At 71.4% G+C, this 53,884-nt stretch carries 55 protein-coding genes; 33 read left to right on the top strand and 22 right to left on the bottom strand.

Features of this window, described 5'->3' with window-relative positions; genetic code table 11:
* Positions 1-182: 182 nt before the first annotated feature.
* Complete coding sequence (locus Q1K57_RS00805) at positions 183-2,168, top strand: AarF/UbiB family protein (RefSeq protein ID WP_300077787.1); 1,986 nt, start codon at positions 183-185, stop codon at positions 2,166-2,168.
* A gap of 5 nt (positions 2,169-2,173) precedes the next feature.
* On the opposite strand, the gene Q1K57_RS00800 is transcribed toward Q1K57_RS00805, so the two are convergent.
* Positions 2,174-2,749: a TetR/AcrR family transcriptional regulator gene (locus Q1K57_RS00800; protein WP_300077784.1), complete on the bottom strand. Its 576-nt coding sequence runs from the start codon at positions 2,747-2,749 to the stop codon at positions 2,174-2,176.
* Positions 2,750-2,842: 93 nt separating this feature from the next.
* On the opposite strand from Q1K57_RS00800, the gene Q1K57_RS00795 reads away from it, so the two are divergent.
* On the top strand, positions 2,843-4,435 hold the full coding sequence (locus Q1K57_RS00795; RefSeq protein ID WP_300077781.1) for an MFS transporter: 1,593 nt from the start codon (positions 2,843-2,845) through the stop codon (positions 4,433-4,435).
* Between the two features lie 11 nt (positions 4,436-4,446).
* Here the strand turns inward: Q1K57_RS00795 and Q1K57_RS00790 are convergent, their stop codons facing one another.
* The gene (locus tag Q1K57_RS00790) at positions 4,447-5,376 is read right to left on the bottom strand and encodes a phosphotransferase (protein WP_300077778.1); all 930 of its coding nucleotides are present in this window, start codon (positions 5,374-5,376) and stop codon (positions 4,447-4,449) included.
* 207 nt (positions 5,377-5,583) lie between these two features.
* Here Q1K57_RS00790 and Q1K57_RS00785 point away from each other — a divergent pair, with 207 nt between their 5' ends.
* Positions 5,584-6,198: a TetR/AcrR family transcriptional regulator gene (locus Q1K57_RS00785; RefSeq protein ID WP_300077775.1), complete on the top strand. Its 615-nt coding sequence runs from the start codon at positions 5,584-5,586 to the stop codon at positions 6,196-6,198.
* On the opposite strand, the gene Q1K57_RS00780 is transcribed toward Q1K57_RS00785, so the two are convergent.
* Positions 6,199-6,849, bottom strand: a complete 651-nt coding sequence (locus Q1K57_RS00780; RefSeq protein ID WP_300077772.1) for a response regulator transcription factor — start codon at positions 6,847-6,849, stop codon at positions 6,199-6,201.
* On the bottom strand, positions 6,846-8,051 hold the full coding sequence (locus Q1K57_RS00775; protein WP_300077769.1) for a histidine kinase: 1,206 nt from the start codon (positions 8,049-8,051) through the stop codon (positions 6,846-6,848). Before Q1K57_RS00775 ends, Q1K57_RS00780 begins: the two co-directional genes overlap by 4 nt.
* A 154-nt stretch (positions 8,052-8,205) precedes the next feature.
* Between Q1K57_RS00775 and Q1K57_RS00770 the strand changes: the two genes are divergently transcribed.
* The 5 genes from Q1K57_RS00770 (at position 8,206) to Q1K57_RS00750 (ending at position 15,407) form a co-directional block, all read left to right on the top strand.
* Positions 8,206-8,913, top strand: a complete 708-nt coding sequence (locus Q1K57_RS00770) for an ATP-binding cassette domain-containing protein (RefSeq protein ID WP_300077766.1) — start codon at positions 8,206-8,208, stop codon at positions 8,911-8,913.
* A 26-nt stretch (positions 8,914-8,939) separates the two neighbouring features.
* A complete protein-coding gene (locus tag Q1K57_RS00765) occupies positions 8,940-9,704 on the top strand; it encodes a hypothetical protein (RefSeq protein WP_300077763.1) in 765 nt (254 codons plus the stop codon).
* 136 nt (positions 9,705-9,840) lie between these two features.
* A complete protein-coding gene (locus Q1K57_RS00760) occupies positions 9,841-11,091 on the top strand; it encodes an erythromycin esterase family protein (RefSeq protein ID WP_300077760.1) in 1,251 nt (416 codons plus the stop codon).
* A gap of 103 nt (positions 11,092-11,194) precedes the next feature.
* On the top strand, positions 11,195-14,353 hold the full coding sequence (locus Q1K57_RS00755; protein ID WP_300077757.1) for a DEAD/DEAH box helicase: 3,159 nt from the start codon (positions 11,195-11,197) through the stop codon (positions 14,351-14,353).
* A gap of 73 nt (positions 14,354-14,426) precedes the next feature.
* Entirely contained in the window at positions 14,427-15,407 is a 981-nt protein-coding gene (locus tag Q1K57_RS00750) for a glycerophosphodiester phosphodiesterase family protein (RefSeq protein ID WP_300077754.1), read from the top strand.
* Between the two features lie 51 nt (positions 15,408-15,458).
* Here the strand turns inward: Q1K57_RS00750 and Q1K57_RS00745 are convergent, their stop codons facing one another.
* Positions 15,459-16,040 (bottom strand): protein-L-isoaspartate carboxylmethyltransferase, encoded by a 582-nt coding sequence (locus tag Q1K57_RS00745; RefSeq protein ID WP_300077751.1) that lies wholly within the window; start codon positions 16,038-16,040, stop codon positions 15,459-15,461.
* A 171-nt stretch (positions 16,041-16,211) separates the two neighbouring features.
* Here Q1K57_RS00745 and Q1K57_RS00740 point away from each other — a divergent pair, with 171 nt between their 5' ends.
* From Q1K57_RS00740 to Q1K57_RS00730, 3 genes are read left to right on the top strand one after another with little or no spacing between them, the layout of a single operon-like run.
* A complete protein-coding gene (locus Q1K57_RS00740; RefSeq protein WP_300077748.1) occupies positions 16,212-17,402 on the top strand; it encodes a cytochrome P450 in 1,191 nt (396 codons plus the stop codon).
* Positions 17,403-17,454: 52 nt separating this feature from the next.
* A complete protein-coding gene (locus Q1K57_RS00735; RefSeq protein ID WP_300077745.1) occupies positions 17,455-18,027 on the top strand; it encodes an RNA polymerase sigma factor in 573 nt (190 codons plus the stop codon).
* Between the two features lies 1 nt (position 18,028).
* The gene (locus tag Q1K57_RS00730; RefSeq protein WP_300077742.1) at positions 18,029-19,111 is read left to right on the top strand and encodes a hypothetical protein; all 1,083 of its coding nucleotides are present in this window, start codon (positions 18,029-18,031) and stop codon (positions 19,109-19,111) included.
* A gap of 335 nt (positions 19,112-19,446) precedes the next feature.
* Here the strand turns inward: Q1K57_RS00730 and Q1K57_RS00725 are convergent, their stop codons facing one another.
* The gene (locus Q1K57_RS00725) at positions 19,447-20,097 is read right to left on the bottom strand and encodes an NUDIX domain-containing protein (protein WP_300077740.1); all 651 of its coding nucleotides are present in this window, start codon (positions 20,095-20,097) and stop codon (positions 19,447-19,449) included.
* Positions 20,098-20,299: 202 nt separating this feature from the next.
* On the opposite strand from Q1K57_RS00725, the gene Q1K57_RS00720 reads away from it, so the two are divergent.
* From Q1K57_RS00720 to Q1K57_RS00680, 9 genes are read left to right on the top strand one after another with little or no spacing between them, the layout of a single operon-like run.
* Positions 20,300-20,935 (top strand): SAF domain-containing protein, encoded by a 636-nt coding sequence (locus Q1K57_RS00720; protein ID WP_300077737.1) that lies wholly within the window; start codon positions 20,300-20,302, stop codon positions 20,933-20,935.
* Positions 20,932-21,717 (top strand): hypothetical protein, encoded by a 786-nt coding sequence (locus Q1K57_RS00715; protein WP_300077734.1) that lies wholly within the window; start codon positions 20,932-20,934, stop codon positions 21,715-21,717. The genes Q1K57_RS00720 and Q1K57_RS00715 overlap by 4 nt, the downstream gene beginning before the upstream one ends.
* Positions 21,714-23,132: a CpaF/VirB11 family protein gene (locus Q1K57_RS00710; RefSeq protein WP_300077731.1), complete on the top strand. Its 1,419-nt coding sequence runs from the start codon at positions 21,714-21,716 to the stop codon at positions 23,130-23,132. Before Q1K57_RS00715 ends, Q1K57_RS00710 begins: the two co-directional genes overlap by 4 nt.
* Positions 23,129-23,992: a type II secretion system F family protein gene (locus Q1K57_RS00705; RefSeq protein WP_300077728.1), complete on the top strand. Its 864-nt coding sequence runs from the start codon at positions 23,129-23,131 to the stop codon at positions 23,990-23,992. The genes Q1K57_RS00710 and Q1K57_RS00705 overlap by 4 nt, the downstream gene beginning before the upstream one ends.
* Complete coding sequence (locus tag Q1K57_RS00700) at positions 23,989-24,870, top strand: hypothetical protein (RefSeq protein WP_300077725.1); 882 nt, start codon at positions 23,989-23,991, stop codon at positions 24,868-24,870. The genes Q1K57_RS00705 and Q1K57_RS00700 overlap by 4 nt, the downstream gene beginning before the upstream one ends.
* 28 nt (positions 24,871-24,898) lie before the next feature.
* Positions 24,899-25,093 (top strand): hypothetical protein, encoded by a 195-nt coding sequence (locus Q1K57_RS00695; RefSeq protein WP_300077722.1) that lies wholly within the window; start codon positions 24,899-24,901, stop codon positions 25,091-25,093.
* Positions 25,094-25,096: 3 nt separating this feature from the next.
* Entirely contained in the window at positions 25,097-25,468 is a 372-nt protein-coding gene (locus tag Q1K57_RS00690; RefSeq protein ID WP_300077719.1) for a TadE/TadG family type IV pilus assembly protein, read from the top strand.
* Positions 25,465-25,899 carry a TadE/TadG family type IV pilus assembly protein gene (locus Q1K57_RS00685; RefSeq protein WP_300077717.1) on the top strand — a complete coding sequence of 145 codons (435 nt, stop codon included), beginning with the start codon at positions 25,465-25,467 and terminating at the stop codon, positions 25,897-25,899. Before Q1K57_RS00690 ends, Q1K57_RS00685 begins: the two co-directional genes overlap by 4 nt.
* Positions 25,896-28,673 carry a LysM peptidoglycan-binding domain-containing protein gene (locus tag Q1K57_RS00680; protein ID WP_300077714.1) on the top strand — a complete coding sequence of 926 codons (2,778 nt, stop codon included), beginning with the start codon at positions 25,896-25,898 and terminating at the stop codon, positions 28,671-28,673. Before Q1K57_RS00685 ends, Q1K57_RS00680 begins: the two co-directional genes overlap by 4 nt.
* Before the next feature lie 191 nt (positions 28,674-28,864).
* Here the strand turns inward: Q1K57_RS00680 and Q1K57_RS00675 are convergent, their stop codons facing one another.
* A complete protein-coding gene (locus tag Q1K57_RS00675; RefSeq protein ID WP_300077711.1) occupies positions 28,865-29,539 on the bottom strand; it encodes an A24 family peptidase in 675 nt (224 codons plus the stop codon).
* 213 nt (positions 29,540-29,752) lie between these two features.
* Between Q1K57_RS00675 and Q1K57_RS00670 the strand changes: the two genes are divergently transcribed.
* The 4 genes from Q1K57_RS00670 to Q1K57_RS00655 are packed head-to-tail and all read left to right on the top strand — an operon-like array spanning position 29,753 to position 32,341.
* Positions 29,753-30,184 (top strand): hypothetical protein, encoded by a 432-nt coding sequence (locus Q1K57_RS00670; protein WP_300077708.1) that lies wholly within the window; start codon positions 29,753-29,755, stop codon positions 30,182-30,184.
* 40 nt (positions 30,185-30,224) lie between these two features.
* Positions 30,225-31,007 carry an SAF domain-containing protein gene (locus tag Q1K57_RS00665; RefSeq protein ID WP_300077705.1) on the top strand — a complete coding sequence of 261 codons (783 nt, stop codon included), beginning with the start codon at positions 30,225-30,227 and terminating at the stop codon, positions 31,005-31,007.
* A complete protein-coding gene (locus tag Q1K57_RS00660; protein WP_300077702.1) occupies positions 30,994-31,773 on the top strand; it encodes a hypothetical protein in 780 nt (259 codons plus the stop codon). The genes Q1K57_RS00665 and Q1K57_RS00660 overlap by 14 nt, the downstream gene beginning before the upstream one ends.
* Positions 31,774-31,828: 55 nt before the next feature.
* The gene (locus tag Q1K57_RS00655) at positions 31,829-32,341 is read left to right on the top strand and encodes a DinB family protein (protein ID WP_300077699.1); all 513 of its coding nucleotides are present in this window, start codon (positions 31,829-31,831) and stop codon (positions 32,339-32,341) included.
* Positions 32,342-32,356: 15 nt separating this feature from the next.
* On the opposite strand, the gene Q1K57_RS00650 is transcribed toward Q1K57_RS00655, so the two are convergent.
* Entirely contained in the window at positions 32,357-32,881 is a 525-nt protein-coding gene (locus tag Q1K57_RS00650; RefSeq protein WP_300077696.1) for a CPBP family intramembrane glutamic endopeptidase, read from the bottom strand.
* Positions 32,882-32,977: 96 nt separating this feature from the next.
* The gene (locus Q1K57_RS00645; protein WP_300077693.1) at positions 32,978-33,565 is read right to left on the bottom strand and encodes a TIGR03086 family metal-binding protein; all 588 of its coding nucleotides are present in this window, start codon (positions 33,563-33,565) and stop codon (positions 32,978-32,980) included.
* 84 nt (positions 33,566-33,649) lie between these two features.
* On the opposite strand from Q1K57_RS00645, the gene Q1K57_RS00640 reads away from it, so the two are divergent.
* Positions 33,650-34,510: a helix-turn-helix domain-containing protein gene (locus Q1K57_RS00640; RefSeq protein ID WP_300077690.1), complete on the top strand. Its 861-nt coding sequence runs from the start codon at positions 33,650-33,652 to the stop codon at positions 34,508-34,510.
* An 85-nt stretch (positions 34,511-34,595) separates the two neighbouring features.
* Here Q1K57_RS00640 and Q1K57_RS00635 read toward each other — a convergent pair whose 3' ends face one another.
* The 4 genes from Q1K57_RS00635 to Q1K57_RS00620 all read right to left on the bottom strand — a co-directional run bounded on the left by Q1K57_RS00635 (position 34,596) and on the right by Q1K57_RS00620 (position 37,514).
* Positions 34,596-35,015 (bottom strand): PIN domain-containing protein, encoded by a 420-nt coding sequence (locus Q1K57_RS00635; RefSeq protein WP_300077688.1) that lies wholly within the window; start codon positions 35,013-35,015, stop codon positions 34,596-34,598.
* Positions 35,008-35,241 (bottom strand): hypothetical protein, encoded by a 234-nt coding sequence (locus tag Q1K57_RS00630; protein WP_300077685.1) that lies wholly within the window; start codon positions 35,239-35,241, stop codon positions 35,008-35,010. The genes Q1K57_RS00635 and Q1K57_RS00630 overlap by 8 nt, the downstream gene beginning before the upstream one ends.
* Before the next feature lie 160 nt (positions 35,242-35,401).
* A complete protein-coding gene (locus Q1K57_RS00625; protein WP_300077682.1) occupies positions 35,402-36,739 on the bottom strand; it encodes a cyclic 2,3-diphosphoglycerate synthase in 1,338 nt (445 codons plus the stop codon).
* Positions 36,740-36,932: 193 nt separating this feature from the next.
* Positions 36,933-37,514: a TIGR03086 family metal-binding protein gene (locus Q1K57_RS00620; RefSeq protein ID WP_300077679.1), complete on the bottom strand. Its 582-nt coding sequence runs from the start codon at positions 37,512-37,514 to the stop codon at positions 36,933-36,935.
* A gap of 100 nt (positions 37,515-37,614) precedes the next feature.
* On the opposite strand from Q1K57_RS00620, the gene Q1K57_RS00615 reads away from it, so the two are divergent.
* The gene (locus tag Q1K57_RS00615; protein WP_300077676.1) at positions 37,615-38,574 is read left to right on the top strand and encodes a YafY family protein; all 960 of its coding nucleotides are present in this window, start codon (positions 37,615-37,617) and stop codon (positions 38,572-38,574) included.
* Positions 38,575-38,656: 82 nt separating this feature from the next.
* On the opposite strand, the gene Q1K57_RS00610 is transcribed toward Q1K57_RS00615, so the two are convergent.
* The 5 genes from Q1K57_RS00610 to Q1K57_RS00590 form a co-directional block, all read right to left on the bottom strand.
* Positions 38,657-39,886, bottom strand: a complete 1,230-nt coding sequence (locus tag Q1K57_RS00610) for a Fic family protein (protein WP_300077673.1) — start codon at positions 39,884-39,886, stop codon at positions 38,657-38,659.
* A 119-nt stretch (positions 39,887-40,005) separates the two neighbouring features.
* A complete protein-coding gene (locus tag Q1K57_RS00605) occupies positions 40,006-42,528 on the bottom strand; it encodes an FtsX-like permease family protein (protein WP_300077670.1) in 2,523 nt (840 codons plus the stop codon).
* The gene (locus Q1K57_RS00600) at positions 42,525-43,265 is read right to left on the bottom strand and encodes an ABC transporter ATP-binding protein (RefSeq protein ID WP_300077667.1); all 741 of its coding nucleotides are present in this window, start codon (positions 43,263-43,265) and stop codon (positions 42,525-42,527) included. The genes Q1K57_RS00605 and Q1K57_RS00600 overlap by 4 nt, the downstream gene beginning before the upstream one ends.
* Positions 43,255-44,292, bottom strand: a complete 1,038-nt coding sequence (locus Q1K57_RS00595) for an efflux RND transporter periplasmic adaptor subunit (RefSeq protein WP_300077665.1) — start codon at positions 44,290-44,292, stop codon at positions 43,255-43,257. The genes Q1K57_RS00600 and Q1K57_RS00595 overlap by 11 nt, the downstream gene beginning before the upstream one ends.
* 27 nt (positions 44,293-44,319) lie before the next feature.
* Complete coding sequence (locus tag Q1K57_RS00590; RefSeq protein WP_300077663.1) at positions 44,320-45,033, bottom strand: TetR/AcrR family transcriptional regulator; 714 nt, start codon at positions 45,031-45,033, stop codon at positions 44,320-44,322.
* Positions 45,034-45,296: 263 nt separating this feature from the next.
* Here Q1K57_RS00590 and Q1K57_RS00585 point away from each other — a divergent pair, with 263 nt between their 5' ends.
* Both Q1K57_RS00585 and Q1K57_RS00580 read left to right on the top strand, forming a co-directional pair.
* Complete coding sequence (locus Q1K57_RS00585; RefSeq protein WP_300077660.1) at positions 45,297-45,464, top strand: hypothetical protein; 168 nt, start codon at positions 45,297-45,299, stop codon at positions 45,462-45,464.
* 182 nt (positions 45,465-45,646) lie between these two features.
* Positions 45,647-45,895, top strand: coding sequence for a CopG family transcriptional regulator (locus tag Q1K57_RS00580; RefSeq protein WP_300077657.1), 249 nt, complete (start codon positions 45,647-45,649; stop codon positions 45,893-45,895).
* Between the two features lie 235 nt (positions 45,896-46,130).
* On the opposite strand, the gene Q1K57_RS00575 is transcribed toward Q1K57_RS00580, so the two are convergent.
* The gene (locus Q1K57_RS00575; RefSeq protein ID WP_300077654.1) at positions 46,131-46,292 is read right to left on the bottom strand and encodes a hypothetical protein; all 162 of its coding nucleotides are present in this window, start codon (positions 46,290-46,292) and stop codon (positions 46,131-46,133) included.
* Positions 46,293-46,781: 489 nt separating this feature from the next.
* On the opposite strand from Q1K57_RS00575, the gene Q1K57_RS00570 reads away from it, so the two are divergent.
* From Q1K57_RS00570 to Q1K57_RS00560, 3 genes are all read left to right on the top strand, one after another.
* Positions 46,782-47,114 (top strand): TfoX/Sxy family protein, encoded by a 333-nt coding sequence (locus tag Q1K57_RS00570; protein WP_300077651.1) that lies wholly within the window; start codon positions 46,782-46,784, stop codon positions 47,112-47,114.
* Between the two features lie 105 nt (positions 47,115-47,219).
* Complete coding sequence (locus tag Q1K57_RS00565; RefSeq protein WP_300077648.1) at positions 47,220-47,546, top strand: PadR family transcriptional regulator; 327 nt, start codon at positions 47,220-47,222, stop codon at positions 47,544-47,546.
* A 2-nt stretch (positions 47,547-47,548) separates the two neighbouring features.
* On the top strand, positions 47,549-47,908 hold the full coding sequence (locus Q1K57_RS00560) for a DUF1048 domain-containing protein (protein WP_300077645.1): 360 nt from the start codon (positions 47,549-47,551) through the stop codon (positions 47,906-47,908).
* On the opposite strand, the gene Q1K57_RS00555 is transcribed toward Q1K57_RS00560, so the two are convergent.
* The 3 genes from Q1K57_RS00555 to Q1K57_RS00545 form a co-directional block, all read right to left on the bottom strand.
* Positions 47,888-48,961 (bottom strand): FAD-dependent monooxygenase, encoded by a 1,074-nt coding sequence (locus Q1K57_RS00555; RefSeq protein ID WP_300077790.1) that lies wholly within the window; start codon positions 48,959-48,961, stop codon positions 47,888-47,890. The two genes, Q1K57_RS00560 and Q1K57_RS00555, sit on opposite strands and share 21 nt — an antisense overlap.
* Positions 48,916-49,362, bottom strand: coding sequence for an FAD-dependent monooxygenase (locus tag Q1K57_RS00550; RefSeq protein WP_300077642.1), 447 nt, complete (start codon positions 49,360-49,362; stop codon positions 48,916-48,918). The genes Q1K57_RS00555 and Q1K57_RS00550 overlap by 46 nt, the downstream gene beginning before the upstream one ends.
* 78 nt (positions 49,363-49,440) lie before the next feature.
* Positions 49,441-49,608 (bottom strand): hypothetical protein, encoded by a 168-nt coding sequence (locus Q1K57_RS00545; RefSeq protein WP_300077640.1) that lies wholly within the window; start codon positions 49,606-49,608, stop codon positions 49,441-49,443.
* 146 nt (positions 49,609-49,754) lie between these two features.
* Between Q1K57_RS00545 and Q1K57_RS00540 the strand changes: the two genes are divergently transcribed.
* Positions 49,755-50,651 carry an IS5 family transposase gene (locus Q1K57_RS00540; RefSeq protein ID WP_300077637.1) on the top strand — a complete coding sequence of 299 codons (897 nt, stop codon included), beginning with the start codon at positions 49,755-49,757 and terminating at the stop codon, positions 50,649-50,651.
* Positions 50,652-52,350: 1,699 nt separating this feature from the next.
* Positions 52,351-53,730, top strand: a complete 1,380-nt coding sequence (locus Q1K57_RS00535) for an IS1380 family transposase (protein ID WP_300077635.1) — start codon at positions 52,351-52,353, stop codon at positions 53,728-53,730.
* The last annotated feature ends 154 nt before the right edge of the window (positions 53,731-53,884 follow it).

The raw sequence follows: 53,884 nt of genomic DNA, 5'->3' as shown, positions 1-53,884 counted from the left end.
GGCGTCCGGCTCGCCGGTGGCCGTCGCGTCCTACCTCGTGGGGCGCGGGTTCTTCCAGCGAAGGCTCGAGGCGTCGGGGGGAGACGTGGTGGCCCAGCCGCTGGGAGCGCACCCACGCCTGGTCGACGTGGTCGTCGAGCGGTACCGCACCGCAGCCGAGGGGTGCCGGTAGCCTCGCGGTCATGGACTGGCTGAGGTTCCTCGCGAGCCTGGTGGACATTGCGATCTGGACCGGCCTCTTCGCCGTTGTCACCTGGCTCGTCGCCCAGACGGCGCGGCGGGTGCTCGGCGTCCGGATCGGCTGGCCGCGGACCGTCCTGGTCTGCGGGCTGAGCATCCTCGTGCTCATCGGCGTGGCAGGCGCGGTGATCGACTCTCTCCCCGCCGACAACGGGGTGAGCGCCAATCTCGGCGCGATGGCGCTGCTCGGGGTGATGACGCTGTGGGCGTTCGCCCTGTCGGCGACCCTCTTGCTGGTGCTCGAGATCGTCGTGCCCACTGGAGCGTTGCCGTCGCTGCGGGGCCTCGTGCTCGGCCGATCGCGCCGCCGGGCCCGAGCGCGGCGCTACCGCGAGATCGTCGCCGTCGCCGCCCGGCACGGACTGAGCGCGCCGCTGCGCGGTCTACGACAGCCGCGGCTCGACCTCGACGAGCTGGCCATCGCACTGCGCAAAGCGTTGCAGGAAGCGGGAGTCACCGCCATCAAGCTCGGCCAGATGCTCTCGACCCGGGCCGACCTGCTGCCCGAACCGTTCGTGCGGGAGCTGTCGCACCTCACCAACCGGGCGGAACCGGAGGCATGGGAGGGCGTCCGCCAGGTCCTCGAGGAGGATCTGGGGCGCCCGGCCGGGGACGTGTTCGCCAGTGTGGAGGTGGAACCGCTGGCCTCGGCGTCCGTTGCGCAGGTGCACGCGGCGACGTTGATCGACGGGCGTCAGGTGGTGGTCAAGGTGCAGCGTCCGGGGGCGCTGGCGCAGGTGGCGCAGGATCTCGGCATCCTCGAACAGGTCGCCCGCACGCTCGCCCACAACACCTCGTGGGCGCGAACGATCGGGCTTCGCGCCCTCGTGCGCGGCTTCGCCCAGTCGCTCGACGAAGAGCTCGACTACCGCGTCGAGATCGACAACATGGCGGCGGTGCGGGCGGCGCTGGCCGGTCGCGAGGTCCGCGTGCCCTGGACCGCCGACGAGCTGTGCAGCAAGCGTGTCATCGTCATGGAGCGGTTCACGGGAACCCCGGTCGCGCAGGCGTCCGGGCTGATCGCCGGCCTCGACCCGGCCGTACGCACCGCCTCGGCGCAGCGGTTGCTCCATGCCGTGCTCACCCAGATCATCAGCGACGGGGTGTTCCACGCCGACCTGCACGCCGGCAACGTGGTCATCTGGCCCGACGGGTCGGTCGGGCTGCTCGACTTCGGCTCCGTCGGACGGCTGGACGCCGTGTCGCGGCGCACCCTCGGTGTGCTCCTGTGGGCCGTCGACGCCGACGATCCCGTCGCCGCGACCGACGCCGTCCTCGACCTCCTCGACCGCCCCGAGGGGCTCCACGAGCGCGAACTGCAACGGTCCATCGGCATCCTGATCACGCGCTTTCGCGGGGGGTTGGGCACCGGGGGATCGCTCAAGGTGTTCTCGGAACTGCTCACGCTCGTGATCCGGCACGGGTTCAACGTGCCCCCCTCGATCGCGACGGCCCTGCGTTCCCTCGGAGCCCTCGAGGGGACGTTGCACCTCATCGACCCCGGCCTCGACCTCATGGACGCCGCCCGGAACGCCGGCCGGGAGGTGATCGGGGACATCACGCCCGACCGGGTCAAGGCCGAACTCACCCAGCGCGCGATGCACCTGCTGCCCCTGCTGGAGCAGCTTCCGCGCCGCATCAACAAGATCAGCGACGATCTGGAGAGTGGCCGCCTCACCGCCCATGTGCGGATGATCAGCCACCCCGAAGACCGCTCCTTCGTGCGCGGACTCGTGCAACAACTCGTGATTGCCCTGCTCGCGGCGGCGGGCATCCTCGGCGGCACGGTGCTCGCCGTCGCCCAGGGCAGCCCGCAGGTGCTTCCGGGGATCGGGGTGAGCCAGCTCATCGGGTCGTTGCTCGCGTTCGCCGGGTTCGTCCTCGCGCTCCGCGCTGTGGCGCTGGTGTTCGGGCGCGATCTTCGCTGAGGCGATCAGGGGCGCACGGCCCGGGCGATGAAGGTGCAGGTGACGTCGGCCACCTCGCTCAGATCGGCACCGTGCTCCACGAGTTGGGACGCCGCCTGCAGGCTCCCTGCGGCGAGGGCGGCGGTCGTGCCCACTTCGGATGCGCCGAGGGCGTCGACGATGGCAGCCAAGGGGGCCATGAGGCGCTGGTGGCACTCGCGCACCGCGGCACGGCACTCGGCCGGCGCGCCGGCGAGGGCCGCGGGCCGGGCCGGAGCGTGGCCGTCGCGGGCGAGCTGGAGGGTCGTGGTGACGTAGGCCCGCAGGCGTTCCTCAGGATCGTCCCCGGCGGCAGACAGGGCGGCGTCCATCTCGGCCTCGGCGCGTCGGAACAGCTCCATGACGGCCGCCGCGATGAGTTCGGCCGTGGAGCCGTGGTACTGGTACACGCTCGTGCGCGCGATGCCGGAGCGCTTGGCGACGGCGGCGGGCGTGACGGCGTCGTCGCCCTCGTTCACGAGCAGGTCGACCGTGGCCGAGAGTATCGCGCGCTCCTTGCGCGCCCGGTGTTCGGCGACGGTGGGGGCATCGATCCTGGGCATCTGCGACCTCCTTCGGTTGCCACCCTATCACTTGCCGACACGGTGTCGACATGTTACCGTCACTGTGTCAGAAACATCGGAGACAGGATTCCTATGAACCTCCACGCCCACCCCAACCGGTGGCTCGCCCTCGCCGCCGTCGCCCTGGGCACCTCGCTCGTCATCATGGACGCCACCATCGCCAACGTCGCCCTCCCCGTCGTGATCGGTGACCTCGGCCTCACCGCCACGGACGCCGAGTGGATGAACGCCGTCTACTCGCTCGTCTTCGCATCGCTCATGCTGACCTCCGGACGCCTCGGCGACCTCTACGGCCGCAAGACCATGTTCCTCGGCGGCGTCGCGCTGTTCGGCCTGTCGTCCCTTGTGGTGGGCTCGGCACCCGCCGCGGCCGTGCTCATCGGGGCGCGGCTGGTGCAGGGCATCGGCGCCGCGATGGTCCTCCCGGCCACCCTGTCGTCCATCAACGCGCTCTTCACCGGCCGCGAGCGCGCCATCTCCTTCGCCGTCTACGGGTCCACGATCGGCGGCATGGCCGCCGTCGGCCCCCTGCTCGGCGGCTGGCTCGCCACCGACGTCTCCTGGCGGTGGGCCTTCTGGCTCAACATCCCCTTCGGCCTGATCGCGCTCGTCCTCGCCTGGCGCTTCCTCCCAGAGACCCGAGACCCGCACCTGCGCCGGGGCATCGACATCCCCGGCACCCTGCTCGCCACCCTCGGCCTCGGCGCCCTCGTGTTTGGCCTCATCGAGGCCACCTCCTACGGCTGGTGGACCCAGGCCGACGGCTCGGCGTCCCCCGTGCCCTTCGCCCTCGCCGGTGGGCTCGTGCTGCTGGCGGTCTTCACGGGGGTCGAGCGGCGCCGGGAGGCCGCGGACAAGGTGGTGCTCGCGCACCTGGGCCTGTTCGCGATCCCGACCTTCCGCTACGGCTCGATCGCCGCGCTCGTCGTGGCGCTGGGCGAGTTCGGGCTGCTGTTCACCCTCCCGCTCGTGTTGCAGGGCGCGATGGGCTACGACGCGCTCGGCACCGGATGGCTCATCCTGTCGCTGGCGGTGGGGACGTTCCTGGCCTCGGGCGTGGTGCCGCAGGTGACAAGGCGTCTCGGGCAGCGAGCGGTCGTGCGGACCGGCCTCGGCATGGAGGCGGTCGCCGTCGGCGCCCTCGCCTGGCTGCTGCCCGCGCCGGCCTGGCAGCTGGCGGCCTGCCTGTTCCTCTACGGCGCCGGCGTCGGCTTCGCCACCGCCCAACTGACGAGCGTGATCCTCGTCGACGTGCCGCGCAAACTGTCGGGCGAGGCGTCCGGCCTGCAGACGACCGTCCGGCAGATCGGGTCGGCCCTCGGCGTCGCGCTGCTCGGCGGGCTGCTCATCTCGACGCTCACCACGGGCACCGACCAGCGCCTGGCCGACGCCGGTGTCCCCGACGTGGCTCGGACGCGCATCGTCGACGCCGTCCACTCCTCGGTCGGCGCTGCCATCCCCGGTCTGGCGGAGGCCGGGCCGCAGTTCGCCCAGGCCGCGACGCTGGCGTCCGACGCCATGATCGAAGCCGCCCGGATCACGACCGGCGTCGCCGCGATCGTGCTCGTCGTGGGGCTGCTGGCGACGCTCGCGCTGCCGCGCATCCGGCACCACGACGAGCCGGAGCCGCACGCCGAAGTCGCCCTTGAGCGCGCGGACCTGTGAGCTGGACGCCGCTACGCCAGCTCCGTGCCGCGCAGCCAGGCGGTGAGCCCGTCGGCCCACCGCCGTTGGAAGGCGCGCAGGGTGGGCAGGCCGGGCGGTGCGGGGGTCCGGGACCGATGGGTGAGGAACCCGGCCACCCAGGCGAGTGCGCCGACGAAGGCGGCGGGGTCGGCGTCCGTGTGGCCGGCGATGAGCCGGAGGTAGGCGTCCGTCTCGGCGGGGGTGCCGCCCTCGACGGCGAACTCACTGGTGAGGAGGACTGCGTCCAGCCAGCGGGCGCCGCGCAGCGCCCACGGCCAGTCGATGAAGACGACCTCGCCGTCGTCGCGCAGGAGGATGTTGTCGGCGCGGAGGTCCCAGTGGCAGAGGGTGTCGCCGTCGAGGGCGGCCAACGAACGCTCGACGCGTGCGGCGAGCTCATCGAGGCGGGCGGCGATCCAGGGATCGAGGTCGGCGGGCGGGGCGCCGGCGAGGCTGGCCCAGCCGTTGCCCATCCGGCGAGCCTGCTCGGACGCCGTGCGGAGGTCGGGCAGCGGGGCGGGGGTGAGGCGGTCGGCGAGGGCGAGCGTTGCGTCGAGGACGGGGGCGAATGTGGCCGCCGTCCAGGGGAGCACCGGATGGCGCGCTGGGACGTACTCCTCGACGAGGACGACCCAGCCGTCGAGCTCGAAGCCGTCGATCCAGCGGGGGACGGGGATGGTGTCGGGGAGCGCGGCCATCACCCGTGCCTCCGCGCGGTGGATGCCGGGGGAGTCGGGGTTCAGATCGGCATGGACGGCCTTCACGAACGCCACGGTGCCGTCGGCGGAGGTGACCTTGTCGGCCGTCCCGGGGGAGAACCCGCCGGGATGGCTGACGTGCTCGACGACGGGCGCGCCGAGCACCTCGTCGAGGCGCGCACGGACGGCGTCCGGGAGGTCGTCGACGGTGATCCTGGGCACGGGGTGAGTCAATCACACCGGGCCGTCAATCACACCGGGCCGACGGGGCGGCGTCCGGCCCGTGCACGAATCTGACAGAGGAAATCTGACATAGAGATTCGTGGCACGTGCCACGAATCCCTCTGTCAAAAACGTGCCAGCACCCGCGCGCAGGAACGTGACCTCTCCGCTCAGAAATGAGCCGACTCAGTCGCTATGCTCCCCGCCATGGCGGAACTGCCCACCCGGCTCGGTCGCCGGGAACGGAACAAGGCCGAGAAGCGCGACCGCATCGTCGGTGCCGCGACGACGCTCTTCACGGAACGCGGCTACGACAACACCACCACCCAGCAGGTCTCCGAGAAGGCCGATGTCGCGGAGGGCACGCTCTTCCGGTTTGCGGCCACCAAGTCGGAGCTCTTGTTGATGGTGGTGAACGCGAAGCTCCGGCCGGTCGTCGAGGAGGCCCCCGACACCGATCCCACCCTGCCCGTGGACGAGGCGGTCCTGCGGGCGTTCGACCCGCTCGTGCAGATCCTCGACCTGCAGCCGAACAATGCTGCACCCTTCCTGCGCGAGATCTACTTCGGTGCCGACGGCGACCACCGCCGCGAGACGATCGACCTCGTCCAGGAGCTGGAGCACAAGGTGGCAGCCATCATCGCCCCGCACCACGAGGCCTTCCCCGACGGCCTCACCCTGCAGGAGGCGTCCGAATGGGTGTTCTTCGCCCTCATCAGCGCCGTGCTCGACCAAGTCATCGACAACCCCACCACGACCGATCGCAACGACGCGCTTCGCAAGCGGGTCCGCGTGCTGCTGCGCGGGCTCAACGTCCTCTGACTAGGGCTGGGAGCCCGCGTCCCGCACGACCATGGCCGCCGACACCCGGTTGTCGACGCCGAGCTTGGTGAAGATCGTGCTCAGGTGGGCCTTGACGCTCGCCATGCTCACGCCGAGGCGGCTGCCGATCTGCGCGTTCGTCAGCCCGTCCGCCATGAGGGCCGCCACCTGCTTCTCGCGCTCGGTCAGCGCCGCGAACGCCCTGGCGGCCACCGGATCGGCCGCGCCGGCGGCGTCCGTGGCGACCGAGATGAGGGTGTGCGTGACCTCTGGCGAGAGGGCCGGCTCGCCGGCGTGCACCCGCCGGATCGCCTCCACCAGCCGCGCGGGTGCCGCGTCCTTGAGGAGGAACCCCTCGGCGCCCCGTTGAAGGGCGCGTACCACATAGTCGTCGGTGTTGAACGTGGTGAGCACGATGACCTTCGGACGCCGCCCGCGCGCGTTGAGCGCCTCGAGGGTCGCGAGGCCGTCCATGCCGGTCATGCGGATGTCGAGGAGGAGGACGTCGGCGTCCATCTCGTCGAGCCGCGCCAGCGCCTCGGCGCCGTCGGCGGCCTGCCAGGCGACGGTGATGTCGGCGTCCTCGGCCAGGATGAACCGCAGCCCGGTGCGGACCATCGCATCGTCGTCGACGATCCCAACCGAAATCATGCGGGCAGCTCCTGGGGGACGGTGCGGGTGATGGGCAGCGTGGCCTCGAGGACGAACCGCCCGCCCCGGACGCCGTGGCTCACGCTACCGCCCAGCAGCGCCACCCGCTCGGCCACGCCCACGAGGCCGAGGCGCGAGCCGGAGGTGTCGGCCGGGGCGAGATCGGCCAGCGGGTTGGTGACGCGCAGGTTCAGGACGCCGCCGGCGTGGGTCAAGCGCACGGTGACGGGGGAGCCGGGCGCGTGCTTGCGGGCGTTCGTGAGGGCCTCCTGGACGACGCGGAAAGCGTGCCGCGACACGCGGGCGGGCACGAGGGAGAGGTCGCCGTCGACGTCGAGCGTGACGCGCTGATCGGCGTCGGCCGCGTCGGCGACGAGCACGGCCACCTGGTCGAGGGTGGGTTGGGGGGCGGCGGGGGCGGCGTCCGGGCTGCGGAGGGTGGTGAGCATGGCGCGCAGTTCGTCGAGGGACGCCTGCGCGTTGGTCTGGATGAGGCGTGCCGCTTCGCGGGCCTGCTCGGGGTCGAGGGTGGTGCGGTAGGCGAGCGCGCCCGCATGGAGGGCTACGAGCGACAGGCGGTGGGCGATCGCGTCGTGCATCTCGCGGGCGATGAGCTCACGCTCGGCCAGGCGCGCCTCGGCGAGCCGGGCCTGTTCGGCCTCGTGGCGGGCCTGGGCGGCGTGGGCCCGCTGCTCACTGGCCTGCGCACGGGAACGCCGCAGCAGCCCGATCAGGGTCGCCACGACGACGCCCGCGGCGGTCACGCCGAACTCGACCTGCAGGGCGCTCACGGGGCCGTCGAGGCCCATGATGACGAAGGTGACGACCTTCGCGATCAGCGCCCCGACCGCGAACGCGGCCACGGAGAGGCGTCCGCCCACGCGACGGGCGTAGTGCTCCTGGGCCACGAAGACCGCCCCGACCGCGGCGGGGGAGAGCAACAGCAGGGTGATGCAGGCCCCCGCGATCCCACCGGGCTTCCGCTCGCGAAAGGCCAGCAGCACGATGGCGAGCAGGCCCCAGAGGGGCACGTGGAGGAGGAAGGGGGTGGCCGGGCGGTCCGGCAGAAGCAGGAACTGCACGAACGGGGTCATGTAGTAGAGCCAGAACAGCGCCGCGACGACCCAGGGCCACGGGCCGTCCCCCGTCCGGGCGGTGGTGTCCCGCTCGAGGGGGTCGATCGACGCGGCGTCCTGAGTCATGAGGCCCAGCCTAGGGAAGGTGGGCCCCGGCGGCGTCGGCCGGACGGAGGGTGCCGGGGGGTCCGATCGGCCGGGGTGGTGGCGTCCGATCGGATGCCTGGGCGCTGACCATCGCCCGATGTGCGAACCCGGGTGGCGGGCGTTGGCTGGAGCCATGATCGAGTTCACGAACGTCACGAAGCGCTTCGGGGCCACCGTCGCCCTTGACGACGTCAGCTTCCGCGTCGCGCCCGGCACCATTGTCGGGTTCCTCGGCCCGAACGGGGCGGGCAAGTCGACGGCCCTCCGTTTGCTGGTCGGGCTGGTACGGCCGGACGCCGGCGCCGCGACCCTCGCGGGGGTCCGGTACGGCGAACTACCCAACCCGGGGACGACCGTCGGCGTGCTGCTCGGCGCGGAGGGCTTCCACCCCGGCCGCACCGGCCGCGAGACCCTGCGCCTCGCGTGCCTCACGCTGGGCCTGCCCGGCGATCGCGTGGACGAAGTGCTCGGCGAGGTGGGGCTGAGCGCGGCGGAGGGGCGGCGCCGCGTCGGCGCCTACTCGCTCGGCATGCGGCAGCGGCTCGGGCTGGCGCACGCGTTGCTCGGCGACCCCGCGGCCCTCGTGCTCGACGAGCCCGCCAACGGCCTCGACCCGCAGGGGCAGCGCTGGCTCGCCGGCCTGCTGCGGGGGCGGGCCGAGCGCGGTTGCGCTGTGCTGCTCTCGAGCCACGCCCTCGCGGAGGTCGCCCGCCTGGCCGACCGGGCCGTCATGGTCGGTGCCGGCCGGGTGCTGGCCGATCGCCCTCTCGCCGGGGCGTCCACCGACGAGCTCGAGGACGAGTACTTCACCCTCACTGCCGGCGCCGACCGCGCCGCCTGAGCCTCACGATCGCGAAGGAGACTGCCATGACCACCACCCAGCTTCGTCCTACTGCTCGCTCGACCCGGCCGCTAGCGTTCGGTCGGACGTTCCTCACCGAACTGCGCAAGCTCGTCGACACGCGCGCCAGCTTGGCCGTCGTCATCGGTGCCGCCGCTGGTGTCGGCGTGTTCGCCGGCGGCCGCGCGTTCTTCCCCACCGCAGGCACCGACCTCGGTCACCTGGCCACCATGGCGCTGTGGCCGGGCGGCCTCGGCGTCATGGTCCTGGCCGTGCTCCTTGTCGCCGGTGAGTTCTCGACGGGGAGCGCTGCAGTGACGTTCACCCTCGAGCCGCGGCGCGGCCGTGTGCTGGCGGCGAAGGCTGCTGTGGTCGGAGTTCTGGTGGCAGCGGTCGGAGTGCTGGCCGTGCTGGCGGGGTCGCTCATGGTGGTCATCGCCCCGGCGCTGACCGGCCAGCACCTCGGGTGGGGTTTCGAGGCGACCCGCTTCGCGGCCGCGGTGGGCTCCACCCTCGTGCTCGGGCTGGCCGCCCTCGCGTGGGCCCTGCTCACCCGCAGCATCCCTGCACCGATCGTGTTGCTGCTCGTGTGGCCCACCTTGGCGATGCTGGTGGGCTCGGTCTCACCGGTGGCGGCGACGGTACTGGGCTATCTGAGCCTGGAGCCGATGTACGCGCTCGTCGAGGGCGACCCGGCGGGGCTCGTGAAGCTCGCCACCTCCGTGCTGGCCTGGATCGTCGCGCCGGGCGTGCTCGGTGTCCGGCGCCTGCTGCGCGCCGACCTCAGCTGACTCCTCCTGATCCCAGCACGCGACGAGCACTGAAGCGTCACGGGCGCCCTGCCGGCGCGGTCGCCTGCTGGATTCCGGTGTTCCTTCTGTTGCCTCTCCGTTTCCCGACTTGCACCTCGACCCAAGGAGTTCCGTCATGTCCCTGCCCCGACCTGCCCGCCGCCGGTGGCCGCGCGTCCTCGCCGCGATCGCCCTCGCGTTGGCCCTCGTCATCGCTGGGTTCGCCGTCTGGAGTGCCGTCGCCTCCGCACCGGCCGGCGAACCCCAGGCGGTCGAGTTCGCCGACGCCACGATCTCGGACGATCTCGCCTCGGCCACCGTCCTCGCCCTGGGCGAGGCGACCCACGGCACCGCCGAGTTCCAGCACGCGCGGCTCACGCTCCTGCAGAAGCTCGTCGACCGCGGCTTCACGACGATCGCCCTCGAGGATCCGGCCGGGACGTCGTCCGAGGTGGACGCCTGGCTCCAGGGCGGCAGCGGCACCGTCACCGACGCCGTAAGCGCGTTCGGCTATCGCCTTTATCGCACCCAGGAGACCGCGGACCTCTTGAGCTGGATTCGGGCGCACAACGAGGGTCGCCCCGAGGCCGAGCGCATCCGCCTCTACGGCATCGACATCCAGCGGCCGGACGCCGACAAGCGCATCGTCCTCGGCTGGCTCGCGACCCTCGACCCCGACGCCGCCGCTGGATTCACCAGCCAACTCGCCGGACTCACCGACGACTCGCGCCGTGACCGGGGGGTCGTCGACACCGCCCTGCCGCCCGCTCGGGCGCTGGCCGAGGCGGTCGAGGCCGCCGCCGAGGGCCGCGCCGACGACGCCAGCCTGCGCGCCCGGCTCTCGGCCCGTGCGCTCGTCGCCGGCCTGGAGGGGGCGTTGCCCGGCTCCGTGCCGAGCGATCGGGATGTGCGCATGGCCGATCTGCTCGCGCTCCTCGTGGCTGAGCGCTCGGCCGCGGGAGGTGCCCACACGCTTCTCTTCGGCCACAACGGTCACCTCGACAAGGCCGGACAGGCGACCGGTGTGCCGGGACCAAGCCTCGGCAGCCTCTCCGCCGAGCGTTGGGGCGGGGCCTACCGGGCGATCGGCACCGACGGCCACCACGTGGCGTTCGCCGACCAGGGCGAGACGTTCTCGGTGCGGGTCGACTCGCCGATCCGCGGGCTGTTCGCGGGCACCACGCAGGGTTACCTGGAATGGAGTGCCGCGTCGGAGCGCAACCGCGCCGTGCTCGACCGCGCCCTACCGATGGTGAGCACCGGAACCCCCTTCGCGCCGTGGCAGGCATGGGTGCCGTTCTTCCACTCCGTGACGGTGACCCCGGCACAGGCCTGGGACGCGACGATCTACGTCGAGGACGCCCACCCCAGCACGACGCTGCGGTGACCCAACAGGCGTGCTCGGCCGCGGCCGTCCACGGTGGGTTGTCCACAGGCGCCGGATCCCGCCACGCGTTTCGTCGGACGCGGGGGCTAGGCTCGCCGGTGCGATGAACACCTACCCCGACTGGGTCCTCGGACTCACCGATCTCGAGCTCGAACGGCGGTTCGGGCTCGACACGCTGCACCGCGGCCAGGTCTATGCGACGCAGGGGCGGGTGGGCAGCATCCGGCGTGCCGACCAGCTCGTGATGGCTCAGGTGCGCGGCAGCGGCTACCTCTCCTACCAGACGTCGGTTGTCTGTCAGGCCGGGCCGGCGTCGCTGGTGGCGACCTGCACGTGCCCCATCCGGCGCGACTGCAAGCACGCCGTGGCGCTCATCCTGCACATGCGGGCCGTCCAGCAGCGACGGGTGACGCCGGCGTGGCAGCAGGCTCTGGCGCCGCTCGTCGCGCAGGCGTCCGGGGGTCGCGGCGGCGTGCCGCTCGCGCTCCAGGTGAACGACAGCGGCTATGGCATCTCCCTGCGGCCGCTCCGGCAGGGCGCTCGCGGTGGGTGGGTCAAGACCGGCGCGACGTGGGACGATCTGCGCTACTTCGCAGCGCGCGATGTCGATCAGAGCCAGCGGGATCTCCTCCTCGAGCTCGTCGAGTCCCGCCGCCGCAACGACTTCGCCTACGGCCACCGCGCCGACGCCCTGCCCCTCGACGAGCTGCGGCCCGACAGTTGGGGCATCCTCGCGCGGTTGGACGCCGCTGGCATCCCGCTCGTCGCCGGTGACGGACGCCGAGGGTCCGGTCGCGATCCGCTGCTGGCGCTCGAACCGTTCGAGCCCGTTCTCGGGGTGGCCCGCGACGGCGACGCCGTCGCCGTCACCGCGATGGTGCAGGGCAACGCAGCCCTCGGCCCCCTGTCGGACGCCGCGTTCGTCGGGCGCCCCCCACACGGCATGGTCTGCCGGGCAGGCGATGGACGCCTCGTGCTCGGCCCCCTGAGCCGCCCGTTGACCCCGTCCGAGCATCAGCTGTTCCTGAACGGGGTGCTGCGCGTCCCCGGCGCCGATCTGCCCTTGTTCGCCACGGGTTTCCTGCCCCGGCTCCGGCGTCGGTTGACGGTCCAGGTGGATCCGGACCTCGACCTGCCCGAGGTGCTGCCACCGCTGCTCGTCTGCCGTGTCCGGTTCGGTGATCGGCGGGCGGCCGTCTCCTGGGCCTTCCGCTACACGGTGGGCGACCAGGCGCACGAGCTGCCGGCGACGGCGGCGTCCGACAACCCGATCCGGGACGCCGCGGCCGAGGCGGCCCTGGCGGCCTCCGTGCCGGAGGGTCCCTGGCGCACGGGGACCGGCCTGTACGAGGCGAGCCTCATCGGGCGCGGGCTGATCACGTTCACGAACGACGTGCTTCCGGGTTTGCGGGTGCGCGACGACGTGGTGGTCGAGACCGAGGGTGACGAGCCGACGTTCACCGAAGCCGAGGACGCTCCGCGGGTCGAGCTGCGCGTCACGGAGTCGGAGGTGGGGGACTGGTTCGACCTGGGCGTTCAGGTGTGGGTCGGCGACGAACTGGTGCCGTTCGTGGAGCTGTTCCGTGCTCTGGCCCGCGGCGAGGATCATCTGATCCTCGACACGGGCACGTGGTTCGACCTCGACCGGCCCGAGCTCGACCAGCTGCGGGAGATCATCGACGAGGCACGGGCGCTGGTCGATCACGACGAGGACGACGGCACGTTCCAGCTGCGTCCCGAGCATGCGGGCCTGTGGGGCGAGCTGGTCGAGCTGGGCGTGGTGGCCGAGCAGTCGGAGGCATGGCGGGCGGCGTCCGAGGCGCTGCTCGACATCGAGTCGCTGCCCGAGGCCGAGGTGCCTGCCGGGCTGCGTGCCGAGCTGCGCCCCTACCAGCTCACCGGTTTCCGCTGGCTGAGCCTGCTGTGGCGCACGCGGCTGGGCGGCATCCTGGCCGACGAGATGGGCCTCGGCAAGACGCTCCAGGCGCTGGCCCTGGCCCAGTCGGTGCACGAGGCCGGCGAACTGACGGCACCCCTGCTGGTGCTGGCGCCCACCTCGGTGATCGGCACGTGGGCGTCCGAGGCGGCGAAGTTCACGCCCGACCTTTCGGTGGTCGCGGTCACCGAGACCCGCAAACGGCGCGGCACCGAGTTGGCGGACGCCGTCGCCGGCGCCCACGTGGTGGTCACCTCGTACACGCTGTTGCGGCTGGAGGCGGACGCGTACGCCGGGCTGGGCTGGTCGGTGGTGTTGCTCGACGAGGCGCAGTTCGTGAAGAACCACGCGTCGCAGGCGTACAAGGCGGTCCGGCGGCTGCGGTCACGCGTCAAGGTGGCGCTCACCGGCACGCCGCTGGAGAACAACCTGATGGATCTGTGGTCGCTGCTGTCGATCACGGCGCCGGGGCTGTTCGTCGACCCGGGCGTGTTCGCGCTCGACTACCGCAAGCCCATCGAGGGCGGCGACTCCGACCGTTTGGCGCGACTGCACCGGCGCATCCGGCCGCTCATCCTGCGGCGCACGAAGGCGGCGGTGGCGGCCGAGTTGCCCGACAAGCAGGAACAGGTGGTGCCGATAGAACTGTCGGCACCCCACCGCAAGCTCTACGACCGGCACCTGGCGCGCGAGCGGCAGAAGGTGTTGGGGCTGGTCCACGAACTGTCGCGCAACCGGATCACCATCCTGCGCTCGCTCACCCTGCTGCGCCAGTTGGCGCTGGCGCCGTCGCTGGTCGACGGCGCGTATCCGGCGGGGTCGGCGAAGATCGACGCGCTCGTCGAGCGGCTCGGCGAGGTGATGTCGGAGGGGCACCGGGCGTTGGTGTTCAGCCAGTTCACCGGGTTCCTCGCCCTGGTGCGGCAGCGGCTGGACGCCGAGGGCATCGCCTATGAGTACCTCGACGGGCGGACGCGCGATCGCGCGGCGCGCATCGACGCGTTCCGGACGGGGAAAGCCCCGGTGTTCCTCATCTCGCTGAAGGCGGGTGGGTTCGGGCTCACGCTCACCGAGGCCGACTACGTGTTCATCCTCGACCCGTGGTGGAATCCGGCCGCCGAGGCGCAGGCGGTCGATCGCACGCACCGCATCGGTCAGGACAAGCCGGTGAACGTGTACCGGCTGGTGGCCTCCGACACGATCGAGGAGAAGGTCGTCGCGCTGCAGGACACCAAGCGGCACCTGTTCGACAGCGTCGTGGGGCGGGCGTCCGACATCGCCGCGCCCCTCAGTGCCGACGACATCCGGGGTTTGCTCGGCGACTGAGGATGACCCGCCTGGGGTCTTCGGCCGGCTTCGGACGAGAGGAGCGGATCAGTCCTCGGCTAGAGTCGCTCGGGTGCCCCGTCGTCGCCGCATCACCCTCGTCCTGATCGCCGCAGTGGCCGTCGTGGCGGGTGGGCTGTGGGCGAACAACACGTCGGCGTTCGACCGCGCAGTGCGGCCGCTCAAGGTGCTGGCCCATCGCGGCGTCACGCAGACCACGTCGGTCGACCTCGGCAACGACCGCTGCTTCGCCCGGAACATCGCCCCGCCCCGCCACGCGTTCGTGGAGAACACCCTCGCCTCGATGCGGGAGGCGGTGCGGCTCGGCGCGGACGGCATCGAGATCGACGTCCAGCCCACCACCGACGGTGAGTTCGTCGTCTTCCACGACTGGACCCTCGACTGCGCGACCGACGGCCACGGCGTCACGCGTGAGAACGACAGCGCCACCATCCGGGGCCTCGACCCCGCCTACTACTACACCGCCGACGGCGGTCAGACGTATCCCTTCCAGGGCCGCTGGGCCGGTCAGATCCCGCTGCTCAGCGAGGTGCTCGACGCCTTCGGCGACCAGCTCATCCTCATCAACGTCAAGAGCAACGATCCGGTGGAGGGCGAACGGCTCGCGGACTACCTCAGCGCGCGCGGCCAGGCCACGAGCCGCATCGCCGTCTACGGCGGCCCGGCGCCGGTCGAGCGCCTGCGTGCGCTCGTGCCGGCGGTCCGCTCGACGGGCAACAAGCACGCCAAGGACGACCTCATCTCCTACGAGCTCACCGGCTGGACCGGCGTCGTTCCGGACGCCCTGCGGGGCGGGCTCGTCGGCGTGCCGTTGGACCGGGCTCGCTGGGTGTGGGGCTGGCCCGGACGCTTCACCCAGCGCATGGCGGACGCCGACACCCTCGTCCTGCTCGTCGCGTCGGCCGATCGCACCCATCAGGGCTTCGACGATCCGGCCCTGCTCGCCGAGATCCCTGACGCCGCCAGCGGCTACGTCGTCACGAACGAGGTCGGTGCGGTCGTCGCAGAGATGGAACGGCTGGGGCGGCGATGAGGGCGAGCCCGGCCACGCCGTCGGGACACCGACGAGCAGCCCGAAGGGCCGCTAGCGCAGCGGGACGAAGCTGAACAGGTCCCCCGTCGGGGCGCGGCGCACGTGCCCGGACGCCGCCCGCTCCACCACGACCATCTGCTGGCGGACCGGCAGCACCATCCGGCCGCCGGGCGCGAGTTGGTCCTCGAGTTCGGCCGGCACAAGGCCCCCGTCGGCGCTGACCAGGATGCGGTCGTACGGTGCGGCGTCCGGCCAGCCGAGCACTCCGGGCGCCGCCTGCTCGATCCGCGCCCAGCCGAACCGGGCCCCGAGGTGCACCCGCCCCATGGCGACCAGTTCGGGGACGAGTTCGACGCCGACGACCGTGCCGGCTGTGCCGACGAGCCACGCGAGCAGTCCGGTCGTCCACCCCGACCCGGACCCGACGTCGAGCACGCGCTGACCAGGGCCGACGTCGAGCAGGCGCAGCATGTAGGCGACCGTCCACGGCTGTGAGTTGGTGGCGCCGTGCCCGATCGGCAGCGGCCGGTCGGCGGCGGCCCACGGGCGGACGTCGGGCGGCAGGAAGTCGACCCGCGGCACGGCGACGAACGCCTCCGCCACCTTGTCGCGCGGCTGGGACGGTCCGACCATGCCCCGATCGTAGGCCGCGCGGGCCGGTCAGCAGCGGCGGCTCCTGCCGATGCGCTCCTGCCAGTGCACGCTCGGCACTGTCACGGGAAGTCGACCCGTTCCAGCGTGACTGTGCAGACCGCAGTGTCCGGACCCGCAGACACGGCCGGCCCGACAGGGTTGAATGGAGCCATGACAAGCGCGTCAGACCGCATTTCCACGCGCCCCCACGAACAGCGCACGCCCCGCGTCGAGGAACGCGACGGTGTGTGGCTCATCCGGTCGGCGGAGGTGGCCCGGCAGGTCCTCCGCGCACGGGACGCCACGACCCAGGCCGGCTTCACTGCCGAATCGCTCACCGGCCGCATGAAGGACACGCCCATCCTCTTCATGGATGGCGAACCCCATCGCCAGCAGCGCGCGAAGGTGGCCCGCTACTTCGCTCCCAAGACCGTCGCCACGCGCTACCACGCCTTCATGGAGGCCCGGGCCGACGCGCTCATCGCCTCCATGGCGGACCAACCGACCAGCCGCCTCGACCGCGTGACCCTCCGCTACTCCGTCGAAGTCGCCTCGCAAGTCATCGGCCTCACCAACTCCGACATGGACAAGATGGCCGGCCGGCTGGAGAAGTTCTTCGACCAGCCGCCGTTCGACCTCACCCGGCCCGGCGTCGGCCGCTCCCGCTTCCAGGCCATCAGGGCGGCCATCGCCGGCAACCTCCCCATGCTCGCCTTCTACCTCGCCGACGTTCGCCCCGCCATCGTGGCCCGCCGCAAGGACCCCCAAGAAGACGTCATCACCCACCTCCTCGGCGAGGGGTACGCCGATTCCGGCATCCTCATCGAGTGCGTCACCTACGGCGCCGCCGGCATGGTCACCACGCGCGAGTTCATCTCCATGGCCACCCTCCACTTCCTCCGGACGCCGCCGCTGCGCGACCGCTACCTCACAGCCGGCGAGCCTGAACGCCTCGCCATCCTCGGCGAGATCCTCCGCCTCGAACCCGTGGTCGGCCACCTGTTCCGCCGAGCCCAAGCCGACCTCACCGTCACCGACGGCGACCAGACCCACACCATCCCCCAAGGCGCCCTCATCGATCTCGGCACCCGTCAGACCAACGCCGACGAGCGCATCGTGGGTGCCGAGCCCGAACGCATCTGCCCCGGCCGGGATCTGCCGAAGGGCTGGTCGGAGGAGGTCATGAGCTTCGGCGACGGACCCCACAAGTGCCCCGGCAACGCGCTCGCCCTGCGCGAGTCCGACGTGTTCCTCACCCGGCTGCTCGGCCACGACCTCGAACTGGTCACCGAACCCCACCTCGAATGGGACGAACTCATCGCCGGCTACGCTTTGCGCGGCTTCGAGATCGCCGTCCGCTGACCCGGCAGGGCAGGGTAGTGTAACGGCGGCGTCCCAACGGCGAAGAACAGGCATGAAGCAGTCACCCGCCCCCACCGCCTTCGGACGGGACCCGGATGCCTTCGAGGTGTTCTACCGGGCGCACGTCCGGGCCGTGGAGACGTTCATCGCCCGCCGCGTCGACGACCCCCACGTCGCCGCCGACCTGACCGCCGACGTGTTCGTCGCCGTCATCGAACGTAGCCACACCTACGATCCTCGCCTCGGCAACGAGGTGGCCTGGCTCTTCGGGATCGCCCGCAACGTCGTCGCCGACCGGCTCCGCAACCGGGCCCGCGAGTTGCGCGCCGTCAGTCGCATCCGCGGGCGGGCTCTCCTCGACGAAGACTCCCTCGCCCACATCGAGGCCCGCCTCGACGCCGAACGCGACGCCCGCCGCACCCTCACCGCGATGGCCTGTCTCGCCGAGACCGACCGCGCCATCCTCGAACTCGTCTCCGTCGACGGCCTTCCGCTCGCCGACGTCGCCGCCCTGCTCGGGGTGGAGCCTGGCACCGCGCGGGTCCGGCTCCACCGGGCCCGGCAGCGGCTGGCGTCCGTGCTGGCCGACGAAGACACCCTCACCCTCACCACCCAGGAGGCCTGACATGCCCACCGAACTCGATTCCTTCGAAACCAAGCTCCTCGCCGAACTGCGCTCCGAGATCGCGACTCGCGCCCCCCAACGCAGGTCCGGACGCCGCTGGCTCGCGGTCGCCGCCGCTGCCGCCGCCGTGGGGCTGACCAGCGCCGGCGTCCTGCTCACCACCAACGCGACTCCCGCGTACGCCCTCACGCCCCACGCGGACGGGTCGGTGACCGTCACCGTCAACCGGCTCGAGGGGGCCGACGCGCTCGAGGCCGCCCTCGCCCGCGAGGGAATCACCGCTGACGTCACCTACACCGAGCCGGGCACGATGTGCGCCCCCGGCCGGTACACCGAGGCGACGCCACCGGACAGCTGGATGCAGGTGGTCAGTGACCTGAACGGAAGCCAATCGATCACCGTGCCCGCGTCGGTCGCCGGGTCTGGCTTGACGCTCGTCCTCGAGTCGTCGTGGCAGGGCAGCGGTCAGCAGGAAACCTGGGTGCTGGGCGTGGGGTATGCCTCCGGTGCGGTCGGCACATGCGAGCAGCTGCCTGCCGAGCAGGTCATCGCCCAGCTGCCCAGGGAGGCGCCCGAGCCCACGATCACCCGCGACGACACCCCCACCTTCACCGGGCCGTGGGCCGACGAGTTCACGCGCACGTGGCAGGAGACCACCACCGAGAGGCAGCGCGCCATCCTCGCCGACGAGGCCGTCACCGACGCCGAGTACGCCGAACTCACCGACGCCTTCAGCGCCTGCATGGCCGGCAAGGGATACGACGTCGCCTGGAACGGCGCCACCGGCGGCTTCACCGCCACGTCGACCGACGGCACCGAGCCCGACAACCTCGGCGCGGTCGTGAACGCCTGCGAGCGCGAGACGAGCGGCATGGTCCCCGCTCTCGCGGACCAGATCAAGCGCAACCCGGACCATCTCGATGAATTCACCATCATGGCCGCGTGCCTGGTGCGTCTGGGGGCTGTCGACGCCGGTTACACCGCCGACGACTACGCCCACGACATGGCCTCCCCCGGCCGCACCGTGCTCTCCTCGGACGAGTTCGTCACCTGCAACGCCGACCCGCTGCACGCTCAGCCCTGATCCATCCGGGCCCTCCGGACCCGGACGCTGCCGGGACCAGGAGCGGGGTCGGATGCCTCGTTTCGCACTGTCACGCTTGAGCCGTCGGTTCAAGCGTGACAGTGCTGAGCGCGAGGCTAAGGAGCGCGAGGCTAAGGAGCGCGAGGCGAAGGACCGGGGATCGTCGGGGCCGGCCGAGAACAGTTCCCCGACATCTCCGTTTCAATCTGTCACGCTGGAACGGGTCGCTTCACCGTGACAGCGCGGAGCGCATGCTCTCGGGGTGGCACGGGCGCGGTGGCACGGGCGCGGCGGCCCGGGCGCGGTGGCACGGGCGCGGTGGCCCGGGCGCGGCGTCAGGCGACGGGCTCCTGCGCGACGGCGTCCTCGGCCCAGACCCAGAGCGCGCCGGGCCGGCCGCGTCCCAGCACGACCCGCTTGTGACCGACGTTCAGCCCGGGCACCGACTGGAGCCGCCGGTTGAGGTTGCCCCGATCGGGGTCGGAGCCCGACAGCGACCGCGTCATGGCCACCGCCGCCGAGACCGGGAACTCCGGGCCGGTCAGCGCCCGCGTGAACGCCAGATCGCGCCACAGCTTGTCGGTGAGCATCTGCCGCGTCGAGGTGACCATCTGGTTGTGGTCGAACGCCAGGGCGGGCACGTCGTCGAGTGGGTACCACGAGACGTCGGCGTGCGGCTCTGCGCCGTCGGCGACGGCCCACATCGCGACGCTCAGCGTGAAGCCGCGCGGGTCTCGCGACGGCTCGTCGAAGACGGTGAGCGGACCGAGGCCCCGGACGCCGACGCCCAGCTTCTCGTGGACGGCGCGCTGGGCGGCGTCGGCCAACCGTTCGCCCTCGAGGAGCGTGATGCCCGGCAGGGCCAGCTGGCCGATGTAGGGCTCGGTGGCGCGCGGGTACACCGCAAGCTCGACCTCGCGGTCGGTCGCGTTGTAGCGCAGCGTCAACACGTCGACGGAGACGTTCGAACTGGGTCGCCGTTCCACGTCAGTACATCCTTGAACTCGAGTCAGAAGGGTGCGGCCATCCTATAGCCGCTATTGGTTGATCCAACCAGAAGGGTTGCCCTGTGGATAGCGCACCTGGCCGAGACGCAGTTATCCACACCACATCGTGGACCGCTGGCGCATCGTCCGCGCTCGCGCCTACGGTGGGGTCTGTCCTACCCCAAGGATCCCCCGGAGAAGCATGACACCCCCCACTCCGGACGTTCGTCGTCCGCGCCTTCGTCTTCGCCGCAACCCGACGTGGTTGCTCGCCGGCGTCCTCGCCGTGTGCCTCGGCGGCCTCGCGTCCGCCTATCTCTTCATGAGCGCCGCCGCCTCCGAGCAGGTACTGCGCACCAACCGCACCATCTACCGCGGCGAGGTCGTCGCGGCCGCCGACCTGTCGGTCGTGTCGGTCGGCGGCGGCGCAGGACTCCGCACGATCCCCGCCGGCGACCTCGACTCGCTCATTGGCCAGGTGGCCCTCGTTGACCTGCCCGGCGGCTCGCTCGTCGTGTCGGACGCCGTGGGCGACGGCGGGCTTGCCGCAGGTGAGTCGCGGGTCGGCGTCCGGTTGGAGGCCGGTCGCTACCCGACCGGGCTCCTGCCCGGCACCGCGGTCCTCGTCGTGGCGCTACCCGCCGACGGGCTCGCCACCGATGCGGCAGCCCTCCTTCCCGCCAGCGTGCCGGCGACGCTCGTCGCTGCCCCGGCGGCGCAACCCGACGGCTCGGTGGTCGTCGATCTCACCCTCGCCGCCGACCAGGCCGAAGCCGTCAGCCGGCTCGCGGCCGCGGGCCGGGTGACCCTCGTCGAGCAGCAGGAGGCGGGCCGATGAGCGTCCTCGTCCTGACCGGGGCCTCGGGTGCCCCTGGCGTCACCGCGACAGCCCTGGGGTTGGCGCTCGCGTGGCCGCGTGATGTCGTCCTCGTGGACGCCGACCGCGCCGCCCCGCACACGGTTCTGGCCGGCTACCTGAGCGGCGTGGCCCCGCAGGGCCTCGGCGTGCAGGGGTTGCTGCAGGCCCACCGCGAGCGGCGGCCGCTCGATGCCGCCCTGGCCGCGAACACCGTGGACCTGCCCGGCGCTCCCCACCCCAAGGGCGAGCCGGACGCCGCCGGTCGCCGCTTCGTGCCCGGCTTCTCACACCTCGGCTCGGTGCCCTTGTTCGACGGGGTCTGGACGCCGCTGCTCGACTCGGTTCGCGGCGCCGCCCACGATCTCGTCGTGGACGCGGGAAGGCCCGGTCACACCGGACTGCCGGCCGACCTGCTCGCGGGCGCGGACGCCGTCGGCCTCGTCTGCCGCACCTCGCTCGTGTCGCTGGCCGGGCTGCGGCTGCACCTCGCCCGGCTGCTCGAGGCGGCTCCGCTGGGGCGGGTCGGCCTCGTCCTCGTCGGACCGGGCCGACCGTACGCGGCGAAGGAGGTCGCCGAGCAGTTCGGCGTCGACGTGCTGGCCGAGGTCGCGTGGGAGCCGCGGTCGGCGTCCGACCTGGTGGAAGCCGGGTCGCTGCCGGCGAACTGGTCGCGGCAGGCGCTGGCCCGCTCGTACGCCCGCGCCGCGGCCGCGTTGCGCGGCCGCATGACCGCCGGGCTCGACCTCGAGGGGGCCGCATGACGGCCACCGAGATGCGGCGGCTCGCCGACGTGCCCCTGCTCCAAGGCACCGAGTTCGCCCTGAGCGCCCCCGAACTGAGGCGGGCGGCGGCGTCCGTGCCGCACGAGGAGGCGATCGACTGGGGCCTGGTCGTGGTGCTGCGGCGCAAAGCGTCGGAGGAGATCACCCGCGAGGCCGAGTTGCACGCCCAGACGCACGGAACGGCCTTGTCGGAGGCCGATCGGCGGTTGCTCGGCCGGGCGATCACCCGGCGTGTCGTGCGCCACCACGCGGATGCGCAGAGCCAGCTCGGGCAGCTGTGGCCGCTGGAGAAGGAGCAGCGGTACGCGGCGGCGCTCGAGGATGCCATCTTCGGCTACGGCCGCCTGCAACCGCTGTTCGAGCTCGCGGACGCCGAGAACATCGAGATCCACGGTTGCGACTCGGTGATGGTGCAATACGGCGACGGGCACCGCGTCGAACATGCGCCCGTGGCCGACTCCGATGAGGAGTTGGTGGAGGCGATCCGGTTCCTGGGCGAGTCGGTGAACCCGCCGCGTCCGTTCGACGACGCGCACCCCACGATGACGCTCGCGCTGGGCAACTCCCACCGCCTGCACGCCATCGGGTTCGGGCTGAGCTACCGGCCGAGTGTGACGATCCGCCAGCACATCCTGACCGCCGTCGACCTGCCCGAACTCGTCGACCGCGGCATGCTGCCGGACGACGTGGGGCGCCTCCTGCACGCGGCGATCATGGCCCGGAAGTCCATTGTGATCGCGGGCGACCAAGGCGCTGGCAAGACCACCTTGCTGCGGGCCCTCATCGCGTCGATCCCCGGCAACGAGCGGTTCGGCACGCTGGAGACCGACTACGAACTCCTCACGCACCTGCAACCCACTCGCCGCAACATGCTCGCCCTTCAGGCCCGCGTCGGTCTCGGCGAGATCGCCGACGGGCGCAACGTGGGCGAGTTCACCGTCGCCGACCTGATCCCGGAAGCGCTGCGCCAGAACCTGTCGCGGCTCGTCGTGGGCGAGGTCCGCGGCGTCGAAGCCGGCGCCATGTTCGAAGCGATGCAAGCGGGCGCCGGAACGCTCAGTACGACCCACTCGCACTCCGCGGCGTCCACCATGGACCGACTCGCCGCGCGCGTCGCGCAGGGCGGCGTCCTGACCGTCGACGAGGCCTACCGCCAGATCGCCCACCACATCCACCTGCTCGTTCACGTCCAGTTGACCGACGACACGTGGCGCGGCGGTGTCCGGACGCGGTACGTCTCGGAGGTGCGGGCGCTCACGGGTGCCGTGGAGGGCAATCGGCCCGTCACGCACCTCGTGTACAGCGGCGGTCCGGATCGCTCGCCGGTGTTCCAGCCCGAGGCGGCCATGATGACCGAACTGGCACCCTTCCTCGCCGACTGGCGGGCCCGATGAGCACCCTCGCCGCCGCGCTGGCGGCCATGGTGACCGTCGCGGGCGCGGTGCTCGTCGCCGCGTGGTCCGCCGGCGTCCTCGGCGAGAACCGGAGTGCACAGCAATCCACAGGTCTGTGGAAAAAGGCTGTGGAAAAGTGCCGCCACGTCGCTCCGCGCACCGCGGCGTGGTTCGCTGGCGGGGTGGTCCTCGGCACCGGTGTCGCCCTGTGGACCGGCTGGCCCCTCATGCTAGTGGTCATCCCGGTCGCGGTCATCGGCCTGCCCAGCCTGCTGTCGGCGCCCCGGCAGATCGAGATCGAGCTGCTCGGCGCCCTCGACCGCTGGGTGCGCGGCATGACCGCCACCCTCGCGACCGGCAAGTCCATCACGGACGCCCTCCGTCACTCCGCCCGCCAGCCGCCCGCCGAACTGGCCGAACCGCTCGTCCTCCTGGTCCGCCGGCTCGACGACCGCTGGACGCCCACCGACGCCCTCGCCGCCTTCGCCGACGAACTAGGGAACGCGGACGCCGACGCCGTCGTCGCCAGCCTTATCCTCGCCGTGCGCCGCGGCGGCAGCGGCGCCATCGTCTCCCTCTCGGCGCTCGCCGACTCCATCCAGGAACGCCTGCGCGCCCTGCGCGAGATCGAGGCCGAACGAGCCAAGCCGCGCGCGGTCGTGCGGCAGGTCACGGCGATCACACTGGTCGTGCTCGCGGGTGCGATGGTGTTCGGCCGCGGCTTCTTCGCGCCCTACGGGACGCCGCTGGGCCAGGTCCTGCTGGCCGTGCTGCTGGTGCTGTACGTCGGGTCGCTTGCCATGCTGCGCCGGATGACCCTGCCCCGGCACCGCGAACGGATCCTGAGGGCCCGCGCATGAACGCCCTCGCCCTCGTCACCCCCGGCATGCTGCTCGCGTTCGGGGCCGTCCTCCTCGTCGCCGCGTTCCGGCCCCAGCACGCCCGCCTCGCCGACGCGCTCGGCGTCCTCGGCGACACCCTGCCCGCCGACGAGGCCGAGGAGGCGGCGTCCGGTCTCGACCGACTGGGCCGCTGGTGGCTCGACCGGCGCCCGTGGACCGTGCCGCCCGCCCTCGACCGGCAGCTCCAGCTGCGCGGCCGCACGCTGCGCCGCCACGCCGGCATCAAGCTCGCGGGCGCCCTCGCTGGGCTCCTGCTGCCCCTGCTGATCGGCGTCGCCCTGTGGGCGTTGACCGGCGCCGCCCCGATCCTGCCTCTGCTCGTCAGCCTCGTGCTGGCCGTGGTGGGGTTCGTCCTCCCCGACGTGCTGCTGCGCGCCGAGGGGCGCACCACCAGCGAGGACGCCACCGAGGCGCTGCTGGTGTACTTCGACCTCGTCACCCTCGAACGCCTCGCCAACCAGTCGGCCACGCAGGCGTTGCACGCGGCGGCGTCCCTGTCGGACGTCGCGATCTTCGCGACGATCCGGTCGGCGCTGGACCGCGCCCGGCTGGAACAGAAGATGCCCTACGGCGAGCTGCGCGACGTCGGCCGGCAGCTCGAACTGCCCGCCCTCGTCGACCTGGCCGACGTGATGCGCCTGGACGAATCCGGGGCGTCGCTGTCGGGCACCCTCCGCGCCCGCGTCAAGGAGCTCCGCGACGCCCACCTGACCACCATGAAGGTGCACGCCTCGGCCGAATCCGAGCGGATGACCCTCTTCATGGTTGTGCCGAGCCTCGTGTTCGGCCTGTTCTTCCTCGTACCTCCGTTGCTCACTCTCATGACCAACGGCTGACCCATCCCCCACCGAAAGGAACACCCCCATGCTGCTCCTCCACCGCATCCTCGGCACCCTCCTGCTCGGCACCCTGCTGCCCGGCACGCGCGACCGCGACGAACGCGGTCTCAGCCAGTCGACCGAGCAGGCCATCCTGCTCGCCGGCGTGGTCACCATCGCGCTGGGCATCGTCGCGCTGGTCGGCTCGTTCGTCACCACCCAGCTCGCCGGTCTGGGCTGAGCCATGCGTCGCCGCGACGAGCGCGGCCTGTCGGATTCGGTCCAGTGGGCCGTCCTCACGCCGCTGCTCCTGCTCACCGTGCTCGGCCTCATCCAGGGTGGCATCTGGTTCCACGGCCGCGACGTCGCCGCCCACGCGGCCATCGCCGCCGCCGAGGAGGGGGCGCTGTTCGGCGCGAGCGAGGCGTCCGCGCGCGCCGTCGCGACCCGCATCACCGAAGCGGGCGGCCTCGCCGACGTCACCATCGAGATGAGCCGCGGCGCCGAGCGCGTGCGCGTCGTCGTCTCCGGACGGATGCCGACCTTCGTCGATCTCGGCCAGACCCGCGTCAGGGAGCAGGCCACCCGGCCGGTCGAGCAGGTGACGGTCCCGTGAGGGGGCTGACCCGCGGCGAACGCGGCGCGGCGACGGTCGAGTTCGTCATCCTGCTGCCGCTGTTAGTCCTCATCCTCGGCGTCGTCCTGGCCGGCGGACGCCTCGCCTACGCCCGCACGACGGTGCAGCAGCTGGCCGACTCGGGCGCGCGGGCCGCCTCGCTCACCCGCGACGCCGGCACCGCGCAGGCGGCGGCCGCCGAGGTCATCGCGAGCGACGCCGCCAACGCTCGCCTCACGTGCGCCGGCGGCGTCCGCCACACGGTGGACGCCTCGGGCTTCGCCGCAGCGCTCGGCACCGGAGCGGAGGTGGACGTCCACGTCGACTGCACCGTCACCCTCGCCGACCTGCTCGTCCCCGGCCTGCCGGGGGAGTGGGCTGTCGAAGGCTCTGCCACCTCGGCGATCGACCGGTATCGGGGCCGGCGATGATGCGCCGCGCCGCCGCGCTGGCCGCCCTGGTCGGGCTGCTCGCCGGCCCGCCGTGGCTGCTGCTCGCCCTCGGCTTCCGCGACTGGGCCGAGCTCAGCCTCCTCGGCGCCACCGACGTGCGGCTCCTGTTGGCCCTGCTCACCGCCGTCGGCTGGTTCGCGTGGGTCGCATGGGTGGTGGCGCTCACCGCCGAGGCAGCCCACTTCGTCACCGGACGCCGCCGGCTCGCCCTGCCCGGGCTCACCTGGCCGCGCGCCCTCGCCGGCGCGCTGCTCGCGGCTGCGCTCACCGCCCAGCTCACTCCGGTAGCGGGAGCGGTGGCCGCACCCGCGGCGTCCGCCCCGCGGGCACCTCACCCAGTCGTCGAGGACGCCACGGGCGCCGGCGCGGACGGCGCAGCACCGGAAGTGGAGTCGGCGGCTGCGGGGCGGCACGTCACTCATCGGGTGCAGCTCGGCGACGACCTGTGGAGCCTCGCCGAGCGCTACTACGGCTCGGGTGACCAGTGGCGGAAGATCGTCGAGGCGAACCCACAGCTCGCGGACGATCCGCTCGCCGACCTCACGCCCGGCACGAGTCTCGTCGTCCCCGACCCGGTCACGCACGTCACCGTGCGCGCCGGCGACTCGCTGAGCCGGATCGCAGGCGCCCACCTGGGCGACCCCGATCGCTGGCCCGAGATCTTCGCGCTCAACCGCGACCGCATCGTCGACCCCGACCTCATCGACGTGGGCTGGACCTTGCGCGTCCCCATGCTCGCAGCCGAAGCGACCGCCCCCGATGGTGCGCCACCGGCGAGCGAACCTGGGCCCGACGCGCCGAGCATCGGTCCGGGAGAGACCGGCCACGCCCCGCCGCCGCGTATCGACGCCGAGGCGCCCGACCACGCCGACGGGCGCCACCCGGACGAAGCCGCACCGGCGGCGCCACAATCCGTTGCCGAAGGCGACCTCGACGATCGCGCCCTCCTGTCCCTGGTCGGCGGCCTGACGAGCCTGACGGCGGCCGCCGTGCTGGGTGGGCTGTCGGTGCGGCGCTACCTGCAAGCGCAGGCGCGACCGGTGGGCCGCCGGTATGCGACGCCGGAGGGCGAACTCGCGCGGTTCGAGGCGGCGCTGGGTGCCGTCCGCGCCGCCCACGAACCCGACCGCGAAGACCTCCTCGAGTGTGCCCTGCGGCGCCTGAGCGCCCATTGGCACGCACGCAGCACCCCGGTCCCGGCGCTGGCCGAGGCCGTCGTCGGCGACCACGATCTGGAGTTCGCCTTCGCCACCGACCCGGGAGAGCCGCCCGTGGGGTTCCAGCAGGTCGGCGACCGGTACGCCATCACCTGGGGGCGCCTGCGCGACCTGGGCGACGCGACCGCCCCCGTCGCCTACCCGGCGCTCGTCACGCTCGGTGAGGACTCCGCCGGTCATCTGGTCATGGTCGACGTGCTGGCCTCCGGCCTGCTCGGCGTGCGCGACAGCGACGGCACGCGCGCCGGCGACACCCTCTCGGCGATGCTCGTCGAGCTCGCCTGCGCCCCGTGGGCCGACGAACTGCGGTTGCTGGTGGTCACGCCCGACGAGACGTTCGCGTCGATCGCCGGGGCGCACCGCGTGCGCACCACCCCGGACGCCGACGCCGCTCTCCACGAGGTGGAACGCATCACCCGTCTGCGCCGCCGCGCGCTCGGGGAGGAGGACGCGGCGTCCCTGCGCCTCGACCCCGACCGCTCCGACGCCTGGGCCGCCCACGTCGTCCTGTTCGAGACCCCGCCCACCCCCGCCCAGCGCCGCCGGCTGGCAGAGGCCATCGAACAGACGCCGTGCGGCGTGGCCGCCATCCTGCCCGTCGATGCCGATGCGGGCGACGCCACCTGGCAACTCACCGAAGACCGCGCGTTGGTTCCCCAGGCCATTCCGGTGGCCACCCGCGAGGCGATCAGCGGCCTGTACGCCCTCGCTGAGACGACGCTCACCGTGCCCGCCCCGTGGTGGTCCGACGACGAGCCGGAGGATCCCGTGAACATCATCGAACTGCGCCCACGCGTGCCGGAGACCGGCGAACCCCGCCTGCTGTTGCTCGGCCCGATCGAGTTGGCGGGGGCCGCCGGCCAGGAACCGAACCGCGGCAAGCGGCAGTGCGTCGAGTACTGCGCCTGGCTGCTCGAGCACCCGGCGTCCACGGCCACGCAGATGGCCGCCGACCTGTTCGTCACCGACGGCACCCGTCGCTCCAACCTGAGCCGCCTGCGGGCGTGGCTCGGGGCCGCGCCCGATGGCAGCCCGTACCTGCCGGAGGCCTACTCCGGGCGCATGACGCTGCACCGCGGCGTCACGTCCGACTGGCACGATCTGCTGACCCTGACTACCGGCGGCATCAACCGCCTGTCGCTGGAGCGCGTGCGCGTGGCGCTCGGCCTGGTGCGCGGCGCCCCGCTGGCGGACGCCGCGCCGGGTGCGTGGGGATGGGCCGAGCCGATGCGCTCCGACATGGTGGCGCTCATCCGCGACTTGGGCGTGCTCGGTTCCCGGCTCGCCCGCGAGCGTCGCGATCTGGACACGTCCAGCTGGTGCGCCCACCGTGCCCTCGCGGCGGCGCCGGACGATGAGTTGCTCCTCGGCGAGCGGATCCGGACTGAGCGGGCCGCGGGCCGCCTGGACGAGGTCGAGCGGTTGGTGGGACGCCTCCACCGTCAGGCGCGCATCCTCGGGCTCGACCTCCTGCCCGAGACCGTCGACTTGATCCAGGAGTGCCTGGAGGGACGCCTGCGCGCCCGTCAGGCCTGAGGTGCCGACGCGCCCCCCGGCCGCGCCTCGCTGCACGCGCCCCGCGGCACGCAAGCGCGAGCTCGGGGAGGCGAGCTGCGCTGCCGGCCGCCAGCACGGCTCGAGGGGGAGTGCTCCCCATCGCCGGCTTGGCAGAACACCGTTAGCGTCGAAGGGCGTTCGGGGAGGTGAAGCGAATGTCGAAGACAGGATCAGAGGAGGCGTGCGGCGTCCAGCAGAAGGGCCACGGCGGTGCCCAGGACGAGGGGCGGGCCGAAGGGCATGTGTGCCGTGCGCGAGCGGCCCGCCAGCAGCAGCGCCACGGCCACGGCGGCCCCGGTGGCGAGCGTGGCGATCAGCGCCGTCACCAAGAGCCACGGCCAGCCGAACACACCCAGCACCCAACCCGACACGACGGCGAGCTTCACGTCGCCCAGCCCCAGGCTCCCCACGACGGCGAGAAGCAGGAACAGCGCCCCGTAGGCCAGCGCGCCCAGAGCGCCCCCCGACAACAGCCACCCGTTGCCGCCCAGCGCGGCGACGACCACGGAGGCCAGCGCCACGACGAGCGCCCACGGCACGGTCACGCGATCGGGGATGCGGTGCACGTCGAGGTCGGTCCAGCACACGAGGACGCCGCCCGCCAGATAGGCGCCGACGACCAGCCACCCCCACCCGGGGACGAAGCCGGACGTCGCCCCCGCAATTCCGCAGACCGAGGCGAGCAGCAGGGGTGCCATCGCCGCCGCCCGGCCGTCTCGCGACCCCAGCAGCGCCCGATCATCGTCGCGACGATAGGTTCCGCGGCGCAGCCACCACCAGGCGGGCCATGCCGCCAGGACGCCCAGCAGGGCGCCGGCGAGCACAGGCATCAAGGCGGTGGGCACGCCCCCATGATCCCATGCCGGATCGGACGCACGCCGGGCGCCGACGCCGCCGACGCCACCAGCAGAGGGTCAACGGACCCCCACCAGGTCACCAACGGCCGGGCAGGGGTCCAGAACCTGAGACGACACTTTTTCGTCGCCATAAGCAGCGATGGTGGGGCCACCCCGACGGTCGGAGTCTCGGCTGTCACCCGCCCCTGGAGGTACCACCCCGTGAGCGGTCAGCCCACCGTGCAGGACCACGCCCCCGCGCAGGCCCCTAGGGCCGCAGCGTCGGCGTCCGGACGGCGAGCCGCCGACCGCATCCGGCCGTCCAACTGCCACGTGCCGGTTGCGCTCATCAAGCCGCTCGAAGAACTCTGTGCCCGCACCGGCATGTCCCACGGCGACGCGATCATCGCCGCCATCGAGCACGCGTACCCGCGCCTCGCCGAACTCATCGAACCCGCCGGCGTCACCGGCGGCCACGTGTTCGCCCCCCGCCCTGCCAGCCGCACGGCCCGCATCGCGCACCGCCCGCTCATCCCCCTCAACTACCGCCTTCGCGAGGCCGACTTCCACACGCTCGACGACTTGGTCGAACGCTTCGGAGCCTCCTCGCGCGGTCACTTGATCACGGCCGGCCTCACCGACTACCTCACCTGATCGACCCGCCCCGACCACCCCGCACGAAGGAACCAACGCCATGAACCCACCGATGAGCGCCCCGACGCAGCCGCGCAACGGCCAGGACGTCCCGCCGCCGGCCGCCGACCAACGGGTCAGCCCGCAGCTCGCCCCGCCCCCCAAGATGCGCCGGCGTCCGCTGATCGTCGTGGCCGCCGTCGCCGCGATCTGCCTCGGCGCGCTGCTCGGCGTCCTCGCCTACACGTCGGTGTCGTCCGCGCGTGAGGTGGTCGCCGTCCGCGCGAACGTCGACCGCGGCACCGAGATCACGCGCGACGACCTCATCACCGTCCGCATCGGCGTCGACCCCGCTCTCACCACCATCCCCGCCGCCCAGATCGACGAACTCGTGGGGATGCGCGCCGAGCGGGACCTGGTCGCCGGCGGCATCGTCACCCCCGACCAGGTGACGCACGACTCCGTTCCCGCTCAGGGCAAGACGGTCGTCGGCCTGAGCCTCAGCCCCGCCCTCGTCCCGGCCGATTCGCTGCGGACGCTGGCCGGCGTGCTCATGCTGAGCCGCTACGCGTTCCAGTTGACCACGGCGGTGGGGACGCCGGTGCTGCTGCTGGGGGGCACGATCATCCCGCTGGAGATGCTGCCGGACTGGGTGTCGTGGATCGGCCAGGGGATCACGTTGTCGCACCTGCAAAGGTTCCTGACTTCGACGGCGACGGTGCCGCAATGGTCGGCGTTGGGGTGGGCGCTCGCACTCGCGGTGGTGTACGCGGCGGTGGGGGTGTGGAGCGTCGGGGTGCTGCTGCGCCGGGCGCGGAAGGAGGCGAGCCTTGAGCTCGCCTGACTTGTTGGCCGCCAACGTGCGGCTGGGCTGGCTGGCGGTGCGGCACGAGTACCCCCCCATGGTCTATCTGGTAGGTGTGCTGGTGCCGGAACTGCTGCGGTTGCTCGTGTTCTGCCTCGTCGGCTCGCTGACGGGTGGCGTCGAGGGGCTGCGCTTCGCCGTCGTGGGGTGCGCGGTGCTGGCCGTGGCGAGCGCGTGCGTGGCCCACATGAGCGACGTGCCGATGTGGGACGTGTGGTCGGGCACCTATCCGCAGGTGTCGCTGGGGCGGGTGCCGGCGATCGGCCAGGACGCCGCGCGGGGGCTGCCGATGGCGGCGCAAGGCGTGGTGGCAGCGGCAGTGGCGATGATCGGGCTGCCGCTGTTGACCGGTCAGCTGGATCTGGTCTGGCCCCTGCTGCGGTGGGGTTGGGTGGTGCTGCCGGCGGTGTTCAGCGCGTCGATGCTCGGACTCGCGGTGATCGCGCCCGCGCTGGGTTCACGCTGGGACACGCTCACCTACAACAGCGCAACCGCCGTGCTCACGGTGGTGTCCGGGGCGCTGTTCGCGCCGGCGAGGAATCCGGTGGTCGACCGGGTCGGGGCCGTGTTGCCGCTGCGGCATTCCGTCACGGCGCTGCGGAACGCGCTGGCCGGGCGCCCGCTCGGCACCGAGCTCGCGCTGGAGGCGTGTGTCGGCGTCGGCTGGGCGATCGTTGCTGCCCTGCTCTATCGCGGGCAGGACCGGCGTGGACGCCGTCACGGGACGGGCGCGTTCGCATCGTGACTGATGGGCATCGAGCGGGTCCGGGGTCGTGTGCTTTCGGCCTACGGTGGGGTCCATGAGCACCGATGTTGCCCGGCTGATGCTGCTGGATTCGTTCGACCGCTTCCGCGACGACCTCACCAGCGCCCTCACCGACCTCGACGAGGCCGCGCTCGTGTGGCGGCCCGCGCCGGGCGCGAACCCGATGGGCTGGATCGCGTGGCACGTGCTGCGCGTCCAGGACGATCATCTGGCCGACGTGGGCGGCGTCGAGCAGGCGTGGTTCGCGAACGGGTGGCAGCAGGTCTTCGGGCTGCCCTACCCGCCCGAGGCGCACGGCTACGGCCAGTCGGACGACGACGTCGCCGCCTGGCGCGGTGCCGCGCCAGCGCTGATCGGCTACGCCAACAACGTCAATGCCCTGACCCATCGGGTCTTGGACCGCCTCACCGACTACGCGCGGATCGTTGACACCCGCTGGGATCCGCCGGTCACCGCGGCCGTCCGGCTCGTGAGCGTGGTCGACGAGGTCAACCAGCACCTCGGCCAGATCGCCTACCTCAAGGGGTTGTACGGGCGCCGGGGGTGACGGGGCGGCTCGCGTTCAGGGCGCCAGCGCGACGACGAGGTTCGTGACGATGTGGGCCAGCGAGCTGGGCCCGATGCTGCCGGTGTGGTGGCGCAGCCAGCCCATGACGAGCCCGATCACGAACTGGCCCGCGACGAGCGGAATCATCACCGTCCCCAGGGTGAGCAGCATCAGGTGCGGCAGGAGGAAGGCGACGCCCTGGACGACGATGCCCGCGACGCCGCCCCAGCGCTTGGCGACCCACCCCTGCAGGAAGCCCCGGAAGAAGACCTCCTCGCCGAGCGCCCGGAGTGCCACGGCCACGGCGCCGACCAGGCCGGTGACCCGGCCCGCCGTTCCCGGCCCGCGGAGGATCTCGGGCGGGATCGCGAGCGTCGCTGCCCAGCCGATACCGAGCGAGATCGCCAGCGCGAGCAGGCCGAGCAACCAGTCACTCGCTCGGGGGAGCCTCAGGCCCATGGTGGCGCGGGCGTCGGGGTCCCGCCGGCGCACGAGCAGGTAGACCAGCGTCGGGAGGGAGAAGAACACGAACTCGGTCATGGCGCCTCCGCTCGGGCTCACCTCTGCGCCCGTCGCCGCCCATGCTAGTGCCGGGGGCCCGCGCCTCAGGCCGGCGTCCGGGCGCCGGTCCGCGCGTCAGGCCGGACGCCGCCACTGCGGGTCGCGCCCGGACAGGCCGAGCAGGCGGTCGAACGCGGGGGCGTCCGGGCCGACCTCGACGCGCGGGCCGAACGACATGCCTTCGCCCTGGTAGTCGGGGGTGAGCATGCCGGGGGCGAACGCGAGCGACTCCTCGACGCCGGCTGCGTCGGGCGACCAGATCTGGCCGGTGGCGGCGGCAAGATCCCAGCCGTGCATCTGGTATTCCCACAGGATCATCGACAGCGCCATCCCGCCCGGCATGCCGGCCTCGCCGATGAACAGCTGCCCGTCGGCGGCGGCCGGCAGCACCTCGGCCAGCCGGGCCGAGCAGGCGCGCACCTGGTCGGCGCCGGTCCCCTCCACGGTGACGGCGTCCGGGTCGGAGCAGAGCCCGTCCTCGGCGGCGTAGCCGTCGGTGAAGGCGGTCAGCCAGCCGAGGGTGTGTTGGCGGGCGGTGGCGACGTCCCACTCGGCGCAGGGGGTGGGGTCGGTGGCCTGGTCAGGGGTGATGCGGTCGAGCACGTCGGCGAGGTCGGCGAGGACGGCCCGCAGGTGATCGGTGGTCTGCTGGGTGGTGTTCATGACCGAGAACCTACGGAAGCCGGCGGCGTCCGTGATTGAAGATTCGCGACACGATCGCCGGACGCCGCCCGGTACGTTCGGCGCATGAGCCAGCCGGTCCCGGACGACACGCGCGGCATCATCGCGCCCGGGCGGATGATGCGGTTCGTCGCGTTCGAGCGCCACCCGGCGCCGCCGCAGTTGGCTGGTCTGGTCGACTGGTTCTGGTCGGTCGCCTGGGACTTGCCGAGGGGCCTGAGCCATCCCCAGCAGGTGCTGTCGCAGCCGGGGGTGAACGTGTCGGCCGGCAATCCGCCGCCGGACGCCGTCGCCCCGCCGCCCGGACCCCACCCGCTGCGGGAGGTGGTCACCGGGGTCACCACTCGCTTGGCGACGCGGGTGTTGACCGGGCGCGGCTGGAACGTGGCCGCCAAGACCACGACCGGCGGTTTCGGCGCCTGGGTCGACGACGTGCGGCGCCTGACCGACCGGGCGGTGCCGGCGTCCGAGGTGTTGGGTCCGGCGATCGCCGGCCTGGCCGAGCGGTGCGACGGGACGCCGCCCGCCGAGGTCGCGCGCCGGCTGGGGGAGGTGCTCGCCGGGCTGCTGGCGGGCCGGGACCCCGCGCGTGTCGAGCTCGCGCGCGAGGTGGGCCGGGTGGCGGGGGTGGCTGAGCGGGACCGGTCCGTGCGGCGGGTCGAGGAGCTGGCCGCGCTGGCGGGCGTTTCCCCGCGGACGCTGCAGCGCATGTTCGCCTCCTGCGCCGGCGTGAGCCCGGCCTGGGTGATCCGGCGGAGCCGTCTCCTGGACGCCGCCGAGCTCGTCCGCGCAGGGGACTCCGTGGACTGGGCAGCCGTCGCCGCCGACCTCGGCTACGCCGACCAGGCCCACCTCACCCGGGACTTCACAGGCGCCCTCGGCGTCTCCCCGGCGGCGTACGCGCGGCAGATGAAGTCGGCGGAGTAGGGCCGGCAGAGGTCAGCCAGCACTTCGGCCAGATCTCCTACCTCGAGGGCTGTCCGAGCGGCGCGGGTGAGCGGGGCTCTGCGGCTCAGCGGAGCGGCTGTTCGGCGAACGGGTTGCGGATCGTGACGCCGCGGAGGGTGGTGCCGTCGCTGAGGTCTTCGGTCCACAGCGTCGAGCAGCCACCGAGGGCAGCGCTCTCGATGATCATGGCGTCCCAGATCGAGAGCTGGTGATCCCGGGACGCGCGGGCGGCGCGCACGACCAGTTCCGCGTCGGCGGGGAGGACGTCGAGAGCCGCCAGTGTCTCCAGCGCGGCCACCGCGTCCGTCAGCGGCAGAGGCGGGGTGAACTTCCTCGTCACAGCCGAGAACCACTCCAACAACACCTGCGTGCTGATGCAGGCATCGGGGTGGTCGCTCAGGAGCTGCTGAGCCGTGGCTTGCTTCGTGGGCTCCGACGCGTCGAAGGCGTAGACCAGGACGTTGGTGTCGAGGAAGTCAGCCACGGTGGAGTTCCTCCCGCGTCCAGGTGCGGCCTTCGGCCCCCGAGCCGGAGGTGCTCGCCCGCGCCGCGCGCAGCACGCCGGCCATGCGGTCGGGCGCGTCGTCGGCGGCCGCGTAGCGGCGGAGAGCCTCGGCGAGATAGGCGTTCACCGACTCGTCGCGCTGCAGGGCACGCATCCGGGCGCGCTTCAGGGTCGTCTCATCCACCGTGATCGTCAGATTCGCCACGGATCCAGTGTAACACTGAATCCGTGGAGCACGGGTCGGTGCGTCCTGACGCGGGCGACCGACGAGAACGTGACACTCGATTCCTGATCGGGCGGGGGTGGGGGCGTCGAGTGACCAACCTGCGTTCGGTGGCCAGCCCGCGCCCGCGCGGGGGCCGGACTCAGGCGTCGCCCTGGCCCCCGAGCACGGCCGCGCGAACCTCCTCCTCCAGCACCCCTGCCTGCTGCTCGCGCAGCTCGTACCGCGCCCGGATCATGGGCTTGTTCACGGTGAGGACGCGGGTGAGGTCGATGGGGGTCCCGACGACGACGGCGTCGGCGTCCGTCGCGTCGATCGTGGCCTCGAGGTCGCGGATCTGGGCCTCGCCGTAGCCCATCGCGGGCAGGATGCCTCGGGCGTTGGGGTACTTCTCGTAGGTCCGCGCCAGGGAGGCCACCGCGACCGGAGCCGGGTCCACGATCTCGGCGACGCCGGCGGCCTTCGCCCCCACGACTCCGGCGCCGAAGGTCATGGAGCCGTGGGTGAGGGTGGGGCCGTCCTCGACGACGACCACTCGCTTGCCGCGGATGGCGTCCGGATCCTCGACGGTGACGGGGGAGTCGCAGCGCAGGATGCGGGCGTCCGGGTTGAGGGACCGCACCGACGCCTCGACCGCAGCGACGGCGTCCGGATCGGCCGAGTCGCACTTGGCGACGATGACGAGGTCGGCCAGACGGACGTTCGCCTCGCCGGGGTGGTAGCGGGCTTCGTCGCCGGGGCGCAGCGGGTCGGCGAGGACGATGTGCAGGTCGGGGGCGTAGAAGGGGAGGTCGTTGTTGCCGCCGTCCCACAGGATGACGTCGGCCTCGGCTTCGGCCTCGCGCAGGATGGCCGCGTAGTCGACGCCGGAGTAGATGAGGAAGCCGGCGTCGATGTGGGGCTCGTACTCCTCGCGTTCCTCGATGGTGCAGTGGTGACGGTCGAGGTCGGCGTAGGTCGCGAAGCGCTGCACGGCCTGCTGGGCGAGGTCGCCGTACGGCATCGGGTGCCGGATCGACACGACCCGCTTGCCCAGCCCCTGCAGGATCCTCACCAGGTAGCGGCTGGTCTGCGACTTGCCGACGCCCGTGCGGACGGCGCACACGGCGATGACCGGCTTGGTCGACGTGATCATCGACGCCGCCCCGCCCGGGACCACGAAGTCGGCGCCGGCGGCGATGCACCGGCTGGCGAGGTGCATGACGGTCTCGTGGGAGACGTCGGAGTAGGCGAAGACGCACTCCTGGACGCCCTCGCGCGCGATGATCGCTTCGAGTTCGGCCTCGTCGACGATCGGGATGCCGTCGGGGTAGAGAGCGCCGGCGAGTTCGGGCGGGTAGGCGCGGCCGGCGATGTCGGGGATCTGCGTGGCCGTGAAGGCCACGACGCGGTGGCTGGGGTCGTCCCGGTAGAGGACGTTGAAGGTGTGGAAGTCGCGGCCCGCGGCCCCGAGGATGAGGATCCTGCGCGGATCGGTCATGGTGAACCCCTCGTGGTTCGTCACTGACGGGACCGACTCGCCACCCGCGCTGGCAGCCCGGGGACCGTCTCTGGTTCAGGCCCCGCCAAGGCTCACGCTAGCCAGCGCGGACGCCGGGCGCAGGAGCCCGGCGTCCACCACTTTTCACTCGGACGCCGGCGGGACGCTGGCGCGCTCCCGATCGACGCCCACGTCACCGGCTCCGGCGGCCGAGCCAGTTGGCGAGCTGCTCCGTGGGTCCGGCGTCAGCCGCGGGCTCGACGACCGGGTCGAACGGGATGCCTGCCCCCCGCATCTCCGCGGGCAGGAACTGGCGGGCCGACGGCAGGATCGTCGCCGCCAGGTCGCCGAGCGCCTCGGGGTCCTGGCCCGTGGCGGTGGCGAGATCCCACCCGTGGACGAGGTGCTCGCGCGTGAAGTCGGCGACGGCGACGGCGCCGGGAACCTCGCCGTAGGGCCGGACGACGGTGCTCGCCAGGGCCTCGTCGGACCAGGCGGCGGCGCCCCGCTCGGCTGCGGTGCGGAACGCGGCGGCGGCGTCGGCGTCCGGCACGGGGAGCGTCGACGGGAGGTGGTTGACGCTGCCGGCCGGGTTGGCCTCGATGCGGCTCTGCACGGCGAAGAGGTGGCCGACGAGGTCGCGGACGGTCCAGTCGGTGCAGGGGGTGGGGGCGTCCCACTGGTCGGGGCGGACGCCGGCGATCAGTTCGGCGACCCAAGCCTGCGACTGGGCGAGCGCGGGGCGGAGGTCGGGGAGGGTGGTCGTGGGGGTCATGGTGATCTCCTCGGGTTCGGGGCCCCTTCTGGGCCGGTGACACCACTTTGCGACCCGATCAGTGACACCGAATGTCATGTATTCATGCGAATCTTGGCGCATGCGCGCGGATCGTCTGCTCACCCTCGTGGGCCTGCTGCGCCAGCACGGACGCCTCAGCGCAGCCGAGCTGGCGCGCCGGGTGGAGGTGACCCCGCGCACCGTCATGCGCGACATCGAGGCGTTGTCGCTCGCCGGCGTCCCGGTGTTCGCCGAGCGTGGCCGCGCCGGTGGGTACGCGTTGGTGCCGGGCTACACGCCGGACGCCGAGGCGCTCACCCCCGACGAGGCCCGCGCCCTCTTCGTCGCCGGCGGCGGCCAGGTGGCGGACGCCCTCGGCCTCGGTCCTGCCTTCGCCCAGGGGTTGCGGAAGCTCGCGACGGGGCTACCGGACGCCGAGGCGGGCGCCGTCGGCCGCACCCTCGACCGGATCGTGATCGACCCGGGCGGGTGGTCCGGGAAGTCGGCGCCGGTGGGTGCGCTCGACGAGCTCTTCGAGGCCGTCTGGTCCGACCGTCGGCTCTGGATCGACTACGAGGCCCTGGCGTCCGGCCAGGGTGGACGCCGCACCGTCGATCCGTGGGGCCTCGTCCTGGCCGGCCCCACCTGGTATCTCGTGGCGGCGCACCGGGGGCGTCCGCACACCTTCCGGGTGAGCCGGATCCGGTCGTTCCGAGTGTTGGAGGAGGCGGCGCGGCGTCCGGCCCGGCTCGACCTGCGCGCCACGTGGCAGGAGCTGCGCAGTGCGTGGCAGGAGCAGCCGGCGTACGCGGTGCGCATCCGCGTCCCGCGCGAACACGTGCCGATCACGCTGCGGCAGATCGAGTTCGTCGCGCGGCGTCCCCCGGTGGTGGAGGACGGCGCAGACGGTGCCGCGGTCGTGCGCGTCGATGTCGGGACGCTCCGCGGCGCCGTCGGCGTCCTGCTGGGCCTCGGCGACTGGGTCGAGGTGCTGGAGCCCGACGACCTCCGCGACCAGATGGCCGAGGTTGCAGCGCGGGTGGGGACGCTCTACGGCTGACGACGCCAAGCACGTCACGAAACGATCCACAACGGCTCATTCTGGAACATTGTGTGACCGGCCATGATCCATATGGACTGATCTACCGATCGTGCGCCGGAGGTTCGGGGCGGGTGTGGCCGAGCAGGACGTCCATGACGGCGGGGGCGTGGAACCGGCGGTTGTAGGTGCGGGCGCCGTAGGGAGCGATGATGCCGAGATGGACAAGCTTGTCGACGAGCTTCTTGGTGCCCTGGTAGGCCATGCCGATGCCGTCGGATGCTTGTCGAATAGTGAAGGTGGGCTGCCCCACGGCGAAATCGATCAAGGCGGATGCCTTCATCGAGCGCAGGCTCGATTCTTGCACCCGACCCTTCAACTGCTCCTGAAGGTCGGCCAACGACAGCATGCGCCGATGGGTGGTGCGGGCGGACTCGGCGAGCCCCTGGGCAAAGAACTCGACCCATGTGGGCCAGTCGCCATGGGTGGAGACGCCCATCAGCGCGTCGAAGTAGCCGGTGCGCCGAGACTCGAACCAGGGCGAGACGGACAATGTCGGCTCGGTCAGTACGCCGGCTTTGTGGAGTTGGAGCACGATGAAGAGGCGGCCGAGTCGCCCGTTTCCGTCGTGGAACGGGTGGAGCGCCTCGAATGCGTAATGGCCCATGGCCGCAGCAACAACAGGATCGATCTCGGGCCGGGGAGCGACCTGCATCCACCCCAGCAAGTCCCGGACTCGGGCCTCAAGGTCCGCCCCGGGTGGTGGCGGCACAAAGCGTGCTGCTTGGATGGGCGGCGTCCGCGGGTCGGCTTCGGGTCGGCGACCGATCACAACCTGGATGCGTCGGATCTCGCCGGACTCCTCGCGCTCGGAGGCGGTGCCTTCCACGAGGAGAGCCTGGAGGGTTGCCAGCGATGCGGTACTCCACGGCCGTCCCTCCTCGTTCCATGCGAAAGCGGTCTCGGCCACGACCAGATAGTTGATGACCTCGCGGAGCGAGGGGTCTGCCGCCTCCTCCTCGTCTGCTGCCAGAACGCGCACCAGCGGTTCGTAGGTGCCCTCGAGTGCGGCCGTGGAGTGTGCTTCGAGCCGGAGAGTGGATCGGCGGAAGAGGCGTGGGTTGGGAAGACGTTGCGCGGTGGCATCGAGTGCACTGAGGGCGGCACGCGCTTCCGCGACGCCTCGGTAGGCGGCTCCCGTGAGTTCGGGGCTGGCATCAGGAAGTGGGTTGGGTAAGAAGGCCTTGTGACTCCACGGAGCGCCATCGGGTGAGAAGCCGCTGATGGGAACGAGGGTGCCCATCAGCGGGTTCTGGAACAGGTCAAGATCCATAATTGAACTCTAGGGCAGTTGTGGATAATTTCGCCACTGTGATTTATCCGACCCGCTTGCAGCTGCCCCACGCGCCGAAACCGGCGAGGGCGCACCGAGCGAGGACACGGTCGCGTCACTCACTCCTGATGCAGTGCCTCGACGACGTCCAACTGTGCCGCCGATCGCGCGGGCGCGACGGATGCGAGGACCCCGAAGATCAACCCCACCACGATCGTCACCACCACCCCGTCGAACGGGAAGCTCCAGGGCATCTCCCAGCCGACGTTGGACATCGCCACCACCAGCGCATAGCCGAGCCACAGCCCACTCAGGACCCCGAACGCAATGCCGATCAACGTCAGCAGCAGGGACTCGGCCATGACCATCCGCTTCACCTGACGCCGCGTGGCGCCGACGGCGCGCAGCATGCCGATCTCGCGGGTCCGGGCCAACACCGAGATGGCCAGGGTGTTCATCAGTGCCAGCAGGCTCGGCAGGGCCAGCACGGCGATGAGCCCGTAGAAGATGAACAGGGTCCCGTTGAACGTGGTCTGCTGCTCGGCCCGCCACTCCTGCGTGGAGTGCACGGTGAACGCGGGGTAGTCCGCCACGACGGCCTCCACCGCCCGACCGACGGCGGCGGCGTCCGACCCCGGATCGCGATCGAGCAGGAACATCAGGTCGTTCGTGGTCGCGAAGTCGCGCGCCAGCAGGTCCTGCGACACGTAGATCGTCGACAGCTTCGCGTTCAGGTAGTCGTTCCCGATGCCGGCCACGAAGTAGGTGCGGCGTCCGTTCGGCGTCTCCAGGGTCACCGCCTGACCGGGCTCGAGCCCGGCCTGGGACGCGAAGATGCCGTTGGCGATGAGCCACCGCCCGGACGCCAACTGCCCGAATGCAGCATCCGACGACGCCCCGTTCCACTCCAGCGACGCGACCTTCGGATACTCCACCGGGTCGATCCCGATGGCCTGCACGTCGTGGCCGTTCAGCTTGCCGTTCGCCACCCGCAGGGACGCCACGGACGCCACCCCCGGCACCGACCGCAGCTCGTTCCCCAGGCGCGGCCCGGCGGCCACATTCCCCTCCTGCAGCACGATCGACCCCGGGATGACCAGGTAGTCCGAGCCCATGGACTTGTCGATGTAGGTCATGAACCCCGCGAAGATCGACGACACCACGGTCAACATCGCCACGATGGACGCCAGCCCGAGCATCACGGCCGTCACGGTCGTCGCCGAGCGGCCGGGGTTCCGCTGCAGATTCGAGCGCGCGATGGCCCCCTCCCGCGCGAACAGCAACTCCACCGCCGATCCGAACGCCGACGCCAGCGGGTTCACGATCGCCGGCGTCACCAGCGCGATCGCCACGAGGAACACCACCGACCCGACCGCCACCCACGTCGGCACGCGCGAGGCCAGCATGAACGCCGACACCGCCACCAGCCCGACGCCCAGCAACGCGCGGCGTCCGGCCACGAGCCGGTGCACTTCCGCGATCGGCGGACGCATCGCGTCGAGCGGTGTGATCGTGGACGCCGCCCGCGCGGGCAGCAGCGCCGCCAGCACGGTCACCCCCAGCCCCAGACCGATCGCGACCGCCCACGTCTGCGGCTCGAACAGAGGCGGCCCGATCTCCAGCTTGAGATACCGCTTCATCACAGGCACCATCGCCGCGAACGCACCCGCCGCGAGCAGCCACCCGAGCACCAGCCCCAGCGCCGTTCCGATCACCCCTTGCAGCAGCGACTCGGCCAGGAACATTCTGCTGATCATCCGCCGCGGGGCCCCGATCGCGCGCAGCATGCCGATGTCGCGGCGCCGCTCAGCGATGACGGTCCGGAACGAGTTCGCGATGATGAACCCGGCCGTGGCCAGGGCGAAAACTCCAAACAGGTTGAACGCGAACTGCGAGACTTGCATGCTCGCGATCAGCGTCGCGTTCGACGACAGCCCGCCCACGCTGTAGGAGTCGCCGAGGCGCCTGCGCAGGTTGTCCTCGACGGCGGCGCGGTCGGCGTCCGGGGTGAGGGCCGCCTCCACGACCGTGATGCGGTTGCCCAGGGCGAACAGGTTCTGGGCGGCGGCGAGCGGCACGTAGAGCTGCTCCTGACCGGGCACGGTCGGCGTCGACAAGAGCCCCACGATCGTCAGCGACGTCGTTCCGGCCGAGCTCGGCAGGGTCAGCTCGTCGCCGACCCGCACCTCGAGGCGTCCGGCCAGATCGCTCGACAGCAGGGCCACGTCGCCGTCGCCCGAGGCGAGCGGGCGGCCCTGGCTGAGCGGAAAGTCCCGGACGCCGCCGGCGGCGGCCGGGTCGAGGCCCACGATGTTGATCATGCTCGGCGCGTCGAGGAGGTCGTCGCTGGTCATGAGCGGCGTGGCCCGCTGAACCTCCCCGGACGCCGCCGCGACACCCGGCGTCAGGGTGACGGTGTCGAGGACGTCGGTGCCGAAGGGCTGCCGGAAGGCGCTCGTCACGGTCACGTCTATCTTGCCGGCGGCCGACATCATCGACTTGGTGAAGGCCTCCATGAGCGCCGGGGCGATGCCGTTCAGGCCGAACACGAGCATGACCCCCAGCGCCACGGCGAGCGTCGTCAGCGCCGACCGCAAGCCGCGGCCGCGCAGGTAGCGCCAGGCGAGGGTGAGGGCGGTCACAGCAAGCCCGCCCGATCCATCGCGTCGCGGGCGGCCTCGCGACGGCCGTCGAGGGAGAGGTCGTCGATGATCGCGCCGTCCCGCATGAGGACGAGCCGGTCGGCGTAGCTGGCGATCCGCGGGTCGTGGGTGACCATGAGGACGGCCCGACCCCAGTCGGATGCCACGGTGGCGAGCAGTTCGGCGATCTCGGTGGCCGAGGCTGAATCGAGGTTGCCGGTCGGCTCGTCGGCCAGCACCAACGCCGGATCCGTCGAGAGCGCCCGGGCGACCGCGACGCGCTGCTGCTGCCCTCCCGAGAGCTGATCCGGGCGGTTCGTCAGGCGGTCGCCGAGCCCCACGCGACGCAACCACTCGGTGGCGCGCGCGTCGGCGTCCGCAGCGCCGTCGAGCGTGAGCGGGAGGGCCGCGTTCTCGGTCGCATCGAGCACGGGGATCAAGTTGAAGAACTGGAACACGAACCCCAAGCGCCGCCGGCGCAGCGTGGTGAGCTGCTCGTCGGGCAGCGTGGCGATGTCGGTGCCGTCGATGGAGATCGTCCCCGCGGTGGGGGTGTCCAGACCGCCGATGAGGTTCAGCAGGGTCGACTTGCCGCAGCCCGACGGACCCATCACCGCCACGAACTCGCCCGGCTGCACCGTCAGGTCCACCCCCGCCAGCGCGTGCACCACGTTCGGCTCGCTGCCGTAAGTCTTCGTCAGCCCGCGGGTCGCGACGATGGGAGCGTCACTGGACATCGACCCTGGCCCCCTCGGTCAGCGCGGTGAGGTTGGTCGTGGCGACCTGAACGCCGGCGTCCAGGCCGGAGGTGATTTGGGTGAGGGTGTCCGAGGACGCCCCCACCTCGACCGCCACCCGGCGCACGGCGCCGCCGTCGATGACCCACACGAAACGGCCCGCCCCGTCCGAGACGACCGCCTGCACGGGCACGACGAGGGCGTCCGGGATCGAGGCGGTCGCGATGTCCACATCGCCGGTCATGCCGTTCATGAGGGTCTTGCCGGCGGCGTCCAGGGTGATCACGGTGGTGAACGCCACCCCGCCGGTCGACGTGCTCACCGCCACCGGACGCACCGCCGCCACGGTGCCCGAGAACGGCTCGTCCGCGAAGGCGTCGAGGGTGACGGACGCCGACTGTCCGGCCTGGACGCCCGCGATGTCGGACTCGTCGACGGCCGCGTCGAACCGCAGCGAGGACGGCTCGACGACGGTGAACAGCGTCAGGCCCTCGGTGACCGCGACGCCAGGCGCCGTCGTGAACAGCGCGGGCAGCCCGGGAGCCAGCGACAGCGACGTGAACTGCACCGTGCCGGCGACCGGCGCCTTGAGTTCGGCCTTGTCTCGGTTGGCGCGGGCGGCGTCGAGGGCGAGCTGGGCGGCGTGGGTGGCGGCGTCACGGGCGCGGTTGAGTCGGTCGGTGCCCGTCGGCATGGCCCGGGCGGCGGCGTAGTCGGCCTCGGCGCGGGCGACGGCGGCGTCCAGCGGGGTGGTGTCCATCGTGCCGAGCAGCTGGCCGGCGTCGACGTTCTGGCCGTCGGTGACGGCCACGGACGCCAACGTCCCGGCTGCGGGGGCGGTGACGGTGGACTGGGCGTCCGGCGCGATCGTGCCCTTGGCGTTCACCGTGACGTCGAGCGTCTGGGTGGACGCCGTCGCCGCTGCCACGGTGGTGCGGGCGCTCTGGGTGGACCACCAGGCGCCGCCCGCGACGGCGATCACGAGCAGGGCGATCACGGCGGCGGCGACGATGCGGTTGCGCTTCATGGGAGGTTCCTTCGGAGGGAAGAGGTGTCAGTGGGTGCCGTGCAGGGCGGCGAGGAACGGGCCGCGCATCGCGCGGTAGGTCTCGGTGAAGTCGCCGGGGAGCGCTAACGTGCCGGGCGCCGCGCCGAGCACGCGCTCGACGGCGCGCAGGAGGGCCGGGGAGCCGGTGGTGAAGATGCGCAGGTACTCGTCCTCGGTCTCGGCGGCGAAGGCGCGATCGGTGAGGCGCGCGGAGCCGTCGATCATCATGGCGAGCACGACGTCGACGGTGGCGTGTGGGTCGACGACGTCGAGGCTGCCGTCGTCGTGGCCGAGCTCGATGAGGGGCAGGACGAGGGTGCCCATGCGCCGCATCCACGAGTCGAACAGGCGGTGACGCAGTTCGAGGTTCTCTGGCTTGTAGAGCAGCGGGACGGCCGCCATCGCGGCGTCGATGCGTTCGAGCTTCCACGCCGTGGCGAGTTGCATGAGTGTGCGGAACCGCTCGGCGCCCGTGCCCACGAGGTGGGGTGCCTGCGCCTCGAGGTCGCGGAACAAGTCGTCGACCCAGCGTTCGACGACCGCCACCAGCAGGGCCGTCTTGGACGGGAAGTGGTAGTAGAACGTCCCTTTGGCGACGCCGACGGCCTGGGTCACCTGGTCGATCGACATGGCGTCGTAGCCCACGCTCATGCAGAGGCGCAGGGCGGCGTCCATCATCTCGTCGCGGCGGACGTCGGGGTGCTTCACGACGCGGGCCATGGCTCCTCCGGGTGGCCGACTGACGGTCAGTCGGTGGCTTCAGGATACAACTGACCGATCGTCAGTCAAGAGGTGGGGCGGGGGGCAGTGGCTAACCTGCCCGCGGCATATCCGGATGGTCGCGAACCAGGAGCCGGCCGTCCTGGCGAGGAATGATTCAAGCTGTTCGTCCGCGCCTCGCGGGGAGATCCTGGTGACAGAGCTTCGTCCGCGACGCGCTGCTCCCACCCTGGTGCGCCGGGACCATGATGAGATGAGTAGCCATGAGGATCCTGACCGGCCTGGAACCCGCCCTCACGGCCCACGGCATCGCCCATGATGTGCTCGTCTTCCCAAACTCCGGCCACGCACTCAACCGGGACAAGGCCATGAACGAGGAACTCGGCCGCAAGATCACCCACTACCTCGAGACCTACGCACCCCTCGGCTGAGGGCGCGAACGCCCACTGACAGCGGCGCGACCCCTCCTGCCTCAGATCCGGCACGCATGCCACCAGGCACCACCCTTAGAACGAGCAAAGACGCGCGAGGGGTGGCTCAGTGAACATCCGCCTTTGCCGCCTGTCGCCAGCTGACCCTCGCCGACCGCCACATTTCGTTATACGATTCTCCCATGGTGTATGAGGATGGGGTGACCGAGGAGCAGATCCAACAGTGGGCCGACGAAGCTGAGGCAGGCTATGACGTCGACCAGCTGAAGAAGCGGGGCCGCGGCCGTCCGGGGCGCGGTGCCGAACCGATGCAGGTCATCGCCGTCAGGCTCACCGCCGAGGAGATCGCGGCGCTGGACGCCAAAGCCGAGAAGGACGACGTGTCCCGCTCGGAAGCGATCCGTCGGGCGCTTGCGTCCTACGCGGCGTGAAGGTCCATCCCAGCGCGCTCAAGCACGGCGTCTCCGCTGAGGACGCGCTTCAGGCTGCGGACTGGTCCTTGTGGGTCGAGCCCCTCGAAGACGACGAGTGGCCGCGTCGGGAACTGCGGCTTGGGTTCGACACCCAAGCGCGCCTTCTGAAGACTGTCGTCCTGATCTTCAAGAGCGGTGGCGAGATGGTCATTCACTCGATGCCAGCGCGTCGCCAGTTCTGGGAGCTACTCCCTTAACGCGACTCACTCTCTTGCCGCACTCGGTGCCACGTGGAGAGGGCGGCGGCAAGGGCTTCGATCTGTGTGGTTGCGCCACTGGCGATCGCGATGACGAGGTCGTAGGCGTCCTCGTCGGGGGCGTCGAGGGAGATGCCATTGAGTCCGTAAAACACCACGGTGGCGAGCCAGCTGGGTCGCCTGTTCTCGCGCCGCCGAGGGAACGTCACGCCAGCTTGTCAGTAGACCTTGCAGGATCTGACGTGTGTGGATGTGGCGTGTGGACCTGGGTCACATTGAGGAGTGGCTCGACTCGCTCGATGACCGATCGGGGTGGAACAGGTCCTCGCCGCGATTGCGGTGCTAGCCCGCCCGGTCACCATGCAGGGCCTCCAGCCGGTTGCTGGGCGGCACGCGCAGATCCTCCAGCGCCTCGGCGGCGTCCAACATCACCAACGTGCGTAGGGCGGTTCGTTCGATCCGGGGTTCGATCCTCTTGACTCGCTGGCGTGACGAGAGTCGTTCGGTGGCCGAGCCCCGAAAGCATCTGATCACCCACCCGCTATCACGCATCGCGTCATACTCGCCCATCGACCTCGCCAGGCAGCGAGGCCTATCGCCCCGCGGCTGCGCGCCCTAGCATCGGAACCCCGCCGACAGGAGCGCCCATGCCTCTCACGCCCGCCCAAGAGGACCTCGCCGACCGCGTCCGTGCCGCCCTGCCCGAGGGCGCCGAAGTGCGCGAGGTGCGCATGTTCGGCGGGCTCTCCTTCATGGTCGACGGCGGGCTCGCGGTCTCTGCCGGCAAGGACGGCGGGCTGCTGGTCCGCGTCGAGGAGGCCCGCTACGACGACCTGGTCGAGCGCCCGGGTGCCAGGGAGGCTGTGATGGGCAGCACGTCCATGTCCCCCGGCTGGTTGCTCGTGGACGCCCACGGCCTGGCCTCCGACGACGACCTCGCCTTCTGGATCGCCGAGTCGCTGCGTCGGCCGTCCCGCTGACGGACGCCGCGGCGTCCGTCGGGTCGCGGGGTAGAGGGCTTGCGTAATCCGGTATTCAGTGTCACTATCTACCAGTAGTGAGTAACACTGAGTACCGGAGGAACCATGGGCAAACAGAGCACCGAGATGCTCAAGGGCGTGCTGGAGGGGATCGTTCTCGCGATTCTCGCCGCACGGCCGGCGTACGGCTACGAGATCACCGCGTGGCTGCGCGACCAGGGCTTCACCGATATCGCCGAGGGCACCATCTACGCCCTGCTCGTGCGCATCGAGCAGCGCGGCCTCGTCGACATCGAGAAGGTCCCCTCCGAGAAGGGACCGCCGCGCAAGGTCTACTCGCTCAACGCCTCCGGCCGCGCTCACCTCGCCGAGTTCTGGGACACCTGGAACTTCCTCACCGATCGCCTCACCCGACTCAACCAAGGAGCCTGACCATGGATCTCAACACCCTCATCGACAAGATCGCCGGCGATCTCGGCGACAAGAAGAAGTGGCGCGAGTACCGCGCCCGCGCCGCGCGCATGCCCGCCCCCTATCGGGACGCCACCTTGGCCCTCGAGCGGTACCTGCTCAACGTCGGCGGCGTCGGCCGCAGCGACGTGCTGGTCGCCATGGTCAGCGACCTGGCCGACCTCTTCGAGCAGGCCGCCGCCGACGGCACGCCCATCCGCTCGGTGGTCGGCGACGACCCGGTCGAGTTCGCCGAGGACTTCGTCCGCAACTACGCCGAGGGCCAGTGGATGAACAAGGAGCGAGCCCGCCTCACCCAGCTCTCATGGCACGAAGCCCGCTGACGTAAGGACCGCGGCCGCCAACCCCTCCGCGCCCTCGGACGCCGCCAGCCGCCACGCCACGTGCCCATCCGGCCGGACCCGCACCGCGCCGCCATCCCCGACCCCGTACAGCGCCACGGCGTCCGGGGTGTCGAGGTCGAGCGCCGCGAGCGGGACAGGGGAGGACGCCGCGACCCGCGCGACCGCGTCCGACCAGCCCCCGGCGGAGGCGAGGACGAAGCCGCGCCCGTAGGCGTCCAGCGTGGAACGGCCGCCGGCAAGCCACGCGTGCGGCGCCCGGTCTCCGGGCTCGGCGCTGGGGACGTAGGCGTCCGCGTCCGGTGCCGGATCGGCCGGCTGGACGATCGGCGAGACGTAGCGGTAGCCCATGTCGAGAAGGCGCAGGTCGTTGTTCGAGGGCCGGCCCGCGCGCAGGTCGGCCCACATCAGGCGGTTGACCTCGAGGGCGTGGTCGATGACCGGCGCCCGCTCGGTCTGGTAGGTGTCGAGCAGGTCCGGGCCGGCCCAACCTTGCACGGCGGCGGCGAGCTTCCAGGCGAGGTTGAGCGCGTCGGCGACCGCCATGCTGATGCCCTGCGCGCCCGCCGGCGTCACGCGGTGGGCGGCGTCGCCCAGCAGGAAGACCGGCCCGGCGCGGAGGGCGTCCGCGCGCTGGATCGCGGCCAGCCACTCGCCGTCGCCGAGCACCGGGGGAGAGGCGTCGACGCCGAGCACGCGGCCGAGGAGTGCGACGGCGTCCTCGTCGCCGGTCATGGTCGAGAGCACCCAGCGGTCGTCGGCGTGCGTGGGCAGGAGCACGGCCTCCTGGTGGGGGAAGCGCACGAACACCGGCGGCGGCGAGCCCAACCATCTCGACAGGTCGGCGCGGAACCGGATGCTGCGCTGGCGTCCGGCCTCGCCGCCGGTCAGCCCGATGCCCGCCAGCGCGCGCACGTCGCTGCGCCACCCGTCGGCGCCGAGCAGGAACCGTGCCCGCACCTGCGACCGCTCCCCGGACGCCTCGTCGGTCAGCGTCGCGGTGACGCCGTCGGCGTCTGGTTCGAACGACGCCAGCCGGACGCCGAGGCGCAGCTCGGCGGCGTCCGGGCGGCGAGGTGGCGGCGCAGGACGGTCTCGAAGTCGTCCTGGCTGATGGTGACGCCCTCGCAGGGGCTGACCACGCTCATCGTCTCGCCGCCGGTCGCCGCGGCGAAGAGCGGCGGGTCGGCCAGCGAGGTACGCACCTCGAACCGCGGCACGATCGGCAGGGAGGCCCCGACCATGTCCTCCTCGACGCCGAGCCGGCGCAGCACCTCGGTGGCCCGGGCGTGGACGCCGCGGGAGCGCGGGAGTTCGGAGACGACCGTCCGGCGGTCGACGGCCAGCACCCGGACGCCGAGGTCGGCGAGCAGCAGGGCGGTCAGGACGCCGGTCGGGCCGGCGCCCGCGATGAGGACGTCGACGCGGTCGCTCATGGATGGCCCCCTCGATGAATGAGTTGGTCTGTTGATGAATTGGTTCCGTGCAGTGCGGCGCCGGGCGTCCAGGGGCGGTCAGGAGATCGGCGAGCGGGAAGACGGACGCTCGGCGTCCGACCCCTCGACCATCAGGGCCCAGCCGAGGGCGGCGAAGAGCAGCATCCAGGTGCCGGTCGCGGCCGTCTCGACGAAGGTGAAGCGCTCGGCCGTGCCTGGGTTCCCCACGACACGCCAGGACCGCATGGTCGCCCCTTTCGCAGGTATTTAGGTAGCCTGAATATAAGGCAACTGAAGGGTTTGGGAAGTGGGGTCACGCGACACCAACACGGTGGCGATGCTACAGGGCGTGTCTCCCAAATGCCTTCGTGGTCGCGGGTGAGGGTGGGGGCATGTCGCGGATGCGGGTGCTGACTGATGCCGAGTGGGAGTTGATCGAGCCGTTCATGCCGTCTTCGGACGGGCGGCGGGGACGGCGTTTCAGGGATCACCGTCTCGTGGTCGAAGGGATCATCTACCGGTACCGCACCGGGATCGCCTGGCGCGACCTGCCACGGGAGTTCGGTCCGTGGCAGACCGTATGGAAGCGGCACCGTCGCTTCGCCTGCGACGGGACGTGGGACAAGGTGTTGACCGCCCTGTTGACCAGGGCTGATGCGGTTGGCGAGATCGATTGGGACGTGGCGGTCGACTCGACGGTCGCGCGCGCCCACCAGCACGCGACGAACACAACGCGCCTCGCGGGGGCTCCCTCGAACTACATGAAACAGAAACTCGAGCCGGTCGATCACGCGATTGGACGCTCCCGCGGAGGACTCTCGACGAAGGTCCATCAGGTGTGCGACGGCAAGGGACGTCCAATGGTCGTCGCCGTCGGGCCGGGGCAGGGCAGCGACTCCACGATGTTCCCGTACCTGCTCGGCGCGATACGTGTCCCGCGCGAGAGGGCCGGCCGTCCGCGGACCACGCCTGACTCGGTGATGGCCGACAAGGCCTATTCCTCACGGGGCCACCGTGCGCTCCTGCGCGGCCGGGGCATCACGGCGGTGATCGCTGAACCGCGTGACCAGCAGGGGCACCGGAAGCGTCGCGGCTCTCGTGGGGGTCGCCCGCCGCTGACTGATCTTGCCAAGTACGCCAAGCGGCACGTCATCGAGAACAGTTTCGAACGGTTCAAGCAGTGGCGCGGCCTGGCGACCAGGTACGACAAGCTCGCCTCGACCTACCGAGCCGCCATCGTCTTGCGCGCGGTCCTCCTGTGGCTCCCAGCCCTCAACGAGCGGAGATGACCACAGGCGTGGTTTTCGCGCTCATGCCGATCTGCGGACGTTGCCTCGAGGTCTGGCCGGTGATCGACTCTCCCACGGTCGCGGACATCACGGACGTGCTACCAACGAACTCGTTGCGCGCGCTAACGATCACGGAGGGAAGCAGCAAGAGGGTGAAGCCCATACGGGGTTGGCTGAATCGGCACCCGCAGACACCAAGCGCATCAGCACCAGTCACAGCCTCGGCGCGCATCCAAAGTCATAGGTTCAACGACTGTCGAAGACGGGAGCGATGCGACGCGGCCAACAATGATGCCACCCCAGACATGTTGCATGGGAGACATCACGAGGAGATTGGATGCTGAACGGTGCCGGTGAGGTCGGTGGCTCCTGTGGGGTGGCGGTCAAGGGCTGGTATTGACTGGTCTCCTACTTGATCGAAGTGACGCGCTAACCGCACCCGCTGCGAATCCAATGCCCGCTGGTATGACAAGACCAACGATCAGCACGAGGATGACCACCAAAGCAATGCTCGACGCGAACGACATGGTCAATGACAATAGCGCGACGGGCGGGAGGGCAAGCGCCAGCAGCCAACCCAGGCCGGAGGTTCGACGCCAAGATGCCACAAACAAGAAACTGCCGGCCGCGGCGACCATGAGCATCAGTGTGGCGAGCATCCGGGACCAGTCCCCTTCGACGGGAATCTGTAGCCAGGGGCCACCGAGGGCCATGACGACGGCAAAGGACGAGACAGCGAGGTAAGCGCCAAACAGGGCCAAGATCGAGCCTACGATCATTCCAATTCTTCGCACGGTCGGAATGTAGCACCGCTGCTGGTCCAACGCCCCCTCGCGCCACGCCAAGGGCCCAGCACTCAGCCTAGAGGCCCCCCGCCCTCGATTGCATCCGCGTAATGTCCGCAATGATCGGCCCAGCGAAGGGTCTCAACTCGAGACGGCGGACGCAGACCCCGCCTATACCTTGGAGGTGATGCGGCAGAAGGAGCGGAAGACTACGTGCGGTTGCACCACAGCTCGCGATGCGAAGCAGCCTCAGTGGCCCAGAGCGTGCCAGTTCGCATGTGCTACTGAGAGCATCCGGGGATCGGCGCGCCACTGCCACCTCCGAGGAGTGGGATGTCTTGTTCCATGTTGTGCTCATTCTTGTAAAGGCATGACTTCGTGGTTGGCATGGTGAACGAGTCGGAAGACCTAGTTGGCCCGGCCAGGCCAAATCCGAGAGGTTCACCCACGCCCTTCGCGGCCTCTGGAGCGATGACTTCGTCAACCGCACCCCACGTTCTTCCCTCTGTCTTAGCAGCCGATGCGGCAAGGTCCATGAACCCGAAATCGATGGGCTCTCCATTGGGAATTTCGCTCAAACCATCAAACAGGCTCATCCGAATCCAGGGTGTAGTCGGGGTCTGAACCCGCCGGTCTCGAGCAGGGATCTGGCGATGTAGTTGGTCAGGTTGCGGAACTGAGTATTCGGACCGTTGAGCACCACTGAATATTGCGATTGAGCACCACCGGATATTGCGGTTCGGCACCAGCCGATATTGCCGGTGAGCACCGCCCCTCGCGGAGCAGCGCCCACCGGCCCGGTTCAGCCTGGATCCGCCGAGGTGGTAGGCGTGCCGTGATGGCGAATGCTCCTGTGACAAGGAAGAATGGTGTTTGCGAAGACGCCATTCCCGCCCTGGACAGGAGCACTCGTAGTGCGAGTTTCCCACATTGTTGAGCCGGTTTTCGACGACCCGAACCTGATCGCGTTCGGGGGGCTGCCGGCGGTGATGACGCTGGCCGAACGAACTGGTCTCCACGACTTGGTCGACGAGCACGTGACGGTGTCCGGCACCGCCGGGGCGAACGCGTCGGTCAAGGTGCCGGCGATCATCGCGGGCATGATCGCCGGTGCGGACTCGATCAGCGATCTGGACGTGCTCCGCCACGGCGGGATGGGGCGGGTCTTCACCGGAGCGCGGGCAGCAACCACGCTGGGCACACACCTACGCGGCTACCGGTTCGGGCACGTCAGACAGTTGGACGCGGTCGCTTCCCGCCTGCTGGTCAACTTGGCGCAGGCCTCACCGATCCTGGCCGGCGCCGACCAACTCGTCTACGTGGACGTCGACGACACCGTCCGGGAAACCCACGGCTACCGCAAACAGGGCGCCGCCTACGGCTACAGCCGGGTCAAGGGGTTGAACGCCCAGTTGGCTGTCGTGTCGACCCCGCTGGCGGCTCCGGTGATCGCCGCCACCCGACTCCGGAAGGGCAACATCGACTCCGGGCATGGCGCCGCCCGCCTGATCGGCGACACCCTCGCCACCCTCCGGAAGGCCGTCCCGACCACTCCTGACCTGGTCATCGTGCGCGCTGACAGTGCCTACTTCCGTCACGACGTGACCGCTGCCGCGACCGCGGGCGGGGCCAGGTTCTCGGTCACCGCCCGCCTGAACAAAGCCGTGGTCAAGGCCATCGCCAGCATCGACGAGCAGGCGTGGACCACGATCCGCTACCGCGACGCCGTCTACGACGAGGTCGAGCACCGCTGGATCTCACAGGCTGAGGTCGCCGAGGTGCCGTTCACCGCGTTCACCTCCCACCCCCAGGCCCACCACATCACCGCCCGCCTGATCGTCCGCCGCGTCAAACGCCTCAACCCGAACACCACCACCCAGGGTGAACTGCTGCCCGGCTACCGCTACCACCCCGTCTTCACCAACACGACCCTGGCGATGGTCCAGGCCGAGGCTGCGCACCGTGACCACGCCATCATCGAAGCCGTCATCGCCGACCTCAAAGACGGCCCCCTTACCCACGCACCATCGGGGAAATTCACCGCCAACGCCGCCTGGCTCGCCCTCGCGTCGATCGCGTTCAACCTCACCCGCGCCGCCGCCCGACTCGCGTCCGCCACCCTCGGCAAGGCCCGCACCGCGACCGTGCGCCACACCCTCATCCAGGTCGCCGGCAGGATCGCGAACCAGGCCCGACGATGGCGACTCCACCTACCAGCCCACTGGCCCTGGCAGGACCAACTCGACACCCTCTACACCGCAGCGCTCGGCCCTCCCGCCCTCACCACGAGTTGACCAACCGCCCCCCGCGGGCACGACCAGGAACCTGCAGTGGAAAAGCCGGGCACACCGGCGGACACTCCACACCCACACCCGAAACCGGCTCCTCGGCCACTTCCGAAATGCCGAAACCATCACCCACGAATGAGCGTCGGCGGATCGAGGCTGA

It is taken from the genome of Propioniciclava sp. (assembly GCF_029977985.1).
Lineage (GTDB): Bacteria > Actinomycetota > Actinomycetes > Propionibacteriales > Propionibacteriaceae > Propioniciclava.
This window is presented reverse-complemented; position numbering and strand designations above follow the sequence as displayed.

Bases quoted from the DNA above. Each gene is read 5' to 3' on its own strand.
- Q1K57_RS00610 (WP_300077673.1), bottom strand. From the start codon at position 39,886: ATGGATCTTGACCTGTTCCAGAACCCGCTGATGGGCACCCTCGTTCCC.
- Q1K57_RS00755 (WP_300077757.1), top strand. From the start codon at position 11,195: ATGAACACCTACCCCGACTGGGTCCTCGGACTCACCGATCTCGAGCTC.
- Q1K57_RS00770 (WP_300077766.1), top strand. From the start codon at position 8,206: ATGATCGAGTTCACGAACGTCACGAAGCGCTTCGGGGCCACCGTCGCC.
- Q1K57_RS00785 (WP_300077775.1), top strand. From the start codon at position 5,584: ATGGCGGAACTGCCCACCCGGCTCGGTCGCCGGGAACGGAACAAGGCC.
- Q1K57_RS00695 (WP_300077722.1), top strand. From the start codon at position 24,899: ATGCTGCTCCTCCACCGCATCCTCGGCACCCTCCTGCTCGGCACCCTG.
- Q1K57_RS00550 (WP_300077642.1), bottom strand. From the start codon at position 49,362: ATGAGCGACCGCGTCGACGTCCTCATCGCGGGCGCCGGCCCGACCGGC.
- Q1K57_RS00795 (WP_300077781.1), top strand. From the start codon at position 2,843: ATGAACCTCCACGCCCACCCCAACCGGTGGCTCGCCCTCGCCGCCGTC.
- Q1K57_RS00655 (WP_300077699.1), top strand. From the start codon at position 31,829: ATGAGCACCGATGTTGCCCGGCTGATGCTGCTGGATTCGTTCGACCGC.
- Q1K57_RS00565 (WP_300077648.1), top strand. From the start codon at position 47,220: ATGGGCAAACAGAGCACCGAGATGCTCAAGGGCGTGCTGGAGGGGATC.
- Q1K57_RS00740 (WP_300077748.1), top strand. From the start codon at position 16,212: ATGACAAGCGCGTCAGACCGCATTTCCACGCGCCCCCACGAACAGCGC.
- Q1K57_RS00580 (WP_300077657.1), top strand. From the start codon at position 45,647: ATGGTGTATGAGGATGGGGTGACCGAGGAGCAGATCCAACAGTGGGCC.
- Q1K57_RS00585 (WP_300077660.1), top strand. From the start codon at position 45,297: ATGAGGATCCTGACCGGCCTGGAACCCGCCCTCACGGCCCACGGCATC.
- Q1K57_RS00665 (WP_300077705.1), top strand. From the start codon at position 30,225: ATGAACCCACCGATGAGCGCCCCGACGCAGCCGCGCAACGGCCAGGAC.
- Q1K57_RS00570 (WP_300077651.1), top strand. From the start codon at position 46,782: ATGCCTCTCACGCCCGCCCAAGAGGACCTCGCCGACCGCGTCCGTGCC.
- Q1K57_RS00720 (WP_300077737.1), top strand. From the start codon at position 20,300: ATGACACCCCCCACTCCGGACGTTCGTCGTCCGCGCCTTCGTCTTCGC.
- Q1K57_RS00560 (WP_300077645.1), top strand. From the start codon at position 47,549: ATGGATCTCAACACCCTCATCGACAAGATCGCCGGCGATCTCGGCGAC.
- Q1K57_RS00590 (WP_300077663.1), bottom strand. From the start codon at position 45,033: ATGGCCCGCGTCGTGAAGCACCCCGACGTCCGCCGCGACGAGATGATG.
- Q1K57_RS00700 (WP_300077725.1), top strand. From the start codon at position 23,989: ATGAACGCCCTCGCCCTCGTCACCCCCGGCATGCTGCTCGCGTTCGGG.
- Q1K57_RS00745 (WP_300077751.1), bottom strand. From the start codon at position 16,040: ATGGTCGGACCGTCCCAGCCGCGCGACAAGGTGGCGGAGGCGTTCGTC.
- Q1K57_RS00640 (WP_300077690.1), top strand. From the start codon at position 33,650: ATGAGCCAGCCGGTCCCGGACGACACGCGCGGCATCATCGCGCCCGGG.
- Q1K57_RS00760 (WP_300077760.1), top strand. From the start codon at position 9,841: ATGTCCCTGCCCCGACCTGCCCGCCGCCGGTGGCCGCGCGTCCTCGCC.
- Q1K57_RS00735 (WP_300077745.1), top strand. From the start codon at position 17,455: ATGAAGCAGTCACCCGCCCCCACCGCCTTCGGACGGGACCCGGATGCC.
- Q1K57_RS00680 (WP_300077714.1), top strand. From the start codon at position 25,896: ATGATGCGCCGCGCCGCCGCGCTGGCCGCCCTGGTCGGGCTGCTCGCC.
- Q1K57_RS00625 (WP_300077682.1), bottom strand. From the start codon at position 36,739: ATGACCGATCCGCGCAGGATCCTCATCCTCGGGGCCGCGGGCCGCGAC.
- Q1K57_RS00540 (WP_300077637.1), top strand. From the start codon at position 49,755: ATGTCGCGGATGCGGGTGCTGACTGATGCCGAGTGGGAGTTGATCGAG.
- Q1K57_RS00600 (WP_300077667.1), bottom strand. From the start codon at position 43,265: ATGTCCAGTGACGCTCCCATCGTCGCGACCCGCGGGCTGACGAAGACT.
- Q1K57_RS00715 (WP_300077734.1), top strand. From the start codon at position 20,932: ATGAGCGTCCTCGTCCTGACCGGGGCCTCGGGTGCCCCTGGCGTCACC.
- Q1K57_RS00690 (WP_300077719.1), top strand. From the start codon at position 25,097: ATGCGTCGCCGCGACGAGCGCGGCCTGTCGGATTCGGTCCAGTGGGCC.
- Q1K57_RS00765 (WP_300077763.1), top strand. From the start codon at position 8,940: ATGACCACCACCCAGCTTCGTCCTACTGCTCGCTCGACCCGGCCGCTA.
- Q1K57_RS00775 (WP_300077769.1), bottom strand. From the start codon at position 8,051: ATGACTCAGGACGCCGCGTCGATCGACCCCCTCGAGCGGGACACCACC.
- Q1K57_RS00595 (WP_300077665.1), bottom strand. From the start codon at position 44,292: ATGAAGCGCAACCGCATCGTCGCCGCCGCCGTGATCGCCCTGCTCGTG.
- Q1K57_RS00620 (WP_300077679.1), bottom strand. From the start codon at position 37,514: ATGACCCCCACGACCACCCTCCCCGACCTCCGCCCCGCGCTCGCCCAG.
- Q1K57_RS00545 (WP_300077640.1), bottom strand. From the start codon at position 49,608: ATGCGGTCCTGGCGTGTCGTGGGGAACCCAGGCACGGCCGAGCGCTTC.
- Q1K57_RS00805 (WP_300077787.1), top strand. From the start codon at position 183: ATGGACTGGCTGAGGTTCCTCGCGAGCCTGGTGGACATTGCGATCTGG.
- Q1K57_RS00705 (WP_300077728.1), top strand. From the start codon at position 23,129: ATGAGCACCCTCGCCGCCGCGCTGGCGGCCATGGTGACCGTCGCGGGC.
- Q1K57_RS00710 (WP_300077731.1), top strand. From the start codon at position 21,714: ATGACGGCCACCGAGATGCGGCGGCTCGCCGACGTGCCCCTGCTCCAA.
- Q1K57_RS00645 (WP_300077693.1), bottom strand. From the start codon at position 33,565: ATGAACACCACCCAGCAGACCACCGATCACCTGCGGGCCGTCCTCGCC.
- Q1K57_RS00780 (WP_300077772.1), bottom strand. From the start codon at position 6,849: ATGATTTCGGTTGGGATCGTCGACGACGATGCGATGGTCCGCACCGGG.
- Q1K57_RS00730 (WP_300077742.1), top strand. From the start codon at position 18,029: ATGCCCACCGAACTCGATTCCTTCGAAACCAAGCTCCTCGCCGAACTG.
- Q1K57_RS00650 (WP_300077696.1), bottom strand. From the start codon at position 32,881: ATGACCGAGTTCGTGTTCTTCTCCCTCCCGACGCTGGTCTACCTGCTC.
- Q1K57_RS00615 (WP_300077676.1), top strand. From the start codon at position 37,615: ATGCGCGCGGATCGTCTGCTCACCCTCGTGGGCCTGCTGCGCCAGCAC.
- Q1K57_RS00800 (WP_300077784.1), bottom strand. From the start codon at position 2,749: ATGCCCAGGATCGATGCCCCCACCGTCGCCGAACACCGGGCGCGCAAG.